Here is a 42752-nt window from a genome sequence, read left to right on the forward strand (position 1 = left end):
AGCAATCACTTACCGGGCCAGCCACCGGCCACGATACAACCGATCACCACAGCACTTGACACAGAGAGGCGCCCAACGCCAACGTTTCACACCCAGCGAGTGCGCTGCATCAGCCCCCCGTTCAAGTGCATGTGCGGGGTCGGCTGCTGACGATCGGGCACGCCAACACCCTGGTCGAGGCTGAACCGGGTCAGGTTGTCGAACTCGAATAACAGTGTGGGTCGACAGTGCCGGCTGGCGTGATCCCGGGTGCTTCAAATCGCGTGAAAAACTGGCGAAGTATCATCCGTCCGGTATATGGCTCTGACGAATGGAAGTCTCACAATAGCGAGCGAATGGATTTCGGTACTTTATTATAGGTGCGATTCGACAACGCTATCGACTAAGAGGTGAGGAAATGCGACTGTTTCCGCTAATAATTGGCTTGGCCATTTTGGCGATCGGCGAGATTGCGGTGGGGCTGAAGCCGTCGTTGGTGGAGTCTTGGCCGCGACCGGTGCTCATCGTCCTCGAGTTGCAGCATCGATGGATCGACCTTGCCTTCGGGGTGACACTTCTCATTGTGGTGATTATGGTGTCGATCGCCGAGATATGGCACAAACTGCGGGGATCGGGCAACGGCGATCCGGCGGAACGTGTCGATTGATCAAAGTTAAAGTCCGGCGACAACGCGCGCAATATCCGGTCGGCGGCAGACGTTTTCTCAACGGCGGACTGAGGATCTGAATAAAAAACGGATTTTCGTCAAGCAATTAACCACGCGCAGCATGTGCTCCCCGTCTACGACTATCTATTCGTTGGCTTGCGTGCTACATGAGGCCCTGACCGGAGCTCCTTTTGCCGGCAACACGCCCGGCCGCCTAGCTTCCGAACGCGCGCCGTTCGGAGCTTTGCCGATCCGACGCGTACACCTCGGCGAGGAACTGCTCGACAGCCACCGCGCTGTGCGCCGCGCGGGCTGACCCGAAAATGTCGAAAGCGTGCTGCGCGCAAGGTAACTCGGCGTAGACGACGGGGTTGCGGCTGACCTGGCGCAGCCGCGCCGTGAAGCTGCGCGCCTGCTCGACCGGCACCAGTGAGTCGTTGCGGCCGTGCAGCACAAAGAATGGCGGCGCATCCGCAGAGACGTGGGTGATCGGCGAGGCGTTGCGAAACGGCTCTGCGATCTCGGTGCGACTCAGCTTGAACACGTTCTTCGCCACCGTCGGCGTCAGCAACGGATGCATCGAGCTGTCGGAACGGGTGAAATCGTAGACACCATAGAACGGGACAGCCGCTTGCAGCCGGGTGTCGGCTGCTTCGAAGCCCGGCTGGAATTGGGGATCGTTTGGCGTGAGCGCGGCCAGCGACGACAGATGGCCGCCGGCCGAGCCGCCGGTGATCGCGATCCAGTCCGGATCTCCGCCGTACTCGGCGATGTGCTCCTTGACCCACGAGATCGCGCGCTTGACGTCGACGATGTGGTCGGGCCAGGTGGAGCGCGGGCTGAGCCGATAGTTGATGGCCACGCACACCCAGCCCAGCTCGGCGAGGTGGCTCATCAACGGATGTGCCTGCCCGCGCTTGTTTCCCACCATCCAGGCGCCGCCGGGAACCTGCAGCAACACCGGCGCACGTCCGCCGCGGTCCAGGTCCGGCCGGCGCCAGACGTCGAGGTGATTCCTCGAGCCGAACTCGCCGTAGCTGATGTCGCCGTCGTGCGCGTAGTCGCGGTAGATCCGCATCATGCGCACCAGACCGGGCTGCTTGGCGGTGGCTCCCCCCGGCTCCGGACGCTTCCACAGATCACCCGACTCGGTGCGCCGCTTCAGACCGAGCCCTTGGTCCAGCGCGGCGGTCAACGGCTGGTCAGCCGAGCGCCCACTCTGGCGCAAGCCCAGCAACCCCAGCCACGACACCGCCGACACCAGCCAGCTGAACAGGCGCACCCGTGGCGACAGCCGCCGCGACACCGACGCGAGCGCTGCCAGTTGAGCAGCCAGCGTCGGCACCGGAAGCTCCGAGGCGAACAGGCCGAAGCCGAATGCGTACAGCGAGGCGTAGCCGTTCTTGGTCAGCGGCCGGTAGCCGTTGGCGGTGAACGCCAAACTGAAAACGGACACCAACACCGCCGCCACACGCCGCATCGCTGACATCACTTCGCGAATCCCTCCGAACGCGTCGAATTCCCACTGGTAGCCGAATCTAACTGTCTTCCGAGTCCGCACTTTCACCGGCATCTGCGGCGTCCTTGGTGTCGTCGGTTTTGGCGGGATCCTCGATGATGTGGTACGCGGGGTCGACCATCGTTATCGCCCGGTTGCCGCTCTGGCGCGGTTTTCCGATGATCCGCAGCACCTGACCGGGCTGGATGTCAGCGCCTCCGCGCCCGGGGCGGAAAGAGATGCTGATCTCGCCCGTGTCGTCGCCGACCACTATCGAGCGAAACGTCCGCCTCCCTTTGGCAATGTCCTCGACTTGGTTGACGCGTCCCTCGAACGTGGCTCGCTGGCCGGGAATGAGGCCCGCCACGGTGATCACCGACGATGGACGGTCGGAATGCTCGGGGTGCTCATAGGCGTCGACGTCTTGTGCTTCGCCCTGGGAGACCCAGGCTTCCAGCTTGTCGAGTTCGCGGGCGAGCCGTTGCTCGAAACGTTCGGGGTAGGCCTCCTGGATTCGCGATTGCACGTCGTAGGGGACGATCGTCGCGGCCGCGTCGGGAAGGAGGCTGACCGCGCGGGCGATCTTGTCCGCCGTGCGGTCATGTAGCAGCCGGCCCAGCAGCGGCGCATAGGTCCGGCGTGGGAGCAATACCGTCACGTTGGTGTCCGGATGCTCCTTGCTCGCCTTGGCGACCAGTAGCTGTGCGGCCCGGGTGACCCGCCGGTCGGGGCAGTCCACCACACGCAGCCGGGTGTCGAGATCGAAGTGCTCCCAACGCTTTCGCAGTTGTGCGGCGTGGGCCGCGTCGACCATGAAGTGCACCGCGATCAGCTCGTCGGCCCGCAATCCCCTGCCGTACCGCAGGGCCTCGAGCACCGCGAGGTCAAGCGAGTTGACGAAGATGAACACCCGGTGCCTGGCGTACTTCACCAACTCGGGACGGTCGGTGCGGAACATCTCGAGAATGGCGGCCTCGGCCCGATATTCCTTGTTGAGTCGGATCAGCAGGAACACCAGAATCGGAAAGACGACGACTACCAGCCAGGCGCCCTCGGTGAACTTCGCCACCGCGAAGATGCCGACCACCACCGTCGACAGGATCGCCGCCGAGAAATTGATCGCCAGCCGCCGCCGCCACCCCGGTTCCCGATGGGTCAGATGGTGTTTGGTCATGCCGTAGCCGGCCATCGAGAATCCGGTGAACACCCCGATCGCGTAGAACGGCACCAGCGCGTTGACCGAGCCACCGGTGATCACCAGCAACGCCACCGACAGCGCGGTGAGCGCGATAATCCCGTTCGAAAACACCAGGCGGTGACCGCGTTTCGTCAGCTGTCGCGGCAGGAAGCGGTCTTCGGCGACGAAGCTGGCCAGTGCCGGGAATCCGTTGAAGCTGGTGTTGGCACCGGTGAACAGGATTGCGGCCGTTGAAGCTTGGACGAGAAAGAAGAAGATGTTGCCGACGACTCCCCCGCCGAAGACGGCCTGGCCGACTTGCGAAAGGACCGACGGATATTCACTCTTGTAGGGCGTAGCGTGAGTTGCGTAGGCAAGGTAGGCGACACCGGCGAGCAAAAATCCGAGAACGCAAGCCATTGCCGTGAGCACGCGACGTGCGTTGCGGCCCTGAGGCTTTCGGAAGACATCGACGGTATTAGAAATCGCCTCCACGCCCGTCAGCGACGAACCGCCGTTGGCGAAAGAACGCAACAGCACCAGAATCGTTGCGCCCATGACCAATCCGTTGCCCGAATGGACGTCGACCATTCCGTGTTGATGGGTATCGGATACCGGTAAACCCCAGAATATTTGGCGGATGACACCGACGACGATCGTCAAGCCGATCATGACGATAAACGAGTACGTCGCCACCGCGAACGGCATCCCCGCTTCCTTCAGTCCGCGCAGGTTCGCGTAGCAGATGGCAATCACGACGCCGACGGTGATCTCCAGGCTGTAGGGGCCCAACGGCGGGATCGCCGAAACCACCGCAACCGTCCCGGCCGCCGACTGCACGGCCACGGTGACCACGTAGTCGATCAGCAGTGCCGCGGCCGCGACCTGGGCCACCCGGGGGCCGAAATTCTCCCGAGCGACGATGTAGGACCCACCCGCTCGGGTATAGGCCATGACGACCTGCCGGTAGGACGCGGTGACCAGCAGCAGGATCAACAGGATGACGCCGGTGACCGGAAGCAGCAGAACGAAGGCCGCCAGGCCGGCATGGGGCAGCAGTTCGATCAGGATCTGTTCTGGACCATATGCGGTCGACGAGATCGCGTCGGGCGAAAGTGCGCCGAGCGCAACCGGATTCGACAACTTCTCGGCATGTAGATCATCGGTGATGAGCGGCTTTCCCAGAAAAACACGCTTGGCGATATCGCCAATGGTCAGCGGGATGCGCGGCCGTGGTGTCGAACCGGCCGAACCAGTAGACCCGGCTGCATCAGCCGCGCCAGGAGCACCTGCAGTATCAGTAGTGGAAGCCACGACCAATTCCACCGCGAGCGGACGCAAAAACACACCAACTCGCCGGAATTTTTGCGATTTTGCGTCCCGTGGCGCGATGGACGCCGATTAACCGAGCCTGGCGACCGCTGCGCCGATGCGTTCGTCGGTGGCGGTCAGCGCGACGCGCACATGCTGCGCGCCGCGGGGACCGTAGAACTCTCCGGGCGCGACCAGGATGCCGCGGGCGGCCAGCCACATGACGGTGTCCTGGCACGGCTCACCGCGGGTGATCCAGAGGTAGAGGCCGGCCTCGGAATGATCGATGGTGAAACCCGCCGAGCGAAGCGCCGGCGCCAGGGCGGCCCGTCGCCGCGCGTAGCGGTCGAGCTGCACCTTCTGGTGCTCGTCATCCTCGAGGGCGGCCACCATGGCGGCCTGCACCGGGGTCGGCACCATCATCCCCGCGTGTTTGCGCACCGCCAGCAACTCGGCCACGATGTCCGGATCTCCGGCGACGAAGCCGGCCCGGTACCCGGCCAGCGACGAACTCTTCGACAACGAGTGCATGGCCAGCAGGCCGGTGTGGTCGCCGTCGCACACGGCCGGATTCAGCACCGACAGCGGTCCCGGCGCCTCGACGTCCCAGCCCAGACTCAGGTAGCACTCGTCAGACGCCACGACTACGCCTCGCTCGCGCGCCCACCCGACGACCTTGCGCAGGTGATCGACACCCAGCACCCGCCCGGTCGGGTTGCTCGGCGAGTTGATGTAGATGAGCGCCGGCGACTGCGGGCCCAGCTGGGTCAGCGAGTCCGCGCGCAGCGCTTGCGCTCCGGCCAGCCGCGCACCCACCTCGTAGGTCGGATACGCCAGCTCCGGCACCACGACGACGTCGGCCGGGCCCAGACCGAGCAGAGTCGGCAACCAGGCGATGAGCTCCTTGGTGCCGATTGCCGGCAGCACGGCCGACTCGGCCAGCCCGGTGATGCCGAACCGGCGGGCCAGGGCGGCTACCGCGGATTCGCGCAGCTGCGCGGTGCCCGCGGTGGCCGGATATCCGGGCGACCAGGCGGCGGCCGTCAGCGCATCTTGGATCAGCGGAGCAACCGGGTCGACCGGTGTGCCGACGGACAGGTCGACGATGCCGTCCGGATGGGCCTCGGCCAGCGCTTTCGCGTCGACCAGGGTGTCCCAGGGGAACACCGGCAGGGACGCCGACACGGCAGCCCGGCCCATCGCAGGCTCACGCCGCCCCGGCGCGCTCAGTCGGCCGCTTCCTGCGGTGGCAGGTCCTTGACTTCTTGTGGGTCGTTCTCGGTCATACCGACCTTGGCCGCACCGCCCGGCGATCCAAGCTCGACGAAGAAGTCGGCGTTGATCTGCGTGTACTGGCTCCACTGTTCGGGCACATCGTCTTCGTAATAGATCGCTTCGACGGGACAGACCGGTTCGCATGCCCCGCAGTCGACGCACTCGTCGGGGTGGATGTACAGCATCCGGGCACCCTCGTAGATGCAGTCGACCGGGCACTCCTCAATGCATGCCTTGTCCTTGATGTCGACGCAGGGCTGGGCGATCGTGTACGTCACGGACGTCTCCTCAAGGTGTCCTCCATGTACTGCTTCGTTCTTTAGGCTGCCGCTCGCTCGGCCGATCGAGGCCTTGAGACCTCGGGGTGACCCCGATTGGCGGAGCGTTCGGTTACTGATACTAGACGTTGCACATACACGTCAACCACTGGGCACGCCCGCAAATGTGTCCAGCCGTACGCACTGATTCAGACAGCGGTGCAAAGCCGCGCTGGAAAGGCATTTATGCTGCCGGGATGGTGCGTGCGCGGTGGATCGCCGCCTCAGCTCGGGCGGTGCGGGAGAACCCGTGAATCCGTACCCGAACCTGTTGTCTCCGTTGGACCTTGGCTTCACCACGTTGCGCAATCGGGTGGTGATGGGTTCCATGCACACCGGACTGGAAGACCGCGCGGGGCACACCGACCGGCTGGCCGCCTACTTCGCCGAACGCGCCCGGGGCGGTGTCGGACTGATCATCACCGGGGGCTACGCCCCGAACCGCACCGGCTGGCTACTGCCGTTCGCGTCGGAAATGGTCTCCACGGCGCAAGCCCGGCGGCACCGCCGGATCACCAGCGCGGTCCATGACTCGGGCGCCAAAATTCTGCTGCAGATCCTGCACGCCGGACGCTATGCATACCACCCACTTTCGGTGAGCGCGTCGTCGATCAAGGCGCCGATCAACCCGTTTCGGCCGCGCGCGCTGACAGCGCGCGGCGTCGAAGCGACCATCGCCGATTTCGTCCGCTGCGCGCAGCTGGCCCGCGACGCCGGTTACGACGGGGTCGAAATCATGGGCAGCGAAGGATATCTGCTCAACCAATTCCTTGCGCCCCGCACGAACAAGCGCACCGATTCCTGGGGCGGCACACCCGCCGGCCGTCGGCGCTTCCCGGTCGAAATCGTGCGACGCACCCGCAAGGAGGTGGGGTCCGATTTCATCATCTGCTACCGGATGTCGATGGCCGACTACGTCGAGGAGGGCCAGAGTTGGGACGAAATCGTCTCGCTGGCAATAGAATTGGAGGCTGCAGGCGTCACCGTCATCAATTCCGGCTTCGGCTGGCACGAGGCGCGGGTACCGACGATTGTCACCTCGGTGCCCAACAGCGCGTTCGTCGACATCAGCAGCGCGCTCGCCGAACATGTCGGCGTACCGGTGGTCGCTTCCAACCGGATCAACATGCCCCAGGCCGCCGAACAGATACTGGCCGGCACCCAGGTGCAACTCGTCTCGATGGCCAGGCCACTGCTGAGCGACCCGGAGTGGGTGCTCAAGGCGCGGTCTGATCGTGCCGACGAGATCAACACCTGCATCGCGTGCAACCAGGCCTGCCTGGATCACGCCTTCGCGAAAAAGGCGGTGTCGTGTCTGCTCAATCCGCGAGCCGGTCACGAGACGAAGTTGGTGTTGTCCCCGACGCGGCGCGCCCGCTCAGTGGCCGTCGTCGGCGCCGGCCCAGCCGGGTTGGCGGTGGCGGTCAACGCCGCCCAGCGCGGCCACCGTGTCACCCTCTTCGAGGCCAACACCTTCATCGGCGGCCAGTTCGACATGGCTCGCCGCATTCCGGGCAAGGAGGAATTCAGCGAGACCATCCGGTACTTCTCGACGATGCTGGCCAAGCACGGTGTCACGGTGCGGCTGGGCACCCGTGCCTCGTTCCAGGAGTTGACGGGATTTGACGACGTGGTGCTGGCCACCGGCGTGGCGCCGCGGATCCCGGCCATCCCCGGCATCGACCACCCGAAAGTGCTGACCTACGCCGAAGCCATCACCGGCGCCAAACCAGTCGGTAAAACCGTGGCCGTCGTCGGGGCCGGGGGCATCGGATTCGACGTCAGCGAGCTGCTGGTCACCGAGGACTCGCCGACCCTCGATGTAAAGATCTGGAAGGCCGAGTGGGGCGTGGCCGACCCGCAAGAACACCGCGGAGCCCTGACCACTCCGCTGCCCGCGCCGCCCGCTCGCGAGGTGTACCTGTTGCAGCGCACCAAAGGCCCGCAAGGCAAGGGGCTCGGCAAGACCAGCGGGTGGGTACACCGGGCATCGCTGAAGGCCAAGGGCGTCCACCAGCTGTCCGGGGTGAACTACGAGCGGATCGACGACGACGGCCTGCACATCAGCTTCGGCGCGGATCGGCGGCGACCCCAGGTGCTACGCGTGGACAACGTTGTGCTGTGCGCCGGCCAGGAGCCGGTGCGGGACCTGGAAGGCGAATTGCGGCGCAACGGCGTCGATCCCTACGTCATCGGTGGTGCGGCGTTGGCCGCGGAGCTGGACGCCAAACGCGCCATCAAGCAGGGCACCGAGCTGGCCGCGCAACTCTAATGGTCTACATGGCGGATTCACAGCAAGGCCTTCTTCAAGGCGCTGACCTGCGAAAAGTAAGACGCCGAGCGGGTTTTGCGATAACGTCCTTGATGGAATCAGGCCCGCGGGGGCTGGTACCCTCAACCAAAGACGGCAGCCGCCGCAGATGTAGTGGCCGTCTTTCGACGGTACGAATAATTGGGAAAGGTCCACAAATGAGGTTGTCGCTGACCAAACTTGTCGCCGGGTTCGGCGGTATCGCGTTCGCCTTGGGCGCCGCGACCGGGGTTGCCCACGCGGATCCGGACGCGCTTAACACGACGTGCAACTACGGGCAGGTGATAGCGGCTCTCAACGCGACCGACCCTGCGACCGCCGCGCAGTTCAACAAAAGCCCTGCCGTGCAGGGTTACTTGAACAACTTCCTGGCCGCACCTCCGGGTTCGCCGGAGCGGCAACAGATGTTGTCCCAGCTGCCTCCGCGGTACCAGGGGACCGTCCAGCGGGTCGCGGCGGTCTGTAACAACTACTGAGCAGTCAGTAGCCGCTGAGCAGCCGTCGGACCCGGCCCAAGGTTTGCGGTCCGACCCCGCTGCAGATGCGTGACGGGTCGCCGGGCCGACGGCCCCACAGCAGCAATACCCGTGCTGCAGCATCGGTTTCCAGCGTGGCCGGGCCTTCGGGCTCGGTGAGTTCGATGGTGGTGTGCTCGGCGTCCGCGCTCACGTAGATATCGTCGGTACCCCGCACTCGCAGCCGGGCCTCGATTTTCCCGCCCAGCTGCCGCGCGCCCTTGGCCAGCAGCGGGCGGCCCACCGCGACCACGCTGTGTGTCGTCATCCAGGGCTCGGCCAGCCGGGCCTGGGCTGCCGGGTCATCTCCAGTGATGTCCCAGCCGTGCAGGACGAGCTCTTCCCGCATGTGCTCGGCAAACCAAGGGACTTTCATCGTGCGCGCGGTCCAGGCGACGTCGGTGTCAGCCGGGATCTGGTCGGCTGCCTCGGCGACGACGTTGAGTGTCGCCATCCGATCATGTAGCGCGTCCCACAGGTCTGCGTCGTTCATGGCGCGCAGGGGACCCTCGCGTTCTTCGAATGACCGGGTGTTGACGGGCTCGCCTTCCAGGTGGGCGCCCAGCACACGAGCAAGTTCCTCGGCGTTTCCCGCTTGGTGAATGACGATGTCACGCACCGTCCATGCCTCACACCAGGTGCCGGCGTCGGGTCGCCGCTGTCGTACCGCGTCCAGGAATGGCTGCCATTCGGGGAAGCGCTCGTTGTCGATCCGGTTTTGCACGGTGCATGTATACCCACTCATACCGCTGGCGAGCGTGCGCAAAATGCCATGCCTACCGGGCGTGTCGCTGTACAAACGCGCACCCTCGCGGCGGATCGAAAGGCTACGCGGCCAACGCGGCGTAGGTGGTGGTCCGCTGACGCGCGGGCCGACCGATGCCCTCGGCGATGGCAACCAGCTCGGCGACGGTCTTGGCCGACCCGTGTTCCGATCCGGCCATCCGTGAGATGGTCTCCTCCATCAGCGTGCCGCCCAGGTCGTTGGCGCCGCCGTTGAGCATCACCTGGCTGCGCTGCTCGCCCAGCTTCACCCAACTGGTCTGGATATGAGAGATGCGGCCGTGCAACATGATCCGCGCCAGGGCATGCACCGCACGGTTGTCGCGATGCGTTGGCCCGGGACGGGAAGCACCGGCCAGGTACAACGGCGAATTCTGATGCACGAACGGCAGCGGAACGAATTCGGTGAAGCCGCCGGTGCGGTCTTGGATGCCGCGGAGCACATTCAGGTGAGCTATCCAGTGTCGTGGACTGTCGACGTGCCCGTACATCATCGTCGACGAGGACCGCAGGCCCACTTCGTGTGCGGTGGTGACGATCTCGATCCACATCGACGTGGGCAGCTTGCCCTTGGTGAGCACCCAGCGCACCTCGTCGTCCAGAATCTCGGCGGCCGTGCCGGGGATGGTGTCCAGCCCGGCTTCGCGCAGGCCGACCAGCCAGTCGCGAATGCTCATGCCGCTCTTCGTAACACCGTTGGCAATCTCCATCGGAGAGAAGGCGTGCACATGCATCGACGGAACTCGGGCCTTGACCGCGCGCACCAGATCGGCGTAGCCGGTGACGGGTAGTTCGGGGTCGATTCCGCCCTGCATGCATACCTCGGTGGCGCCGGCGACGTGGGCCTCCCAAGCGCGCTCGGCGACCTCGTCGGTCGACAGCGAGTAGGCGTCGGCGTCACCCTTGCGCTGAGCGAATGCGCAGAACCGGCAGCCGGTGTAGCAGATGTTGGTGAAGTTGATGTTGCGGTTGACCACAAAGGTCACTTCGTCGCCGACGACGTCGCGGCGCAACGAATCGGCCAGCGCGGCAACAGCTTCCAGCGCGGGACCATCGGCGGTGGCCAAGGCCAGGTATTCCTCGTCGGTGCAGCCGGCCGGGTCACTTTCGGCCGAGCGCAGCGCCGCCAGCACGTCGGAGTCGACACGCTCGGGGGCGCGCGCGGCCAGCTCGTGTACGTGCGTCCGGACCGATTCCCAGTCCCCGAAGGCACTGTCTAGGTCGCTGCGCGTATCGGTGTTGCGGCCGTCGGTGTCGATGGCGGCGTTGAGGTCGATGCGGCCGGAGGACTCCACGTCGTCGGGTTCCTGCCAAGGCATGCCCACCGGGTTGACATCGCGAGCGAGACCGGTCGCTGGATCCGCGAGCGCCACAACATGTCCCCGCACACGGGGGTCGATCCACGCGGCGCCCGCCTGCACATACTTCGGCTGGGCGGTCAAGCGCTGCACCAGCTCGTAGCCGGCTTCCGCGGTGACGGCGGCCAGTTCGTCCAAAGCCGGCCAGGGCCGTTCCGGGTTGACATGATCCGGTGTCAGCGGCGAGACGCCTCCCCAGTCGTCGACACCGGCGTCGACCAGGGCAAGGCACTCGTCGCGCGACACCAGGTTCGGCGGCGCCTGAATGCGCATCCCGGGGCCGAGTACCAGCCGCGCCACCGCGACGGTGGCCAGGTAGTCCTCGATTCCGGCGTCGGGCACGGCGGCCATCGCGGTGTGTTCCTTGGCCCGGAAGTTCTGCACGATGACTTCTTGAATGTGCCCGAACTCCTTGTGCGACTTGCGAATCGCGTGCAGGGTATCGGCGCGCTCGGTCAGCGTCTCGCCGATGCCGACCAGCAAGCCGGTGGTGAACGGAATGGACAGCCGGCCGGCGTCGGTCAGGGCGCGCAGGCGAACCGCGGGGTCCTTGTCGGGGCTGCCGTAGTGAGCCAGGCCCTTGGTTTCGAACAGCCGGCGCGACGTCGTCTCCAGCATCATGCCCATCGACGGCGCAACGGGTTTGAGGCGCGCCATCTCCGACCAGCTCATGACACCGGGGTTCAAATGCGGCAACAGCCCGGTCTCCTCGAGCACCCGGATCGCCATTGCCCGCACATAGGACAAGGTGGAGTCGTAGCCACGTTCGGCAAGCCAGTCGCGTGCCTCGGGCCAGCGCTCCTCGGGGCGGTCACCGAGCGTGAATAGCGCTTCCTTGCAACCGAGTTCGCCTCCGCGGCGGGCGATGTCGAGGATCTGGTCCTGTTCCAGATACATGCCTGCGCCCTGGGCGCGCAGCTTGCCCGGCACGGTGACGAAGGTGCAGTAATGACAATTGTCGCGGCACAGATGGGTTACCGGGATGAACACCTTGCGGGAATAGGTGATCGGCAACCGGCCCGAGGGTCCGCGGCGTCCTGCGGACTCCAGGCCCGCGTCGCGCACCCGCGCCGCGCTCGCGCACAGATCGGCAAGGTCGTCGCCGCGCGCGGTCAAGGCGATCGACGCCTCGTCGATGTTCAGCGCGACGCCGTCTCGCGCCCGCCGCAGCACCCGCCGCAACGCCGAGGCAGTGGCCTGGCGTGGGACCCCGGCTGGAATAAGGGGGTTTGGCAGGGCGATCGGCTCCTCGCCTGGAGTCAGCGGCACGTTGGTGTAACTTCCCGACGATCGAATTTCATCCGCAACAGTAGCGGCAGGACGCGGCGAGCCCGCGTTCGACCATACTGACCCAACCGCGCCGGCATCGCGACAGCGCCGTCAGTGCTGGTGGCTGGTCCGCCAGAGCACCAATACCGGCGGCACGACCCCCAGCAAAATCAGTAGAGGAGCCGCGTAAGCCATCAACCCGTTGCCACCCAAAATGACGTCGTCACCCGGCCCACCCAGGCTCATCGCCGCGACCGTCAGCAACCACGTCCACAACGGCAGCGCGGCCACCCGCGGCGAGGCGGTCCACCGCGCGGCCGCCCACACCAGCGCCGCATTCACCAATCCGCTGATCAATCCGCTGATGGGGATGGGAACAGGGCCGACATAGGAGGGCAGCAGCAGGGCGCCGGCCAGGGCGGACAAGATGCCGTCGACGGCCAACAGCGCCAGGACAACGGCACGAATAGCTGGATCCACCACGCCGCTGTCCTCGACCGACGCGGCGCGTGGCTTGGTTTCGGTCAGGTCGGGACGCTGTCGATGTTCGAGAGTATCGAACCGATCACCCATTGAAAGCTGTCCAGCCTGTCTTGCCAGTGCTGCAGGTTGGGGTCCAGGTCGGGGTCCATACCAATGTCCTTCCGTGGTCCTTCCGTGCGGGCCTGTTTGGCAGCCTACCGCTTATCAGAATCGTTGAGACCCAGTCCCGCGAGCAGATCTGTTTCCCATCCGCGCTGGTCGCGGCTGCCCGCGGAGCCAGCGGCAAGAACATAGTGCTCCTGCGCGGAAATCGGCAGCGCCATATTGTTCGACAGGGCGCAGGCCCGCCGGGTCGGCCCGACGGTGACTTGGGTGGCATGCGCCAGCAGCGCTGCGGTCTTGGCCGCGTGTGCCTGGGGGCCGGCCTCGATCACGGCGTCGATGTCGTCATCCGCATACCCGAAGTCGAAGTCCTCGGGCGACGGGATCGTCCACTCGGGCCGCAGATCGTCGCGCCGGAGCGCGCGCCAACCCTCTGTTATCGCGCGTACGGACAGAACTGTCCAGTAGAACTTCGGCACGGTCCAGGGGTTTCCCGGGTATGAGTTGGCATTATCGGCCATGCCGGCCGCGGTCACCGCCGACGTGGTGACGGTGTGAGCGTGGACATGATCGGGGTGGCCGTAACCACCTCTGGGGTCATAGGTCACGACCACGTGCGGCCGCTGCTCCCGGATTATCGCGACGAGTGCGCCCACGGCCTCATGTTCGTCGGCGTCGACGAATCGCTGCCGGTGCCGCCGCGCGGTGCCTTCCATTCCCGAGTCGCGCCAGCGACCCGCTCCACCGAGATACGTGGGCTCCCCGACGCCCAATGCGCGCAATGCCCCGGTGAGTTCGCTGACCCGATAACCGCCCAGTTGATCCGCCTGGTCGACGGCCAGCGCGGCCCAGCGCTCGCCGATGACTTCGCCCTCCTCGCCCAGGGTGCAGGTGACGACACGGACGTCGGCCCCGTGGGCGGCGTAATGCGCGATGGTCGCGCCGGTGGTGAGGGTTTCGTCGTCGGGATGCGCGTGCACGAACAGCAGCCGCGGCGTCTCACGCATGGACGCACCCTACCTGCCGTCCGCCGACGGCCTACTTGAGTAGTCGTCGGCGTTTCTTATCGGCTGTGATTGACGGGGCAACAAATAGGAACGAGAGCGGCTACTATCGTCGAATGGCGCAGCTGCCCCGAACCAGCCCGAAGGCCGGCCAGAACCGCCGACGAGGCGAGGTGCTCGAACGTGCGCTCTACGAAGCCACGTTGGCCGAACTGGCTGAAGTGGGATACGGCAGGCTGACGATGGAAGGCATCGCGGCGCGCGCCCACACCGGCAAGGCGGCGTTGTACCGGCGCTGGGCCAGCAAGCACGATCTGGTGCAGGCAGCCCTGCTGCACGTGCTGCCGCCGTTGACCGAGCCGCGCGCCGGGCGATCGGCCAGGGAGAATCTGCTCACGGTGTTCACCGCCCACCGCGATGTCCTCGCCGGAAAGACCGCATTTCCCGGCCTGGGCATCATCGGCCAGTTGGTTCACGAACCCGAATTGCGGGCCATCTTCGCCGACGCCGTCGTCGGCCCGCGCCTGACCGTCGTCGAGGCGATCCTGCAAGCCGCGGTCCGCGACGGCGACATCGACCCGGCCACGCTGACTCCGATGACGGCACGGGTCGGACCTGCCCTGATCAATCAGCACTTCCTGCTCACCGGCACCCCGCCGAGCCGACGAGAGCTCTCCTTCATCGTCGACACCGTGATCCCGCCGAAAAAGGCTGCCGCGCAGGGTAATTGACGACGACGCCACTCTAGGCGGGCGGGACCACCGCGCCCGGCAAGTCCGAGAACGCCTGCAGCGGCGACGTGTTGGCTGCCTCGGCGCTGACATACGATGCCGCACCGGCGTTCAACAGCCGGACAAACTGGTCGTGGAACTGCGCCGCCTGACTACTGAGCGCCTGGTAGGCCTGGCCGTGTCCGGCAAACAGGGTCGCGATCGCTTGCGACACTTCGTCGGCGCCGGCGGGCACCACCCCGGTTGTCGCGGCCGATGCTGCGGCATTGGCCTGGCCGATCGTCGAGCCGATATTGGCCAAATTGGTCGCCGCATCCGCCATCGGTTGTGGAACTGCGGTCAGAAAGGACATCCCTGAGATCCGCCTCCTGGCTCGGCACGATGGCCTCGCCCCTGGACCGATCGTGAAGCTGTCTTGCAACGAGCGGATGGTATCGCGATGTCGGCGCCGGCCACGGTGTTTTGGCGGCCTGACTATCTCGCCGAATTCAGGGGCCGGTTTTGACCCATTGACCGGCGTCGCCGACGATGCCAACCGGTACCGCGCCGGACAGGCTGACGTGCTGCACGCTCGGGCCGGCCGCGACGATCGTCGTGTCCTGCAGGATGGGCAGCACGGTCGACATGTTCCACAGCCGCGGTTCAACCGCGGTGATCACGTCGCTGATGCTCTTGCTCCCGTTCAGAGCGGCATCGATATTCGATTGGATGCTGCGATCGCAGATGCCGGTGAGGTTCGACGGCGCTCGCACCAGCGCGCCGGGGTCTGACGGGCGGCTGGTCGGCGCCGGCGTGGCAGTGCTGGGGGGCGTGGCAGACGGCGTCGCACCAGCGGGTGTCGTGGTCGGCGCATTGGATGCCGGCAATTGGCTCGTTTGCAATGCGGGGCAGCCGTAACGCGAGGCCAACAGCGTCGCGAGATTCCCGCCGGCTTGATGCCAACCGACGATGGCGTCCACCCGATTGTCGTTCAGCGCGTCGTGGTAGAGCGTCACGGGGTCCAGCGGCATGACTGTCGCGGCCATACCGACGCTGCGTAACTGGTCGGCGGCGGTATTGGCCACTGCCACCGAGGTCGGGTCGTTGGCCGCAACGCCGATGACCAGCGCCAGCTGCTGGCCGTCCTTGCTGATCCGGCCGTGGATAACCTCCGGCGGCCCGGTGCTCGCCGGAGTGCCGGAAGGAGTAGCGGGGGCAGGCGTGGCCGAGGCGTTGCTCTCGACCTGGTATCCGGTCGCCGTCAACAGATCCAGCGCTGCCTGTTTGGACATCGCGGGCGGCGCCGTCGGCTCGTAGCCCGGGTCGCTCGGCGACCGGATCTGGGCTTGGGCCAGGGTGACCGTGTTGTCGCTGCCGGCGCCCACTGCGGCCAGCAGGTCGACGTCGAGCAATCCCAGAATCGCCTTGCGAACCTGGCTGTCGGCCAGCTTGGACTTGTTGGCGCGCAGCGTGAGCTGCATGACCCGCGGCGTGACTATCCGGGCGGTCCGGACGTCCGGGATCGCGGAGAGCTGCGCGAACGCCGCCGAACCCCCGTGTACCTGCGCCACCTGGGTGTCGCCGTTGCGCACCGAATCGGCCAGCGCAGCCGGGGCACCGGCGCGGCGGAACAGGATGAGGGCCGGTGTGGCCGGCGGTCCCCAGTAGCGGTCGTTGCGGGCGATCAGGATCTCGTCGCGCTGCGGGTCGATGTTCTCGACGCGGAACTGCCCACCTGTGACGGGCAGGGACCGGGCCAGTCCGGCCGCGAAACCGCCCGGCACGTCCTTGACGATGTGCGCGGGCAGGATGTTGCTGAACAATTCCCGCCACGCCGGATACGGCTGCGCGAAGGTCACCACGGCCTGCTTGCCACCCTCGAGCGACTGCACCCCGGTGATCAGGTCATAACCGGCCGGGTCGACGACACCCGGCTGGCTGACCATCTGCCGCCACAAGTACCAGAAGTCGTCGGCGCCGATTGGGGCGTTGTCCGTCCACTGCGCCTCGGGCCGGATCTTGTACGTCACCGTGAACGGGTTCTGGCTGGTCACGTCCGCAGACACCAGCAGGGTCGGGTCCATCTCCCAGCGCGAACCCGTCGGCGTGCTGTGGTCGGATACCGGCCGAAACGCGCTTGGCAATACCAGCGCGCTGATCGCCGCGTTCACCGCCGACAGGTCCGACAGCAGATGCGGGTTGAACCCGGCGCCGATCGAGTCGATGCCCATGATGATCTGAATCGGGCGCTGCGGGGGCGGCGGCGAGTTGTGCGGCGTATCGGTACTTTGCGGAGCGGGCGGAGGGTTGACGGTACAGGCAGCCAGACCCAGGCCCACCATCGCGAGCAGCACGCCGACCATCACCAAAAGGTGGCGGGCTCGGTGCAGCACGCCCATCAGGGTATCGAGCGTCTGCCCAATAGCCCGGCTGACCACGCGCCGCACAGCTAACCCCGGGCCTTGGCCCGCGCCCTGCTACGGGCCCGCGTGGTGGCGTCCAGCTCGACCTTGCGGACCCGCACGATCTCCGGAGTCACCTCGACACATTCGTCGGGCGAACAGAACTCCATGGCCCGCTCCAGGTCGAGTTCGAGGGGCTTGGCCAGCGTCTCAATGACATCGGCGGTGGACGACCGCATGTTCGTGAGCTTCTTCTCGCGGGTGACGTTGATGTCGAGATCCTCTGGGCGCGGGTTGATTCCGACGACCATCCCCTCGTAGGTGTCCTGACCGGGTTCGACGAAGAACTGGCCGCGATCCGCGAGTTGCAGCAGCGCGAACGGCGTGATGGTGCCGGACCGATCGGAGACCAGCGACCCGGTGTGGCGGGCGCGGATCTCCCCCGCCCACGGCCGGTAACCGTCGAACACGGCGTTGGCGATGCCGGTGCCGCGGGTGAGGGTGAGGAAGTCGGTGCGAAAACCGATCAGTCCGCGGCTGGGCACGATGAAATCCATTCGGACCCAACCGGCGGCGTGGTTCCTCATCTCTTCCATGCGGCCTTTGCGGCCGGCCATCAACTGGGTGATGGCCCCGACGAATTCCTCTGGGCAGTCGATCGTCATCGCCTCGAACGGCTCGTGCAGCTGACCGTCGATCGTCTTGGTGACCACTTGCGGCTTGCCGACCGTGAGCTCGAAACCCTCCCGGCGCATCGTCTCGACCAGCACCGCGAGCGCGAGCTCGCCGCGGCCTTGCACCTCCCACGCATCGGGCCGCCCGATGTCGACGACCCGGATCGACACGTTGCCCACCAGTTCGGTGTCCAGGCGGCTGCGGACCATGCGGGCGGTCAGCTTGTGCCCGGAAACCTTGCCCGCCAGCGGCGAGGTGTTGGTGCCGATGGTCACCGAGATGGCCGGCTCGTCGACGGTGATGCGCGGCAGGGCGTGGGCGTGATCGGGGTCGGCCAGCGTGTCACCGATCATGATGTCGGGCAGTCCGGCCACGGCCACGATATCGCCGGCGACGGCCTCGTCGGTGGCGCTGCGTTCGACGCCCTCGGTGGCGAGCAGCTCGGTGATCTTGGCGCTGGTGATGACCGGCAGGCCGTCGACCTCGCGCATCCAGGCCACCTGCTGGCCCTTGCGCAGCTTGCCGTTGTAGATGCGGACCAGGGCGAGCCGGCCGAGGAACGGAGAGGCGTCGAGGTTGGTGACCAGGGCCTGCAGCGGCGCCTCGGGGTCGCCTTGAGGTGGCGGTACGTGGTCCAGCAGCACGTCGAACAGCGGGTCGAGGTTGGTGCCGTCGGGCACCTGGCCGTCCGCCGGTTGCGTGGTGCTGACCACCCCGGCGCGCCCGGACGCATACAGCGTCGGCAGGCCCAGCGCATGTTCGGCCGCCTTGGCGGCTTCGTCGTCGAGATCGGATGCGACGTCGAGCAGCAGGTCGTGGCTGGCGTCGACCACCTCGGCGATCCGCGCGTCGGGCCGGTCGGTCTTGTTGACGACGAGAATCACCGGCAGATGTGCGGCCAGCGCCTTGCGCAGCACGAACCGCGTCTGCGGCAGCGGGCCCTCGGACGCGTCGACCAGCAGCAGCACCCCGTCCACCATGGACAGTCCGCGTTCGACCTCGCCACCGAAGTCGGCGTGGCCGGGGGTGTCGATCACGTTGATGACCGTTACTGTTCCGTCTTCGTGGTGACGGTGTACGGCGGTGTTCTTGGCCAGGATCGTGATGCCCTTCTCACGTTCCAGGTCGCCGGTGTCCATCACGCGTTCCTTCAGGACCTCACCGCGTTCGTGCAGGGCGCCGGACTGCCGCAACATCGCGTCGACCAGCGTGGTCTTGCCATGGTCGACGTGCGCGACGATGGCGACATTGCGGAATGGCACGTCGGTGATTGTGGCAGCGAGGACGTTAGATAGCGAACTTGACAGGGCGGCTCGTAGGTGTCGGCGTTGGCGCCGAGCCTGCAGTCAGGGCGACCGTCCGGCGATTTACGTGGCCCTCAGCGCAGAACCGATGCCCTCAGCGCAGAGTCGACGGCGTTGGCGCCGAGCGTGCAATCAGGGCGGGAAAATCGCCAAATTCTCGCCCTCAGAACACGTTCGGCGAGACGCCCCACCCGATCGTCCGCGACGGCGCCGCCCTCAGCCGCGATTGTGAGCTACCAGGACGAAATCCCGGCCGCGGCCACCGGTGAATGCAAGCAGACCCCAGTACAGTGCGGCCTGCTCGAGCAGGGCGGCATTCTCGAGGCCGCCTACCGCGACGGCATCGAAACCCATTTCACGGGCCAGTTCGACCACCCGATCCCGGACACCATCGTCGTCGGCGGCCACCGGCAGGACCGGCGCGAAGCCGCCCGGCAGTGACGGGTCGGCCATGTGTTCGACACCCAGCACGCTGAATGCTTTTGCCACATGCACCCGGGGGGTTACCAAGCTCCGCACGTACGCGTTACCGCTGCCATACCCGTCCGGGACGGCTTCGCCGAATGGGTTGGTCGCGTCGATCAACACATCGCCTTCGCTCAGGCCTAGGCGCGGCACCACGTCGGCAACCGCCGGGAACGGCACCGCGACGATGGTCAGGTCGCTGCCCGTCGCACAGCCGTCGATGGCAACCGTCATGGCGTCCGGCGGCAGGTCAACAGCCTTGTTGCGCAGCGCAAACCGTACGTGATGGCCGTGACCGAGGAGATTCGTACCCAATGCACTACCGACGGGCCCGGCTCCCACGATTGTCACCGTCTGTGCAGCCATCCCGCTCCTCCTATTGGTTACGCTACCGTCCTGTATCGAAACCAGATTAGCCGCACCGCGCTGCCGTTGCAATACGCTGCAGTCCTGTAACTTAACGGCATGAGCAATCCGTCGAATCCTGTTCCCGGTGGCCGGCCTCGCGATCAGGCCATCGACGAAGCGGTTTTGCGGGCGGCACTGCAAGCCCTGGCCCGCGACGGACTCACCGGCCTGTCGATGACGAAGGTCGCCGCCAGCGCCGGCACCACGCGCACGGCGATCTATCGCCGCTGGCCATCCAAGACGGCCCTGGCCGTGGCCGCGGTTGCCCGCCTCGCTCAGGCCGATCGGCCCCCCGTGACGGGAGACCCGTTTGCCGATTTGGTCGCGGGGATGTGCTGCACCCTGGCGGGCGCCACGCACTTCGGCGAGCTGCACGACTACCGCCAGAAGGTGTCCATCTGGTTCCGGTCGATCTGGATCCTGGATCCGCGTGGGGATCTGATGGCGCACGCGGCGTTCTATTACCAGATACATGTGGTGATCGTTCAGGCGCTGCTGCAGGCCGGCATAGACGGCGGCCAACTTCCCGCCGACGCCGACCTTGCGCAGGCCGGCGCGAGCCTCACCGGCTCGTGGTACGCCTATCAGCTGGCAGGTATCACCCCGCCGGAGGACTGGCCGCTGCGCACCGCCGCTTTCGTCTGGCGCGGCTGCGGTGGGACCCCGCCTCCGGCCGCGCACTCACCAGCCGGGGCGATGTAGCCCACACGCCGGCTACCTCGAGATCGACGCTGGCGTGAGACCGACTCGAACTTTTCCGCGCTACCGTCGATCTCGGTGGAACTACGAAAGCCTGAGGCATCAGTACATAATGCGCAACTACCAGCCGCGGCGCCGGGGCGCCGTGCCCACCAACTGCTTTCCCGCGACATCGCGACTGCGGTAGACGATGTACGGCCTGAACAAGTAGCCGAACGGTGCGCTGAACGCGTGCACCAACCGAGTGAACGGCCACAGCGCGAACAGCGCCAGCGCGATCACCACATGTATCTGGTAATAGAACGCCGCGTGCGCCATCAGATCCCCACGCGGATCCAGGATCCAGATCGACCGGAACCAGATGGACACCTTCTGGCGGTAGTCGTGCAGCTCGCCGAAGTGCGTGGCGCCCGCCAGGGTGCAGCACATCCCCGCGACCAACGCGCACGTCAGTACGAGATACATCACTTTGTCATTGCGTGTGGTGGCCAGGTACACCGGTTCGCGGGTGCGCCGCCGGTAGATCAGCAACCCGATGCCGAGAAGTGTGGCCACGCCGGCGGGAATGCCGAGCAGCAGCGCCTGCAGGTGATAGAGGTGATCGGTCAAACCGATTTTGCGAGTGAACCATTCGGGAACGAACAAACCCATGACGTGCCCCATGATCACTGCCAGGCTGCCGAAATGGAACAACGGGTTGGCGATCGACAGCAACCGCGATTCGTAGATCTGCGACGAACGCGTGGTCCAGCCGAACTTGTCGTAGCGATACCGCCACCAGGCGCCGACCGTCGCAATCGCCATCACGACGTAGGGCACGTCGTCCCAGAAGATCTCGAGTAACTTCATGTGGACCTGGGCCACGTCAGTCCCCTTCGGTGCGCCTGGGCGGAACGGTCAAGGTAAACGGTTGCAGCCCAACGGCTTCCGCGGGCGGCCCGGCCTGCGCCAGACGCTGGGCGCGTCGCACGTCCTGGTCGGTGGCAGCGGGCAGCGTCTCGCAGACCGCCGCCACGGCATGCTGGTACGCAGACCCGGCGTCCGCCAGCGCTTTTCGCAACACGTCGATCGGGATGCGGTGCTCGATCAGCAGCCGGCGCCCAGTCTCGGGGTCGACGGTCGCGGCGAATTCCAGTACGACGGGCAGGTGATCCGGCGCCTCGCTCTGCGGCGGCGCCACACCCGCGTCGCGGTAGGCGGAGGCGAAACCCAGCATCTCCCGGCCGCGGTTGCGGGTATCCCCGGCCGTCCAGTACGTCAGATACATGGTGGCGCGCCGCCTCATGTCGAAGGTCTCGACGTAGTCGGCCGCGGCTGCCATCGGGTCGCGAGTCCGCAACTCGGCGAGCGTCTTTCGCAGCAACGCCGCCGCGGGCCCGTTGATGTGACCCAGCAGTTCCTGGACCATCTCGAGCCGCTCGGCCTGACCGTCATCCGGGTAGGCCAACAGCAGCGAGGCGGCCTGCCATACCAGGCGGTCGTACATCGCACGGCCGCCCGGCCGGTCCAGTACCGCCGATAGAAACTTCATCGTCTGGACTCCGGGAACAGTCCCTCGGGTGCGCCGTGGCCATCCCACGTAAGCAGGTTGACCCGAGAGCGGCCTCCTCCGCCCTTACCACCGGCAGCCACCGGCTCACCGTGCTGGCGTTGCTGCAGGGCGTGGAAGGTCTCGACGGCGACGGGCACCGGAAAACCGCTGCCCTCGCCGAACGGACCGGATTCATACATTCCCGGGCCGCCGTCGAACGACAACGAGCAACCCATCTCCTCCGCCATCGCCGCTGCGGGCACGTCCGCCACATAGGCAGTCGGAATGACATAGCGGTCTTCGTATTTCGCGACAGCCAGCAACCGGTACATGTTGTAGATCTGTTCTTCGGTCATGCCCACGGACTGCGGGATGTGCGGTTGGGTTTCGCGGCCCAGGTTGATATCGCGCATGTAGGAACGCATGGCCGCCAGACGCCGCAGCACATTCCCGACGACCTCGGTGTCGCCGGCGGTGAACAGCTCGGCCAGGTACTGAATCGGGATACGCAGCGACTCGAGCGCGCCGAACAGGTTACCCAGGTCTTCGCCGTCGTGGCCGTCGTGGCTGATCGCGTCGACCACCGGCGACAGCGGCGGGATGTACCAGACCATCGGCATGGTCCGATATTCCGGGTGCAGTGGCAGCGCCACTCGGTAGGTGTTGATCAACGCGTAAACCGGTGAGCGCTGGGCCGCCTCGATCCATTCATCGGAAATGCCTTCCGCCCGTGCGCCGGCGATCACCGCCGGGTCGTGCGGGTCCAGCAGGATCTGGCGCTGCGCCTCGTAGAGGTCGGTGTCGTCTTCCACCGACGCCGCTTCCAGCACCCGGTCGACGTCATAAAGCACCAGCCCGAGGTAACGCAGCCGTCCCACACAGGTCTCCGAGCACACCGTGGGCAGGCCGACCTCGATGCGCGGGTAGCACAGGGTGCACTTCTCGGCCTTACCGGTCTGGTGGTTGAAATACACCTTCTTGTAAGGACATCCGGACACGCACATGCGCCAGCCGCGGCAGCGGTCCTGGTCGACGAGCACGATGCCGTCCTCGGTGCGTTTGTACATCGCGCCCGACGGGCACGACGCCACGCACGACGGGTTCAGGCAGTGTTCGCAGATCCGCGGCAGGTAGAACATGAAGGTCTCTTCGAGCTTCAGCTTCACCTGTTCGCTGACCTTCTTGAGGATCGGGTCGTGAGGCACGATTTCCGTTGAGCCGGCCAGGTTGTCGTCCCAATTGGGACCCCACGACACCTTCATCGGCTGGCCACTGAGCTGGCTTCGCGGCGCGGCTGTAGGAAAAGTGTCACCCGCCGGAGCCTGGGTCAGATTTTCGTAGTCGTAGGTCCACGGCTCGTAGTAGTCGTTGATGGTGGGCAACCTGGGATTGGCGAAAATCCGCAGCAGCTTTTCGAATCGGCCGCCGTCGCGTAGCCGCAGCCGGCCTTTCTTGTCCCGTATCCATCCGCCCCGCCAGCGCTCCTGATCCTCGTAGGTGCTCGGATAGCCCACACCCGGGCGGGTTTCGACGTTGTTGAACCACACGTATTCGGTTCCGGCGCGATTGGTCCAGGCCTGCTTGCAGGTCACCGAGCAGGTATGGCAGCCAATACATTTGTCGAGGTTCATCACCATCGCCATCTGCGCCATTACTTTCATAATTGATCTCGCTCCGCAAGCGTCGCTCGTGCCATCAGTAACGCACCTCCTGGCTGCGACGGCGTACCACGGTCACCTCGTCGCGCTGGTTGCCGGTGGGACCCAGGTAGTTGAACCCGAATGAGTGCTGCCCGTAGCCGCCGGCCAAGTGGCTGGGCTTGATTCGTACCCGGGTCAGCGCGTTGTGGTTGCCGCCGCGCTTGTTGTTGGTCTCGGTACGTGGCGTGTCGACGGTGCGTTCCTGTACGTGGTAGACGAACACCACGCCGTCGGGCATGCGGTGCGAGACGATGGCACGGCCCACGTAGATGCCGTTGGCATTGACCGCCTCGACCCAATCATTGTCGCGCACATTGATTTTCGCCGCGTCGCCCGGGCTCATCCACATGGTGGGACCGCCGCGCGACAACGACAACATGTAGAGGTTGTCCTGGTAGGTGGAATGGAATGACCACTTCGAGTGCGGCGTCAAATACCGCACGGTCAGCCCGATGCCGTCCTCGGTGGGGCCTAGCTTCGGCTGGTCGAACAGCCGGGCCATGTCCAGCGGCGGCCGATACACGGGAAGCTGTTCGCCGAGCTCTTCGATCCAGTCGTGGGCGAGGTAGAAGTGCATCCGGCCGGTGAGGGTGTGGAACGGCTTGAGGTGCTCGATGTTGATGGTGAACGGGGCGTAGCGGCGGCCGCCGGTTTCGCTGCCCGACCATTCCGGGCTGGTGACCACCGGGACCGGGCGCGCTTGGGTGTCGGCGTAGGTGATGCGCTTTTCCTCACTGCCCTCGGCCAGCTGGGCCAGCCGCTGTCCGGTTCGCTTTTCCAGCTCGAGGAAGCCCTCGACGGCGAGGCGGCCGTTGCAGGTTCCGGACAGGGCGAGTATCACGTCGGCCATCCGCGCGGCGGTGGTGATCGCCGGGCGGCCCGCCGCCGCACCGGAATTCATCACACCGAACTTGGCGGCCAGCTCGCTGACCTCACGGATAGGATGGACGGTCACACCCTTCACGGTGATCCCGAACTGGTCGACGAGCGGCCCCAGCGTCACCCACTTGTCGTAGATCGCCGCATAGTCCCGCTCCACCACGGTGACCTTGCTCATCGTCCGGCCCGGAACCGGCGTGTCGTCGCTATGCAGCCAATCACGTTCGGTGCCATCGGGATACGCCATCGCGTCAGGGGTGTCGTGCTGCAGAGCGGTCAGCACGACGTCGTTGCGGGTACCGAGATGGCGGCGGGCCATGGCGCTGAACACCCGGGCGATGGTGCCGAATGCCTCGAAGTCCGTACGGGTTTCCCACGGAGGATCGATCGCGGGACTGAACGCGTGCACGTACGGGTGCATGTCGGTGCTGGACAGGTCCTCCTTCTCGTACCACGTCGCCGCCGGCAGCACTATGTCGGAAACCAGCGTCGTCGTCGTCATCCGGAAGTCGATGGACATCAACAAGTCGAGCTTGCCTTCGGGGATCTCGCCATGGCGGTCCACGTCACTGGGCAGCACGCCGCTGTCCCGCGGTCTGGCCGCGCTATTGGAGTCGGTGCCGAGCAGATGCTTGAGGAAGAACTCGCCGCCCTTGCCCGACGAGCCGATCATGTTGGCCCGCCAAACGCTGAGCACCCGTGGCCAGTTGGCGGGGTTGTCCGGGTCGGTGACGGCCAGCTTCAGCTTGCGCTGAGCGAGTTGTTCGGCGACGTACTCGCCGGCGTCGCGTCCGGACTCCTTCGCCCCGTCGGCGACGTCGAGACTGGACCGGTCGAACTGCGGATAGAACGGGCTCCAACCCATCGCCGTCGCCGACGCCATCACGTCAATCGTGTGCCGCCCGTCGAACCTGCCGCGGCCCAACGGGCTGGTCAGCTTGGCCGCGCCGTAGGAGTCGTAGCGCCACTGGTCGGTGTGGACGTACCAGTACGAGGCACCGGGGACCTGCCTCGGCGGACGCGACCAGTCGCTGGCATTGGCCATCGTCTGCCACCCGCTCAGCGGCCGTACCTTCTCCTGGCCGACGTAGTGCGCCCAGCCGCCGCCGTTGCGTCCCATCGATCCGGTCAACAGCAGCAGCGCCAGCACCGAGCGGTACATCACGTCGCTGTGGAACCAGTGGCAGATGCCGCCGCCCATGATGACCATGGATCGCCCGCCCGATTCCTCGGCATTGCGGGCGAACTCCTTGGCGACCCGGATGGCTTGGGCCGCAGGAACTCCGGTGATCGATTCCTGCCAGGCCGGAGTGTTCTGCTGGCTCGGATCGTCGTAGCCGGTGGGCCAGTCGCCGGGTAAGCCCTCCCGCCGCACTGAGTACTGGGCCAGCATCAGGTCGAACACCGTGCACACCAGATGCTCGCCGACCCGGCGCACCGGCACGCCACGTGTGACGCTCTCACCGTGCCCGTCGATGGTGTCGAAGCTTGGCAGGTCAACGAGTTTCGCTTCGTCAGCGCCCTGTCCGCGCTGGACGGTGAGGGCCGGCACCGTCGCGCCCAAGTCCAGGTTCCACTTGCCCACACCGTCTTCGCCGAAGCGGAATCCCAGGGAGCCGTGGGGTATGACGACCTTGTCGGTGGCCTCGTCGACCAGTGCGGGTTTGAAGGCCGCATTCTCGACTTCCTCACCAATGTCGGCCGCCGTCAAGAACTTTCCAGGCACCAACGTGTCGCCGCGCTGCTCCAGCTTGATCAGGAACGGCAGATCGGTGTAGCGGCGGACATAGTCGACGAAGAACGGGACCTGGTTGCGCACATAGCATTCCGAGAGGATCACATGCCCCATCGCCATGGCCAAAGCGGCATCGGTACCGGCGGCGCACCGCATCCACTCGTCGGCAAACTTGGTGTTGTCAGCGTAATCAGGGCTGACCACAACGACTTTGGCGCCTCGGTAGCGGGCTTCTGCCATCCAGTGCGCATCGGGCGTGCGGGTGATCGGGACGTTAGAACCCCACATCATCAAATACGATGCATCCCACCAGTCTCCGGATTCGGGAACGTCGGTCTGGTCGCCGAAGACCTGCGGCGACGCCACCGGTAGGTCGGCGTACCAGTCGTAGAACGACGTCATCACGCCGCCGAGCAGTGAGACGAACCGGGACCCGGCGGCGTGGCTGACCATCGACATCGCCGGAATGGGTGTAAAGCCGGCAATTCGGTCCGGGCCGTACGTCTTGATGGTGTGCACGTGGGCCGCGGCGATGATCTCACTGGCTTCCGCCCACGTCACCCGGATCAGCCCGCCCTTGCCGCGGGCCTGTTGGTAGCGGCGACGGCGCTCGGGGTCGGCCTGGATATCGGCCCACGCCAGCACCGGGTCACCCAGGCGGGCTTTGGCCTCACGGAACATCTCGATCAGCACACCCCGGGCATAGGGATAGCGGACCCGGGTGGGCGAGTAGCTGTACCAGGAGAACGACGCCCCGCGGGGGCAGCCGCGCGGCTCGTACTCCGGCCGGTCCGGGCCTACCGACGGATAGTCGGTCTGTTGGGTCTCCCAGGTGATGATCCCGTCCTTGACGTAGATCTTCCACGAGCACGAACCCGTGCAATTGACGCCGTGCGTGGAACGGACCACCTTGTCGTGGCTCCACCGGTCCCGGTAGAACACGTCACCTTCACGCCCGCCCTGCCGGGTGACGGTGCGCAAATCCGGCGAGATCTCGCCCGGCGTGAAAAACCGCCCGCTGCGCTCCAGCAGCTCCTCGATCACTCCCCCCACGTGAGGTGTGACGGTCAAGAGATGGTCCCCCTAGCTGCTAATACTTCCCCCTGCCGCCCGGCCCGACTGCATGATCCGGACAGGACCGACTTTGAAGCTCGCGCAGCCATTGCAGGCGCAAGCTTCGGTGTGAAGAGACGCCAACATGCGGCGTGGGACACGCCGCCGCAGAAAACCGTCGGGATCACTGCCGACAATCCAAATCCAGGTCAAGTGTTTGTATGGCGTACGGTTCCATTTTGCCATTCGGCAGCTGCATCCGCGCTGTGGACAGCCTGAATGAAAGCTGTGTGGTTGTTTCGAGGTTCCTCAAAGAGCTCGCGCCAAATCCCGCAGCCAGCCACGGTCGGCGGGCACCCAGTCGACATCGGGCAGTTCGGCCGCCGTCACCCAGCGCAGCGCCCGGTGGTCATGGGGATGGGGTTCGCCGCGAAGGAGTCGCACCAGGTAGGCCCGCAGCGTGGTGGTGTCGTCAAGCGGAATGTCGTCGCCCAGACGGTCTCCCACCGCGACGTCGCCGACGTCGACACCCAACTCCTCCGACAGCTCGCGGGCCAGCGCGTCGCGCTCGGTTTCGCCGCGCGCGACCTTGCCGCCCGGAAGTTCCCAGCGGCCCGCCAGCTCCGGCGGGCGGGCCCGTTGCGCCACCAGGACCGTCGAATCGCAGATGACCGCGCCCGCGACAACGATCTGGGTCGGCATGGGCAGTCACGGTATACGGTCCGGGACACCAGCGCGCACGGCCGTTCACATCGTCGCGGCCGGCGCCCGGTGTGCCTGGAATCGGACGAATTTCCAGGGCGCGAGAGCGACTGACGAGATCCCGGTATCAAGCTGTTCGAATGAACGCCGCGATATTGCTGTAGAACCCGAAACGCAAGTCGCAGCGCGGGACTCGCGGAATTCTGCGTCCGCCCGGCTACTCTTCGGTCGCATCTCCTTGAGCCCGGAATTCTGATGATCCGACTTAGCCGGCAAACCTCAGCCGTGTAAGACGGCGTTTGCAAAAGAACTGTACGGGTGATGTCGGAAGCGGGCGGACGTTGAAACGATGAATTTTGCAAAACACGCCGCCGATTACTTGTCTCAGAGATATGGTGCCGACGTACGCACTTCGGGGATGGATACCGAAACATAGAAGACATCAACGCTGAAAGGGGCCTCACATGAAACGATTCGTTCTGGCCGCCGCCGTCGGTGCCGGGCTGAGTGTGGGACTTGCCTGCCCCGCGAATGCCGCCGGTAATTGGGCCGCCATCGCCTACTCGCCGACCGCAGATTACTCGTATACGTCATACGGACCGCAGTCTCAGTCCGAAGCCGAGCAAGACGCTCTCAAGAATTGTTCCGCCAAAGGCAACGACTGCAAAATTCTGGCCTCATCGGCCAACTGTGTCGCCTTGACGGACGACGGTAAAAGTGTGCACGGCGGCTCAGGTACCACCGCTCAGGAAGCCGTCAACGACGCGCTTGCCCGCAGCGGGAGCGGCGCCAAAGTGCGGGCCAGCAAGTGCTCGACTGATCCCTAAGTCGACAACTTTCGTATTTCACCCTGCCGGGTGTCTTCTGGTTTGTCGTCGTCCGAAAGGACGGGTCAGAACGGCATGCTCTAAGCCATTGAGCCGTTATGTTTCGACGAATCTGTTTACACCTGCACGTATTCACGCAGCGCGCGGGCTCACCTGTGTTAGGTTGCCGCTCTGGCGGGTAGGTGGTTACGTATAACAGTATTAGTTCGTCACCCTGGGTTTCGTCGTTTTTCCCGGGATGGGTACATCACACAGGGGTTTAAATGGCTGTGTTATCGGATGAGGAAGTAGACGCCGCCCTGCCCGACCTCAACGGCTGGGAGCGTGCCGAGGGAACTCTGCGCCGGTCGATCAAGTTCCCAAGTTTCATGGACGGCATCGACGCCGTGCGCCGGGTCGCCGAGCACGCGGAACGGAAGGATCATCACCCGGACATCGATATCCGTTGGCGGACAGTGACTTTCGCTCTCGTTACACATTCCGAGGGTGGCATCACGAAGAACGACGTGGAGATGGCGCGCGATATCGACGGTATCGTCGGCGGCTAGGAGTCAGCCCGCACAGCGGGTCGCCCGGCATCTGGACGCTCAGCGGGGCCTTCCCGCCTTCCGGCTGTGGCAATCCATACGAAGGTCGCCAGCGCCGCGACTATGTAGACTAGCCCGGCCCAGGCCAGACACCAGGGCCTGCTGACCACCCAGATGTTGGGTTGGGCGAAGCTCAGCAACCACGGCACGCCGATGATCGTGAGCGCCAGCCACCCCCAGCCGATCATCGCCGCGCCGGGGCGTGCCCGCAGCGGCCCGTGTATCAGCCACATCATCAGCGGCACCAGCCATACCCAGTGGTGGGTCCACGAGATCGGTGAGAGCAGCAGCCCGAACAACTCGACCACGAGCAGCTTGCCGAGGCGGTCGTCGTCGTCCAGCGCCCGCCACGCCAGGATGGCCAGTACCGCGGTGACCGCGATCGCCGTCAAGACCAGCGGGCCGAAGCCCGCGTCGTGGCCCAGGATGCGCGAGATGCCCCCGCGCCAGGATTGGTTGAACGAGGTGCCGATCGGCCCAACCCGGTGCGCGTCGCCCAGCAGGTCGGTGAAGTAGTACCGGGCCTGATCGCCCACCACCAGCACCGACACACCGACGGTGGCAAGAAACACAACTCCGGAAAACACGGCCGCCCCCCATCGCCGAACGCCGACGAAATAGAGACCGGAGATCGCCGGCGTCAACTTGATCCCGGCCGCCACGCCCACCAGCAGACCCGACAGCCACCACCGCGTGCTGTAAACCGCCCAGAGCACCGCCACCATCAGGAAAACGTTGACCTGCCCGTAGTCGAACGTGCTACGCAGTGGCTCGATCCACATGGTGACGGCCGTCCACAGCATCGCGATCCGGTGCGAACCGCCGCCCAGCAGCCGCTGAGTTATCCGGATCGCGCCGTACAACGCGGCGATCGTGGCGACCTGCCACAAAAAGGCAACCAGGCCGAACGGCAGCAGCTGCAGCGGATAGAACACGATCGCTGCGAACGGCGGGTAGGTGAACGGCAGCGGGAAGTCCGGCGTCTGGTCGGCGTACACGTAGCTGTACAAGGTGCCGGGGTGGTTGAGCGCCGCCGCCCCGCCGAGGTAAACGTGCAGGTCGACGAAGTTGGCGCCGTGCGGAGCCAGGTACGTCCAGGCCAGCCGCGCTGCGATGCTCACGATCAGCAGCAGCGGCGCGGCGACGCGCAACCAAGTTGCCAGCCGCCGGGTGATGGGTGCCGCCGGGGCGGCCTGGGTGGTGTCTACAACCAACGACTTTAGCGATCGCGACGGGCCCGATCGCATTCCGCGTCGTCACCGGGCCGCGTGGGCGAGGCGGGAACTTTGCCGATCGTCGCGGCCTGGTCACTGCCACCACACGTATGCGTAACGATCGAATAAATGCCACACGTGTCACTTGAGTCACTTCCGTATCAAAGTAACTTCAGCGCCGGGATCAGTCATCAACAACCAGGGAGAGTCATGCCAACCATCTGGACCATCGTGCGGGCAGCCGCCGTCGTAGTCGGTTCGTCAGCAGCTCTGCTGACCGGCGGTATCGCCCACGCCGACCCCGCGCCCGCACCGCCGCAAATCCCGAACATTCCGCAGCAGCTGATCAGCTCGGCGGCCAATGCGCCACAAATCTTGCAGAACCTCGCGACGGCCCTCGGCGCCACTCCGCCGGTTGCGCCGCCGTCGGCCCCCGGTATCAGCGCCACTCTGCCGGGCGTCCCGCCGGCCGCGGCAACCGCGCCCGTGCAAGCCGCGGCTCCCACGATTCCGGGTATCAATGCTCCGATTCCGGGGATCTCGTCACCGGCAGCCGCCGCACCCACCCCCGCGCCGGCCGCGGCCCCCACCATTCCGGGGGTCAACGCTCCGCTTCCAGGGACACCCGCGGCCCCGGCCGCACCAGCGGTTCCGACTGCGCCGGCGGCGCCCGCGGCCCCGGCGATTCCCGGATTGCCCTCCATCCCTGGCCTGACCACCCCGGTTTCACCGGCCTCGGCCGCGGTTCCAGCGGCCACCCCGGGTGTGCCGCAGGCGAAGGTCGACATGCCGGCGTTGCCGCCGTACCTGCCGGTGAGCGTGCCACCGCAGATTTCGTTGCCGGCCGACCTGCCCGCGCTCACTTCGGGGGCAGTCCCGGGCGCACCGGCAGCGGGCACACCAGTAGCGGCTGCACCCTCGCCCGCTGCGGTGCTCGGGCCCACATCGCTGCTCTCGGCCCTGCCCTGAGCAGTTTGTGAGACGGCTAACCCACCAACGACGACCGGAGGACACCATGTCACGCACTTGGAATTTGTCCAAAGGTTTGGCCGTAGTTGTGACGGCGTCGGCCGCCGCGTTCGGGGAGAGCCCGAACGCGGCAGCCGACCCGGCGCCGCCGCCGAACCCCGCCGACCAGCTACCGGGCCTACCGGCCCTCTCGCAGTTGAGTCCGATAATTCAGCAGGCGGCCAGCAACCCGGGGCAGGCGACGCAGCTGCTCATGGCGGCCGCGCAAGCGTTCACCCACAACCCGGCCGCGCCCACGGAGTCCAAGAACGTGGCCGCGTCGGTGAATCAGTTTGTGCAGCAACCGAATACCGGCCCGGCGCCCGCCGTCGGGGCACAGCCTGACACCACGCACCTGCCCCCGGTGGGTGTAGTGCCCGGCACGCTGTCACACCTGCCGACAGGCGTCGACCCAAGCCACGCGGCCGGTCCCGCGCCAGCCGCGGCGCCGGCGCCAGTCCCGCCGGCCGGGCCGGCTCCTGCTGCCGTACCGCCACCGGTTGGGCAGGCGCCTGCGCCGGCACCGACAGCGGTCGTGCCGGCGGCGGCACCGCCAGCTGCCCCCGCCCCGGCCGCCGCGCCAGCGCCAGTCCCATCACCGGGCGGCGCACCAGCGGCAGCCCCTGCACCTGCGCCTGCAGCTGCGCCGCCGGCTGCCCCCGCAGCGGCGCCCGGTTTCGGCCCGGACGCACCCCCGACGCAGGACTTCATGTACCCCTCAATCGGCACCAATTGCCTTGGGGATGGTACGAATTCGATAGCAACCGCGCTATCGGTCGCGGGTCCTGCCAAGATTCCGACACCCGGCCCCGGCCCCGGCCAAACCGCTTACGTGTTCACCGCTGTCGGCACGCCTGGGCCGGCCGAGGAGCAAAAGCTGCCATTGAACGTCACGTGGGTGAACCTGACCACCGGCAAGTCCGGCAGCGCCACCCTGAAGCCGCGCTCTGACATCAACCCAGACGGGCCGACGACGTTGAGCGTGATTGCCGATACCGGTTCCGGCAGCATCATGTCGACGATCTTCGGACAGGTCACCACCAAGGAAAGGCAGTGCCAGTTCATGCCCACGATTGGGTCGACGGTAGTCCCGTAGCGACCGTTCCCCGCCGCGAGCGTCCGGGCTAACCGGGCGCTCGCGGCGCATATCAGTAGGCCATGAACAGAATTGCGTCGCGGTCGTACTCCAGTCCCGGATGAACCTCAGCCAGGTGAGCCTGCGTCTTTTCCACCAGGTCGTCCTCGTCCTTGCCGACCAGCGCTTCTCCGCAGGGACACGTCAGGTGTGTCTTCACGTTGCCGCCTTCCTTGACTTGCTACTTGGCCGCCTTCGCTGCGGCCTTCATCTGCTTTTTGTGTGATCGCACTTTTCCGAGTGATTGAGCATCGACGATATCGGCGACGGAGATGTGTGTGCCGGCCTTTCCGAATTCCCCGGCGGCGGCTCGCCAGCCCTTCGGCGTCACCCCGTACTGCTTGCCGAGCAGCGCCAGGAAGATCTGCGCTTTCTGCTCGCCGAAGCCGGGTAACCCCTTGAGCCGTTGCAGAAGCTCGTTGCCGTCGGGATCGCCGCTGCGCCACAATGCCGCAGCGTCGCCGTCGTAGCGATCCACGATGATCTGCGCGAGGGCCTGGATGCGCTTGGCCATCGATCCTGGAAAGCGGTGTATTGCAGGCCTTTCCGAGCACAGCGCGGCGAACTTGTCCGGGTCGTAGTCGGCGATCTCGCCGGCGTCGAAGCTTCCCATCCGGTCCGCGATCTTCTTCGGTCCCGCGAAGGCGGTTTCCATCGGCACCTGCTGGTCGAGCAACATGCCGACCAGCAACGCGAAGGGGTTGTCGTCCAGCAGCGCATCGGCCGCGGGGTCTTGGACAAGCTGCAGTTTCGGCACGCAGACAGTCTAGGACCCGTTGCTCTGAGGTTCTCCGTCCGAACCGACTTGCCGTCTCCTGCCCGTTCGGCGGCCCCTGGCCGGGCCGATCGTGTTGGATCAGTTAGATGACGCAACAAGCGCCTTTGACCATGCCGCTCGAAGAAGCGATGCGCACTCAACGTGCCATTCGCCGCATCAAGAGTGACCCGGTCGACGACTCGCTGGTGTTGCACCTTCTGGAACTAGCAATGAAGGCGCCGACTGGCTCGAACGCGCAGAATTGGGAGTTCATCGTCGTCAAGGACCGCAAAGTCGTCGCGCAACTGGGTCGTTTGAATCGTCGGGCCTTCAACGTCTACAGCGCGATCGGCACCCGCATCCTCGAGCGCCGCGGTGACGACAAGATGCTCCGGATTCAAAAGGCCGCCAGATGGCAGGCGGACCATTTCGACGAGATTCCCGTCGTCGTTGTGGCTTGCCTGAAAGGTGTTGTCGCGCCTTGGCCGCCGGTGGCGGTCAGCAGCGCCTACGGCTCCATCTATCCGGCGGTGCAGAACCTCTTGCTGGCCGCACGTGCGGCCGGTCTGGGTGCGGCCTTGATCACCCTGCCGCTGTGGAGCAAGACTCTGGCACGGCGCGCCCTGGGGCTGCCGTGGAATGTGACTCCCTGCGCGGTGATCCCTCTTGGCTGGCCGATCGGCAAATACGGTCCCACGACGCGGCGCCCTGTTGGCGAACTCGTCTCGCTGGACAAGTACGGCAATCGAGCGTTTCTATAGCCCCTGCGACAACGGGGTTGCGAGAGACGAGTTCGCCACTGCGGCAATAGCTCTCGCGACTAGCCGCTCTTGCGGCGGAACTCCCGGCGGCTCTCCACCGGACCGTGCGCCCGCGACTGTTTGCCGCCGCCGTCCTTATGATCCGATCCGCCCGCGGACTTCGACGTCTTGCGCTCCAGGGCTTCACGAAACTTGCGCTTGGTCTCGTCCTCCGGGGGCTTCGATTCAGACATACCGGCAGCCTAGCGCCGCGGACTACCGCATGCCCGGCGGAAGGCCGTATACGTGCGAAATCGGCAGGGTCAACAGCACCCGCCGGTCGGTGACCATCGCCTGCCGATATTCGTCCCAGTCCGGATGTTCACCGGCGATGTTGCGATACAACGCAATAAGCGCCTCGACGGTGTCGTCGTCGGGCGCAGCGGCCGGCGGGGTCAGTTCTGCCGTGCCCTCGGCGACGGCGTAGGACCACCCGTCGTCGGCGTCGACCAACAGCGAGGCTCGCGGGTCGCGGCGCAAATTGCGGGTCTTGGCGCGCGGCTCGGTGATCGACACCTGCACCGCTACCCCGCGCGGATCGAAGTGGTATTGCACATTCGACAGCTGGGGACGACCGTCGCGCTTGATGGTGGCCAGCACCCCGAGGGAGTTCCCACTGATCACGGCCAGCAGCTTGTCGTCGAAGACTTGGCGTCCCATGCCGAAAGCCTACGTCGCCGTTGCGCCATTCTCGGCAGCCCTGATGGAATCGGAACATGACTACGTATGCGGCGTTCCTGCGCGGCGTCAACGTCGGCGGCGTCAACCTCAAAATGGCCGAGGTGAAGGCGGCCCTGACCGACGCCGGATTCTCCGACGTGCGCACCATCCTGGCCACTGGCAACGTGCTGCTGAAGTCCTCCGCCGGCGTGGCGTCGGTGCGTAAGAAGGCCGAAGCGGCATTGCGTGAGAAGTTCGGCTACGACGCGTGGGTGCTGGCCTACGACATCGATACCGTGCGCGCCATCGACGAGGCCTATCCTTTCGAGCGGGAACTCGACGGATATCAGTCCTACGTCACGTTCGTCACCGACGCCAAAGTCCTCGACGAACTCGCCAAACTGGAAGCCGGGCCGAAGGAGAAGATCAGCCGCGGCCCTGAACCTCTGGGCGTCATCTACTGGCAGGTCCCTAAAGGCAGCACCCTGGACAGCCCCATCGGCAAGACGATGGGCAAGCCGCGCTACAAGTCGTCGACCACGACCCGCAATCTGCGCACCCTGTCCAAGGTGCTGAAATGAGCAGCCCGGAACCCGCGAAACAGAAGGTCACCCTCGACGGGGTGTCCGAGACCGCCCTGCTGACGCTGAACGCCCGCGCCGCCGAAGCGCGCCGTCGCAATCCGATCATCGACGATCCGATGGCGGTGGCCCTAGTGGACTCGATTCACTTCGACTTCGCCAAGTTCGGACCCACCCGTCAGGACATCGCCTTGCGCGCGCGAGCTTTCGACAACCAAGCCCTCTCGTATCTCGAAGAGCACCCGTCGGCCACCGTGGTGGCGCTCGCCGAAGGTCTGCAGACCAGCTTCTGGCGGTTGGAGGCAGCGCTTCCTGATAGTCAATTCCGTTGGCTGACAGTTGATTTGCCACCGATTATCGATCTCCGGGCGCGGCTGCTCCCGTCGTCGCCGCGGATCGCGGTCCGCGCCCAGTCCGCGCTGGATTACAGCTGGATGGAGGCCATCGACCCGTCCGACGGGGTCTTCATCACCGCCGAAGGACTGCTGATGTATCTGCAGCCCGAGCAGGCGCTGGGGCTGATCGCCCAGTGCGCCAAAAGGTTTCCCGGTGGCCGTCTGCTCTTCGACCTGCCGCCGCGATTCGTCAGCATGTGGAGTCGTTTGGGAATGCGCACCTCGCTGCGTTATCGGATCCCCGAGATGCCATTCAGCATGTCCGTCGAGGAGGCGGCCGAATTGGCGCATACGGTGCCGGGTGTGCGCGCGGTCCGCGATTTGCGGGTGCCCCGGGGCCGAGGTCTGTTGTTCGGCGCTGCGCTGCCGGCGATTTACCGCTTGCCCGTTCTCGGCATGCTGCGTCCCTACTTGACCCTGTTGGAGTTAGGCTGACCCGGGTTCAGTCGTCGGGCACGTTGGTGAGGTAGCGCATCGCGTCGGACTTCGTCAGCCCGAGCGCCTTGGCAACTTCGACGTATTCCTTGGCGGCAGCCGCCATGGCCGCATCGGTCGGGTCGAAGCGGGAGATGAAAGTGCCGAAGCGACCGCGCGTTTCGACGATCGCCGCCGACTCCAGCTCTCGGTAGGCGCGAGCCACCGTATTGGCTGCGACGCCAAGCTGGCCGGCGAGGTCGCGCACGGTCGGAAGTCGGGTCCCGGGCGGCAACGCGCCCTCCCGGACTCCCTCGATGACCTGGGTCCTGAGTTGGTCGAAAAGCGGCTTGCCCGCCTTCACGTCCACCCGTAACAAATCCCGCAGTTCCACGTGTCCAGTATCTACCAGGCACGGCTATGTTTGTGGGATGCGAGTAGCGGTGCTCAGCGGCGCGGGGATCTCCGCGGAAAGCGGGGTCCCGACATTCCGCGACGACAAGAACGGGTTGTGGGCCCGCTTCGACCCTTACGAGCTGTCCAGCACCCGGGGGTGGCGCAGCAATCCCGAGCGGGTTTGGGGATGGTATTTGTGGCGCCACTACCTGGTGGCCAAGGTTGAACCGAACGACGGGCACCGCGCCATTGCCGCCTGGCAGAACCATGCCGACGTCAGCGTCATCACCCAGAATGTCGACGATCTGCACGAGCGCGCGGGCAGCGCGCCCGTACACCACCTGCATGGCAGCCTTTTCGAATTCTGTTGCGAGCGTTGCGGTTCGGCGTACACCGATACGCTTCCCAAGATGCTCGAACCGAGCATCGAGGTGGAGCCGCCGGTGTGTCGCTGCGGCGGGCTGATTCGGCCCGACATCGTGTGGTTCGGCGAGGCGTTACCGCAGGGGCCGTGGCAAGCCGCCGTCGAGGCGACCGAGGCCGCCGACGTGATGGTGGTGGTGGGGACGTCGGCGATCGTCTATCCGGCGGCCGGGCTGCCCGAGCTGGCGCTGTCGCGCGGCACAGCCGTCATCGAGGTCAACCCGGAGCCCACGCCGTTGACGAGCAGCGCCACGATCAGCATTCGCGAATCGGCGAGTCGGGCCTTGCCCGGGTTGCTGGAACGGCTGCCCGCGCTGCTGAAGTAACGCGGCTTCATCGAGCCTGCGGTCATGGCGCCGAGCCTGCGCTGGCGGCGCCCAGCCTGCGTACAGGGTCAACAATCGCGGCGAACTCACGCCCTCAGCGCAGTCTCGGCGCAACAGACAAGTACCGCCCGCCGAGCCTGCAGTGATGGCGGCGAGCCTGCACACAGATCGCGGTTCGTCCACAACATCGCGCCCTGAGCGCAGTTTGGATCGGGCTTATGTCGGTCCGGTCGGCGAATCTGCCGGCCATGACCAGAGACGAACCGTTTATCGGCAGTGAGGCCATAGCGAACGGAGCACTGCGACGCCACCAGTTGCGATCTCGATTCCGGGCCGTGTTTCCCGACGTCTACGTACCTCGCAATGCGCGATTGACCTTGCGCCACCGCGCGGTGGCGGCGTGGCTGTGGTCGCACCGCCAAGGTGTGATCGCAGGGCTCACCGCGTCCGACTGGCACGGCTCCAAATGGGTCGACGATCGCCTGTCCGTCGAATTGATCTGGTCGAACGCACGGCCGCCGCGCGGGATACGAACTCACGACGTGCGGTTACGGCCAGACGAGTATGGCCTGGTCGCCGGGCTACCCGTGACCACTCCGCAACGGACCGCGTTCGACATCGGTCGCGATGGGCCGATAGGAGCCGCGGTGGCCCACTTGGATGCGCTCGTTCGGGCGACCGGCATCAAGCTCGACGATGTCGTCGAAATCGCCGATCAACACCGAGGCGCACGCGGCCTGCGGCAATTGGAGACGGCACTTGGGCTCGTCGACGCGGGTTCCCAGTCGCCGAAGGAGACCTGGTTGCGGCTGTTGCTCATCGAAGCGGGCCTGCCGCGGCCGACCACTCAGATTCCGGTTGTTACGCCGGCCATGGAGTACCACCTCGACATGGGGTGGGAGGAGCCGATGGTCGCCGCCGAGTATGACGGCGAACAGCATCGCCTCGATCCCTGGCAGTACAAGCAAGACATGCGACGCAGGGAGGCAATAGATCGGGTCGGCTGGATCGTCGTTCGGGTGATCGCGGGGGATCGTCCGGCGGAGATCGTCGCGAGGGTCCGCGGTGCGCTCGAATACCGCGCGGCGAGTCTGCGGTAGTGGCGCCCAGCCAGCGCACAGGGTCAACAATCGCGGCAGACTTGCGCCCTCAGCGCAGTTTCGGCGTGGAGGAAAGCAGCGCCCGTCCTACCGCTAATTCCGATACCGGCAATGGCGCCCAGGCCGGCAATGTCCACTCCCGCCGAGAGCTGGCCAGTTCGAATCCCGCGTTCACAATCGAACGCTCGGTATGACGATGCGTGTGGCAGTTTCCCAACAGCCTCGGCCAGAACGTCGCGTCGACAAACTTCTGCATTCGTCCCCGAAAGCCGCCGCTGGCGACGTGTTCGAGATACCGCAGTTCCCCGCCCGGTCGCAGAAACGATTGCAGGCGCCGTAGGACTTTGTCGGGCTCGCTCACCGAGCACAGCACAAGCGAGCACACGATCGCGTCGAACGGCTCCTCTTCGCTGAACTGCTCAACCGTCTGGTTCAGTACGACCACCGGAACGGGCGCGCGCGCCGCAGCCTTGTGGGCCTGGGCTGCCAGCCGGTGCTCGGGCTCGAGGGCGACGACCTTTTCCACGGACTGCGGATAGAAGGCGAAATTCGTCCCGATGCCTGCACCGATCTCCAGCACCCGGCCCGTCAGGCCGGCCAGATTCTCCCGTCGCAGGGCTCGCACCGCCTCGGTCTCATGGCTGGCGACGAAGGGCCAAATCCGGGCGAAGAACCGGTTGTCGACCTCCGATGCCGCAGTCGCCGTCATACCGATGACTCCTTTTGATGGTGTCGGTGCACTCCGTGGAGCGGCGGGTTCATCGACACCTTAACGGGTCAAAGAGGCGTGCACGTGTTGCGTCGTCACCTCGGCGGGCCCGGGAACTTTCGGCTCTCGAGCGGGCGCGACACCCGCGCCGCCCTCGCTGACGCCGAACCGCTCGTGCATCCACGCCAGCGGCCTGGGCGCCCACCAATTCCACCGTCCCATCACGTGCATGAACGCCGGTACCAGGACCATCCGGACCAGCGTGGCATCCGCGAAGACGGCAAGGGTCAGGCCAAGACCGAACATTCGCATGAACGACACGTGCGCGGCGATCAGCGCCGCAAACGACATCGACATCACCAGGGCGGCCGCGGTGATCACGCGACCGGTACGGGCCACGCCCAGCGCCACACTTTCGTCGTTCGCGGCGTGAGCCTCGGCGGGGCTCGGCTTCGCCGGCCGGGCGGCTCCGGAAGCCAACCAGTACTCCCGGATCCTGGAGACCAGGAATACCTCGTAGTCCATGGACAACCCGAACGCGATGCAGAACAACAGCACGGGCATGTTGGCCACCAGCGTTCCGCTCGGCGTCGTTCCCAACGCACCCAGGTGCCCGTCCTGGAAGATCCACACCAGCGCCCCGAATGCCGCGGTCAGCGACAGCACGTTGCACACCAGCGCCTTCGCCGGCAGCACCACACTTCCGGTCAGCAGGAACAGCAGCGCGAACGTGACGGCGGCCATCAGCCCCAGCACGGCCGGAAGTCGTTTCGTCACCGCGTCGACGCTGTCGCGGTTGACCTGCGCGACGCCGGCCATCGCGACCGGCCGGCCACCGGGACCGGGCACGGCGTGTAAGCGTTCGAGCTGGATGTCCGATGCTTGCGAAAACTCCGCAGCGGTGCTGTTGACGGTGAGGAATGCGCTGCCGTCAACCAGCCCGCTGGCCCCGGCCGGCGGGCCCCTGCGCTGCCCGGCAGCGAACGTTCCCGTCGGGCCGGTCACTGAGGCCACGTCGGGGACGCGCGACAGGTCGGCGGCGTACCGGTCCAACTCCGCCGGACTCACGTCGCGGACGTCGGGCACAACGATGGATGTCGTCATCGCTGGGTCGTGCGCGAAGTTGGTGCGCAACTGGTCACCGAGTTGGTGCGACGACGCCGAAACCGGCAACACCCTATCGTCCGGGAAACCCCACTTCACCGCGAAGAACGGCAGCCCGAGCAGCAGCAACACTCCGGCGACCGCTAGACCGACCGGCAGCCAACGGCGCATCACGAACTTGCTCGACCGGTACCAGAACATGTCCTCGACACGCTTATGCGCCGCGCCGTGACGGGTGAGCACCCGCCGCAACAGCCGCCGCACGTCCAATGAGTCCAGCCGCGGACCGAGGAGCACGATAGCGGCCGGGGTTATCACGATCGCGGCCGTCGCAACGAAGGCCACCGTTGCCACGCCGGCATAGGCAAACGACTTGAGGAAGTACATCGGGAACAGCGCCGTCGCCGACATCGACAACGCCACGGTGATGGCCGAGAACAGCACCGTGCGGCCGGCCGTCACCATGGTGCGGATCAGCGCTTCGTCTCGGTCACTGCCTTCGGCCAACTCGTCACGATAGCGACTGATGATCAGCAGGGTGTAGTCGATGGCCAGCGCCAGGCCCAGCGCGGTACTCAGGTTGAGCGCGAAGATCGACACCTCGGTGGTGAACGTGACGAGCCGCAACACGGACATCGAGCCGACGACGGCCAGCGCGCCCAGGGCCATCGGCAGCGCCGCCGCCAGCATCCCTCCGAACACCCAGACCAGGACCAGGAAGCTCATCGGAAGCGCGATCATCTCCATGATCAGCAGGTCGGCCTGGTTCTGCTTGTTGATCTGGGCGTACTGCATCGCTGCGCCGCCGGTGAGCACGGTGACACCGTCGCGATCGTGAACGAATTGCTCGGACAGCGTTTGGGCGTTGTTCTGAGCGTTGTTCTCGCCGCCCTTGATGTTGACCACGATCAAGCCCGACCTGCCGTCCTTGCTGACCAGGCCGGCGGCAGCCTCGGGTGGCGCTGACGCAGGCATGGTCCAAGGCGAGGAGACCTCGTACACCAGCGGCGACCGTTTCAGATTCCCGACGATGTCGGTGCCCACTTTGCGGGCCGGTTCGCTGTCAGCGCCTCCGGGTGCGGTCACCAATATCAGCAGCTGCTGACCGCTCTGCCCGAACTTGTCGCCCAACAACCGGATAGCGCGCGACGACTCGGAGTTCGGGTCTTGGAAGCCCCCGGGAGACAGGCTCTTGGCGACCGGGAGGCCGAACACCGCGGCGCCGACGAATACCAGGATCGCGATCGCGACGATGCGCCGTGGGGCCGCGATGGCCAGCAGTGCGATCCTCTGCAGCATGTCGAGTTCCTTCCGCTGCGGCGCGGGAGATGCCGGCCGCACGCGCAACCGTGCAGTGGTCTGCGATTAACTGAACAGGTGTCGAACAGACCCCTGCTTTCAGGTACGACGGCGGCGCCCCGGCGGTTCACCGAGCTGCCGGAATTGGCCGGAAATGCCGCCGAGGGTCGGCTGCCGGCACTGCTGGGCGGCCTCACCCTACCGAGCGGTAATAATTGCCACCATTTTCCGAATCGTGACTCAAAGAATCCTTAATAGCGACTCATAGGCTCAGGGTCATGTGGATCGACGAGACGAGTGCCGACGTCATCAAGGCTGACTTCGAGGCTCTCTACCACGGCGACATGCTGGTGGAAGGTGAGACTTCAGAGCAGGTTGACGACTGGCACCCGCTGCCTACAGCAAGCTGAGCACTCAGATGGGTATGTTCGCGCGGCTGCTTATAGCCAACCCCCGAGTCCAGCAGTGGTTCCGTCGCTAGCTTCGTTTGTCATATGAAGGCCCCCCGCAGTGCGGGGGGCCTTCGTTTTCCCCGGCGAGCAGACGCAAAATCGCATGAAAACACCGGTTTTCATGCGATTTTGCGTCTGCTCGCCGGGGAAAACGAAGGCCCCCCCCCCAGACGGGGGGCGGGATATGACAAACCAAGCTAGCCCCCGCCCCCCCGCGGGGGGGGGGGGGTGGGGGTAACCCGGTCTCATATGA

General features: G+C 65.8%; 38 protein-coding genes and 2 pseudogenes. 15 read left to right on the plus strand and 25 right to left on the minus strand.

Annotation, left to right across the window (positions count from 1 at the left end; all coding sequences use genetic code 11):
- Positions 1–397: 397 nt before the first annotated feature.
- On the plus strand, positions 398–646 hold the full coding sequence (locus A5791_RS11455) for a hypothetical protein (protein WP_067235806.1): 249 nt from the start codon (positions 398–400) through the stop codon (positions 644–646).
- A gap of 214 nt (positions 647–860) precedes the next feature.
- Here A5791_RS11455 and A5791_RS11460 read toward each other — a convergent pair whose 3' ends face one another.
- The 4 genes from A5791_RS11460 to fdxA form a co-directional block, all read right to left on the minus strand.
- Complete coding sequence (locus A5791_RS11460) at positions 861–2135, minus strand: alpha/beta hydrolase (RefSeq protein ID WP_231995864.1); 1275 nt, start codon at positions 2133–2135, stop codon at positions 861–863.
- A 49-nt stretch (positions 2136–2184) separates the two neighbouring features.
- Positions 2185–4545, minus strand: a complete 2361-nt coding sequence (locus tag A5791_RS11465; protein ID WP_067235913.1) for an APC family permease — start codon at positions 4543–4545, stop codon at positions 2185–2187.
- A 177-nt stretch (positions 4546–4722) separates the two neighbouring features.
- Complete coding sequence (gene dapC / locus A5791_RS11470) at positions 4723–5817, minus strand: succinyldiaminopimelate transaminase (RefSeq protein ID WP_156661169.1); 1095 nt, start codon at positions 5815–5817, stop codon at positions 4723–4725.
- A gap of 41 nt (positions 5818–5858) precedes the next feature.
- Complete coding sequence (fdxA, locus tag A5791_RS11475; protein WP_067235812.1) at positions 5859–6185, minus strand: ferredoxin; 327 nt, start codon at positions 6183–6185, stop codon at positions 5859–5861.
- Positions 6186–6474: 289 nt separating this feature from the next.
- On the opposite strand from fdxA, the gene A5791_RS11480 reads away from it, so the two are divergent.
- The gene (locus A5791_RS11480) at positions 6475–8496 is read left to right on the plus strand and encodes an NADPH-dependent 2,4-dienoyl-CoA reductase (protein ID WP_067235816.1); all 2022 of its coding nucleotides are present in this window, start codon (positions 6475–6477) and stop codon (positions 8494–8496) included.
- A 197-nt stretch (positions 8497–8693) separates the two neighbouring features.
- Positions 8694–9011, plus strand: coding sequence for a hemophore-related protein (locus A5791_RS11485; protein ID WP_067235819.1), 318 nt, complete (start codon positions 8694–8696; stop codon positions 9009–9011).
- Between the two features lie 4 nt (positions 9012–9015).
- Here the strand turns inward: A5791_RS11485 and A5791_RS11490 are convergent, their stop codons facing one another.
- The 4 genes from A5791_RS11490 to mshB form a co-directional block, all read right to left on the minus strand.
- Complete coding sequence (locus A5791_RS11490) at positions 9016–9774, minus strand: maleylpyruvate isomerase N-terminal domain-containing protein (protein WP_067235822.1); 759 nt, start codon at positions 9772–9774, stop codon at positions 9016–9018.
- 103 nt (positions 9775–9877) lie between these two features.
- A complete protein-coding gene (locus A5791_RS11495; RefSeq protein WP_067235824.1) occupies positions 9878–12460 on the minus strand; it encodes a bifunctional FO biosynthesis protein CofGH in 2583 nt (860 codons plus the stop codon).
- 111 nt (positions 12461–12571) lie between these two features.
- A complete protein-coding gene (locus A5791_RS11500; RefSeq protein ID WP_067235828.1) occupies positions 12572–13033 on the minus strand; it encodes a hypothetical protein in 462 nt (153 codons plus the stop codon).
- Positions 13034–13137: 104 nt separating this feature from the next.
- A complete protein-coding gene (gene mshB / locus A5791_RS11505; RefSeq protein ID WP_067235831.1) occupies positions 13138–14052 on the minus strand; it encodes an N-acetyl-1-D-myo-inositol-2-amino-2-deoxy-alpha-D-glucopyranoside deacetylase in 915 nt (304 codons plus the stop codon).
- A gap of 113 nt (positions 14053–14165) precedes the next feature.
- Between mshB and A5791_RS11510 the strand changes: the two genes are divergently transcribed.
- On the plus strand, positions 14166–14780 hold the full coding sequence (locus A5791_RS11510) for a TetR/AcrR family transcriptional regulator (RefSeq protein WP_067235834.1): 615 nt from the start codon (positions 14166–14168) through the stop codon (positions 14778–14780).
- Between the two features lie 55 nt (positions 14781–14835).
- On the opposite strand, the pseudogene A5791_RS11515 reads toward A5791_RS11510, so the two are convergent.
- The 4 genes and pseudogenes from A5791_RS11515 to A5791_RS11530 form a co-directional block, all read right to left on the minus strand.
- Positions 14836–15132 (minus strand): annotated as a pseudogene (locus tag A5791_RS11515) (PE family protein); the annotation flags it as partial.
- Positions 15133–15268: 136 nt separating this feature from the next.
- Positions 15269–17158 (minus strand): ABC transporter family substrate-binding protein, encoded by a 1890-nt coding sequence (locus tag A5791_RS11520; RefSeq protein ID WP_156661161.1) that lies wholly within the window; start codon positions 17156–17158, stop codon positions 15269–15271.
- A gap of 50 nt (positions 17159–17208) precedes the next feature.
- Complete coding sequence (gene typA / locus A5791_RS11525; RefSeq protein WP_067235841.1) at positions 17209–19098, minus strand: translational GTPase TypA; 1890 nt, start codon at positions 19096–19098, stop codon at positions 17209–17211.
- A gap of 258 nt (positions 19099–19356) precedes the next feature.
- Positions 19357–19971: an NADPH-dependent F420 reductase gene (locus A5791_RS11530; RefSeq protein ID WP_067235844.1), complete on the minus strand. Its 615-nt coding sequence runs from the start codon at positions 19969–19971 to the stop codon at positions 19357–19359.
- A gap of 177 nt (positions 19972–20148) precedes the next feature.
- Here A5791_RS11530 and A5791_RS27700 point away from each other — a divergent pair.
- Positions 20149–20508, plus strand: a pseudogene (locus A5791_RS27700) (respiratory nitrate reductase subunit gamma); the annotation flags it as partial.
- A 324-nt stretch (positions 20509–20832) separates the two neighbouring features.
- On the opposite strand, the gene narI reads toward A5791_RS27700, so the two are convergent.
- From narI to A5791_RS11560, 5 genes are all read right to left on the minus strand, one after another.
- Positions 20833–21561, minus strand: coding sequence for a respiratory nitrate reductase subunit gamma (narI, locus tag A5791_RS11540; RefSeq protein ID WP_067235918.1), 729 nt, complete (start codon positions 21559–21561; stop codon positions 20833–20835).
- Between the two features lie 16 nt (positions 21562–21577).
- Positions 21578–22243 carry a nitrate reductase molybdenum cofactor assembly chaperone gene (narJ, locus tag A5791_RS11545; protein ID WP_067235851.1) on the minus strand — a complete coding sequence of 222 codons (666 nt, stop codon included), beginning with the start codon at positions 22241–22243 and terminating at the stop codon, positions 21578–21580.
- Positions 22240–23904 (minus strand): nitrate reductase subunit beta, encoded by a 1665-nt coding sequence (gene narH, locus A5791_RS11550; protein ID WP_067235854.1) that lies wholly within the window; start codon positions 23902–23904, stop codon positions 22240–22242. Before narH ends, narJ begins: the two co-directional genes overlap by 4 nt.
- Before the next feature lie 34 nt (positions 23905–23938).
- Positions 23939–27628: a nitrate reductase subunit alpha gene (locus A5791_RS11555; RefSeq protein ID WP_067235857.1), complete on the minus strand. Its 3690-nt coding sequence runs from the start codon at positions 27626–27628 to the stop codon at positions 23939–23941.
- 291 nt (positions 27629–27919) lie between these two features.
- On the minus strand, positions 27920–28312 hold the full coding sequence (locus tag A5791_RS11560) for a (deoxy)nucleoside triphosphate pyrophosphohydrolase (protein ID WP_067235861.1): 393 nt from the start codon (positions 28310–28312) through the stop codon (positions 27920–27922).
- Between the two features lie 464 nt (positions 28313–28776).
- Between A5791_RS11560 and A5791_RS11565 the strand changes: the two genes are divergently transcribed.
- Positions 28777–29139 (plus strand): DUF4189 domain-containing protein, encoded by a 363-nt coding sequence (locus A5791_RS11565; RefSeq protein WP_067235865.1) that lies wholly within the window; start codon positions 28777–28779, stop codon positions 29137–29139.
- 263 nt (positions 29140–29402) lie between these two features.
- A complete protein-coding gene (locus tag A5791_RS11570; RefSeq protein WP_067235869.1) occupies positions 29403–29687 on the plus strand; it encodes a 4a-hydroxytetrahydrobiopterin dehydratase in 285 nt (94 codons plus the stop codon).
- On the opposite strand, the gene A5791_RS11575 is transcribed toward A5791_RS11570, so the two are convergent.
- Positions 29684–30973, minus strand: coding sequence for a mannosyltransferase (locus A5791_RS11575; protein ID WP_067235874.1), 1290 nt, complete (start codon positions 30971–30973; stop codon positions 29684–29686). The two genes, A5791_RS11570 and A5791_RS11575, sit on opposite strands and share 4 nt — an antisense overlap.
- A 177-nt stretch (positions 30974–31150) precedes the next feature.
- On the opposite strand from A5791_RS11575, the gene A5791_RS11580 reads away from it, so the two are divergent.
- Both A5791_RS11580 and A5791_RS11585 read left to right on the plus strand, forming a co-directional pair.
- Positions 31151–31909, plus strand: coding sequence for a hypothetical protein (locus A5791_RS11580; RefSeq protein ID WP_067235878.1), 759 nt, complete (start codon positions 31151–31153; stop codon positions 31907–31909).
- A 7-nt stretch (positions 31910–31916) separates the two neighbouring features.
- Entirely contained in the window at positions 31917–33044 is a 1128-nt protein-coding gene (locus A5791_RS11585) for a hypothetical protein (RefSeq protein ID WP_156661163.1), read from the plus strand.
- A 52-nt stretch (positions 33045–33096) separates the two neighbouring features.
- On the opposite strand, the gene A5791_RS11590 is transcribed toward A5791_RS11585, so the two are convergent.
- Together A5791_RS11590 and A5791_RS11595 are read right to left on the minus strand one after the other, a co-directional pair.
- Positions 33097–33243, minus strand: a complete 147-nt coding sequence (locus A5791_RS11590; protein ID WP_067235884.1) for a DUF1059 domain-containing protein — start codon at positions 33241–33243, stop codon at positions 33097–33099.
- A gap of 21 nt (positions 33244–33264) precedes the next feature.
- Entirely contained in the window at positions 33265–33840 is a 576-nt protein-coding gene (locus tag A5791_RS11595; protein WP_067235888.1) for an HhH-GPD-type base excision DNA repair protein, read from the minus strand.
- Between the two features lie 107 nt (positions 33841–33947).
- On the opposite strand from A5791_RS11595, the gene A5791_RS11600 reads away from it, so the two are divergent.
- Positions 33948–34601 (plus strand): nitroreductase family protein, encoded by a 654-nt coding sequence (locus A5791_RS11600; protein WP_231995865.1) that lies wholly within the window; start codon positions 33948–33950, stop codon positions 34599–34601.
- 59 nt (positions 34602–34660) lie between these two features.
- Here the strand turns inward: A5791_RS11600 and A5791_RS26465 are convergent, their stop codons facing one another.
- Both A5791_RS26465 and A5791_RS11605 read right to left on the minus strand, forming a co-directional pair.
- Entirely contained in the window at positions 34661–34834 is a 174-nt protein-coding gene (locus A5791_RS26465) for a DUF5302 domain-containing protein (protein ID WP_156661165.1), read from the minus strand.
- A 22-nt stretch (positions 34835–34856) separates the two neighbouring features.
- Positions 34857–35300 (minus strand): PPOX class F420-dependent oxidoreductase, encoded by a 444-nt coding sequence (locus A5791_RS11605; protein WP_067235893.1) that lies wholly within the window; start codon positions 35298–35300, stop codon positions 34857–34859.
- A 56-nt stretch (positions 35301–35356) separates the two neighbouring features.
- Between A5791_RS11605 and A5791_RS11610 the strand changes: the two genes are divergently transcribed.
- Together A5791_RS11610 and A5791_RS11615 are read left to right on the plus strand one after the other, a co-directional pair.
- Positions 35357–35881: a DUF1697 domain-containing protein gene (locus tag A5791_RS11610; RefSeq protein WP_067235896.1), complete on the plus strand. Its 525-nt coding sequence runs from the start codon at positions 35357–35359 to the stop codon at positions 35879–35881.
- Entirely contained in the window at positions 35878–36711 is an 834-nt protein-coding gene (locus tag A5791_RS11615) for a class I SAM-dependent methyltransferase (protein WP_067235899.1), read from the plus strand. Before A5791_RS11610 ends, A5791_RS11615 begins: the two co-directional genes overlap by 4 nt.
- Positions 36712–36718: 7 nt before the next feature.
- Here A5791_RS11615 and A5791_RS11620 read toward each other — a convergent pair whose 3' ends face one another.
- Positions 36719–37084, minus strand: coding sequence for a GntR family transcriptional regulator (locus A5791_RS11620; protein ID WP_067235902.1), 366 nt, complete (start codon positions 37082–37084; stop codon positions 36719–36721).
- 37 nt (positions 37085–37121) lie between these two features.
- On the opposite strand from A5791_RS11620, the gene A5791_RS11625 reads away from it, so the two are divergent.
- Positions 37122–37835 (plus strand): NAD-dependent deacylase, encoded by a 714-nt coding sequence (locus A5791_RS11625; RefSeq protein WP_067235904.1) that lies wholly within the window; start codon positions 37122–37124, stop codon positions 37833–37835.
- Between the two features lie 248 nt (positions 37836–38083).
- Entirely contained in the window at positions 38084–38935 is an 852-nt protein-coding gene (locus A5791_RS11630; RefSeq protein ID WP_067235921.1) for a hypothetical protein, read from the plus strand.
- 49 nt (positions 38936–38984) lie between these two features.
- Here the strand turns inward: A5791_RS11630 and A5791_RS11635 are convergent, their stop codons facing one another.
- Both A5791_RS11635 and A5791_RS11640 read right to left on the minus strand, forming a co-directional pair.
- Positions 38985–39644: a bifunctional 2-polyprenyl-6-hydroxyphenol methylase/3-demethylubiquinol 3-O-methyltransferase UbiG gene (locus A5791_RS11635; protein WP_067235907.1), complete on the minus strand. Its 660-nt coding sequence runs from the start codon at positions 39642–39644 to the stop codon at positions 38985–38987.
- Between the two features lie 60 nt (positions 39645–39704).
- Entirely contained in the window at positions 39705–42047 is a 2343-nt protein-coding gene (locus A5791_RS11640) for an MMPL family transporter (RefSeq protein WP_067235924.1), read from the minus strand.
- A 278-nt stretch (positions 42048–42325) separates the two neighbouring features.
- On the opposite strand from A5791_RS11640, the gene A5791_RS27465 reads away from it, so the two are divergent.
- Positions 42326–42457 carry a hypothetical protein gene (locus tag A5791_RS27465; RefSeq protein WP_156623035.1) on the plus strand — a complete coding sequence of 44 codons (132 nt, stop codon included), beginning with the start codon at positions 42326–42328 and terminating at the stop codon, positions 42455–42457.
- Positions 42458–42752 lie beyond the last annotated feature (295 nt).

Origin of the sequence: Mycobacterium sp. 852002-51163_SCH5372311 (genome assembly GCF_001667115.1) — a bacterium.
Lineage (GTDB): Bacteria > Actinomycetota > Actinomycetes > Mycobacteriales > Mycobacteriaceae > Mycobacterium.

Excerpts from the sequence above, each read along its gene's own strand:
- A5791_RS11455 (WP_067235806.1), top strand. The coding sequence starts at position 398 with ATGCGACTGTTTCCGCTAATAATTGGCTTGGCCATTTTGGCGATCGGC.
- A5791_RS11460 (WP_231995864.1), bottom strand. The coding sequence starts at position 2,135 with ATGTCAGCGATGCGGCGTGTGGCGGCGGTGTTGGTGTCCGTTTTCAGT.
- A5791_RS11485 (WP_067235819.1), top strand. The coding sequence starts at position 8,694 with ATGAGGTTGTCGCTGACCAAACTTGTCGCCGGGTTCGGCGGTATCGCG.
- A5791_RS11500 (WP_067235828.1), bottom strand. The coding sequence starts at position 13,033 with ATGGGTGATCGGTTCGATACTCTCGAACATCGACAGCGTCCCGACCTG.
- mshB (WP_067235831.1), bottom strand. The coding sequence starts at position 14,052 with ATGCGTGAGACGCCGCGGCTGCTGTTCGTGCACGCGCATCCCGACGAC.
- A5791_RS11510 (WP_067235834.1), top strand. The coding sequence starts at position 14,166 with ATGGCGCAGCTGCCCCGAACCAGCCCGAAGGCCGGCCAGAACCGCCGA.
- A5791_RS11520 (WP_156661161.1), bottom strand. The coding sequence starts at position 17,158 with ATGGGCGTGCTGCACCGAGCCCGCCACCTTTTGGTGATGGTCGGCGTG.
- A5791_RS11530 (WP_067235844.1), bottom strand. The coding sequence starts at position 19,971 with ATGGCTGCACAGACGGTGACAATCGTGGGAGCCGGGCCCGTCGGTAGT.
- narI (WP_067235918.1), bottom strand. The coding sequence starts at position 21,561 with ATGAAGTTACTCGAGATCTTCTGGGACGACGTGCCCTACGTCGTGATG.
- narJ (WP_067235851.1), bottom strand. The coding sequence starts at position 22,243 with ATGAAGTTTCTATCGGCGGTACTGGACCGGCCGGGCGGCCGTGCGATG.
- narH (WP_067235854.1), bottom strand. The coding sequence starts at position 23,904 with ATGAAAGTAATGGCGCAGATGGCGATGGTGATGAACCTCGACAAATGT.
- A5791_RS11560 (WP_067235861.1), bottom strand. The coding sequence starts at position 28,312 with ATGCCGACCCAGATCGTTGTCGCGGGCGCGGTCATCTGCGATTCGACG.
- A5791_RS11565 (WP_067235865.1), top strand. The coding sequence starts at position 28,777 with ATGAAACGATTCGTTCTGGCCGCCGCCGTCGGTGCCGGGCTGAGTGTG.
- A5791_RS11570 (WP_067235869.1), top strand. The coding sequence starts at position 29,403 with ATGGCTGTGTTATCGGATGAGGAAGTAGACGCCGCCCTGCCCGACCTC.
- A5791_RS11575 (WP_067235874.1), bottom strand. The coding sequence starts at position 30,973 with ATGCGATCGGGCCCGTCGCGATCGCTAAAGTCGTTGGTTGTAGACACC.
- A5791_RS11580 (WP_067235878.1), top strand. The coding sequence starts at position 31,151 with ATGCCAACCATCTGGACCATCGTGCGGGCAGCCGCCGTCGTAGTCGGT.
- A5791_RS11600 (WP_231995865.1), top strand. The coding sequence starts at position 33,948 with ATGACGCAACAAGCGCCTTTGACCATGCCGCTCGAAGAAGCGATGCGC.
- A5791_RS26465 (WP_156661165.1), bottom strand. The coding sequence starts at position 34,834 with ATGTCTGAATCGAAGCCCCCGGAGGACGAGACCAAGCGCAAGTTTCGT.
- A5791_RS11605 (WP_067235893.1), bottom strand. The coding sequence starts at position 35,300 with ATGGGACGCCAAGTCTTCGACGACAAGCTGCTGGCCGTGATCAGTGGG.
- A5791_RS11610 (WP_067235896.1), top strand. The coding sequence starts at position 35,357 with ATGACTACGTATGCGGCGTTCCTGCGCGGCGTCAACGTCGGCGGCGTC.
- A5791_RS11615 (WP_067235899.1), top strand. The coding sequence starts at position 35,878 with ATGAGCAGCCCGGAACCCGCGAAACAGAAGGTCACCCTCGACGGGGTG.
- A5791_RS11625 (WP_067235904.1), top strand. The coding sequence starts at position 37,122 with ATGCGAGTAGCGGTGCTCAGCGGCGCGGGGATCTCCGCGGAAAGCGGG.
- A5791_RS11630 (WP_067235921.1), top strand. The coding sequence starts at position 38,084 with ATGACCAGAGACGAACCGTTTATCGGCAGTGAGGCCATAGCGAACGGA.
- A5791_RS11635 (WP_067235907.1), bottom strand. The coding sequence starts at position 39,644 with ATGACGGCGACTGCGGCATCGGAGGTCGACAACCGGTTCTTCGCCCGG.
- A5791_RS11640 (WP_067235924.1), bottom strand. The coding sequence starts at position 42,047 with ATGCTGCAGAGGATCGCACTGCTGGCCATCGCGGCCCCACGGCGCATC.
- A5791_RS27465 (WP_156623035.1), top strand. The coding sequence starts at position 42,326 with ATGTGGATCGACGAGACGAGTGCCGACGTCATCAAGGCTGACTTCGAG.